Genomic DNA, 55,761 nt, shown 5'->3' with positions numbered 1-55,761 from the left:
ACTTCGCGATCTTCGCCAGACGCTCGAAGTCGATCTTCAGCGCGAATGCCGACGCGCCCGCGACGATCAGCTTCGGCTTGTGTTCGTTCGCCAGTTTCTCGGCGGCGTCGTAGTCGATGTCTTCGCTTTCGTTCAGGCCGTAGCTCACGACGTTGAACCACTTGCCCGACATATTCACCGGCGAGCCGTGCGTCAGGTGGCCGCCATGCGCGAGGCTCATGCCCATGATCGTGTCGCCCGGCTTGAGCATCGCGAAGAACACGCCCTGGTTCGCCTGCGAACCCGAGTTCGGCTGCACGTTCGCGGCTTCCGCGCCGAACAACTGCTTCACGCGGTCGATCGCCAGTTGCTCGACCACGTCGACGTATTCACAGCCGCCGTAGTAACGCTTGCCCGGATACCCTTCCGCGTACTTGTTCGTGAGCTGCGAGCCCTGTGCGGCCATCACGGCCGGGCTCGTGTAGTTTTCCGACGCGATCAGCTCGATGTGCTCTTCCTGGCGGCGGTTTTCCTGCTCGATCGCTGCAAAGATTTCGGGATCGACGTTCGCGATGGTGCTTTGGGCTCTGTCAAACATACGGTTTCCGTTAAGTGTGTACAGGTTGACCGGAGTGGCCGAGTACATTGCGCTGCTGGCGGAACCAGCCCGACGTGGCGGAAGAATCCGTATGACGCGAGGCAGGACAGCCACCGGCGATGCACGCGACGGCGCACAACGGCTGCCCAGGCGAACGGCAAAAACGGCGCCCCGCGCTTCACGGTGGGATGCTCCACCTTGAACCCGAAGGGTTCTATCGCCAGTCACGCAGGGGTGATGAGCGCGTTAGTGTATTGGATGCGTCATGAATAGGCAACCGCGCGGCAGTCGCCCGGAAATAATGGGGGCCAGACTTTACGCGCCCGTGCCGACGCGCTTTGGCGCCTTGCCGCGGTGCCGCAATCTCAGTAGGCTTGCGGGATACCATCCGCTACTTTGTTACCGACCAGGAGCAGCAATGATCGTGTTCGTCACAGGCGCGTCCGCCGGCTTCGGCGCCGCCATCGCCCGTGCCTTCGTCAAGGGCGGCCACCGTGTCGTCGCAACCGCGCGCCGCAAGGATCGTCTCGATGCGCTCGCGGCAGAACTCGGCGACGCACTGCTGCCGTTCGAGCTCGACGTGCGCGACCGCGCCGCCGTCGAAGCCGTGCCGGCCGCCCTTCCCGCCAAATTCGCGGCGCTCGACGTGCTCGTCAACAACGCCGGTCTCGCGCTCGGCGTCGAGCCTGCGCACAAAGCCAGCCTCGACGAGTGGCAAACCATGATCGACACGAATTGCTCGGGCCTCGTGACCGTCACCCATGCGTTGCTGCCCGGCATGATCGAGCGCGGGCGCGGTCACATCTTCAACCTGGGTTCGGTGGCCGGCACCTATCCGTATCCGGGCGGGAACGTATACGGTGCGACCAAGGCTTTCGTCCGACAATTCAGCCTGAACCTGCGCGCCGACCTGATCGGCACGCCGTTGCGCGTCACCGATATCGAGCCGGGCCTGTGCGGCGGCACGGAATTCTCGAACGTCCGCTTCCGCGGCGACGATGCGAAGGCGGCGAACGTCTACCAGAACGTCCAGCCGCTCACGGCCGAGGACATCGCCGACACGATCTACTGGATCGCGACGCGCCCCGCGCACGTCAACATCAACACGATCGAAATGATGCCGGTCGCCCAAGCCCCGGCCGGCCTCGCGATCCATCGCGGCTGACACGGCGAGCCCAGCCGCGGGCCCGGTTCCGGCCGGCCCGCGGCGTGCTACGACGTACTACATTCCGTTACGAATCGGTTACGAATCGGGCCTCGGCCTTCCGGTAAAATGCGCGCCATGACCCAGCCTACCCGCTCCCCGGACGCGCACTCCGACTTCACCTGGCCGGTACGCGTGTACTACGAGGACACCGACGCAGGCGGCATCGTCTTCTATGCCAACTACCTGAAATTCTTCGAGCGCGCCCGCACCGAATGGCTGCGCGCGTGCGGCATCGACCAGCGTCGGCTCGCCGACGACACGGGCGCGATCTTCATCGTCCGCAGTACCTCGCTCGACTACCGCGCACCGGCGCGACTCGACGACACGCTGACGGTCACGAGCCGGCCCGGACGCATCGGCCGCGCATCCGTGGAATTCACGCAGGAAGCCTGGCGTGGCGACACGCTGCTCGTCGCCGGACACATCCGCCTCGGCTGCGTCGACCGAACCGGCATCCGGCCCGCGGCAATCCCGCCGGTCGTGCTCGACGCGCTGCAACGCGGGCCCGTCATCGACGCCGGGCAGACTGTATTGTCAACGAAGCTCGGATGAGCACCGTTTAGACAAAACCCATGAACTTGCCTTCCTGAATCGATACTAAGCAAGGTTCGGCGCCAGGCCAGGCCGGCGCGCCGCGCCACACGCATACCGTGCCCCCTCGCCGGACATCCCCGAAGGGACATTACTCAAACCTCTATGAACACTTCTCAAGACCTGTCGATCATTTCCCTCGTCCTCAACGCGAGCGTGCTGGCCCAGGCCGTGATGGGGCTGCTGCTGCTTCTGTCGCTGATGTCGTGGACCTTCATCTTCCGCAAGTGGTTCGCGATCCGCCGCGCACGCGCGCAGACCGAACGCTTCGAAAGGGATTTCTGGTCGGGCGGTGACCTGCAGGCGCTGTATCAGAGCGCGGCCAACAATCGCCACACGATCGGCGCGCTCGAGCGGATTTTCGAATCGGGGATGCGTGAGTTTCTGAAGGCGAAGGAAAAGCGCATCAGCGACCCGGGCCTCGTGCTCGACGGCGCGCGCCGCGCGATGCGCGCGTCGTTCCAGCGCGAAATGGACGTGCTCGAAGCGAACCTCGCGTTCCTCGCGTCGGTCGGCTCGGTCAGTCCGTACATCGGTCTGTTCGGCACCGTCTGGGGGATCATGAACTCGTTCCGCGGCTTGGCGAACGTGCAGCAGGCGACGCTCGCGAACGTCGCACCGGGCATTGCCGAGGCGCTTGTCGCCACCGCGATCGGCCTGTTCGCCGCGATTCCGGCGGTGGTTGCGTACAACCGCTACGCGCACGACATCGACCGCCTCGCGATCCGCTTCGAGACCTTCATCGAAGAGTTCTCGAACATCCTGCAGCGTCAGGCCCAGTAAGGAGCGCGCCATGGCAGGAAGTCCCATTCGATCCAGCATGCGCGGCGGCCGCTCGCGCCGCGCGATGGCCGACATCAACGTCGTGCCGTACATCGACGTGATGCTGGTGCTGCTCGTGATCTTCATGGTCACGGCACCGCTCGTCGCCCCGTCGATCATCAATCTGCCGACCGTCGGCAATGCCGCACCCCAGGAACAGACGCCGCCGGTCGTCGTCAACATCAAGGCCGACCGCACGATGAGCGTCAAGTACAAGGGCGACTCCGGCGCGACGCAGGAAGACACGATGACCAAGGCCGAGCTCGACAGCTTCATCCTGGCCCGGCAGGCTGACCATCCCGACCAGCCCGTCGTGATCGCGGCCGACAAGACCGTGCAGTACGATGCCGTCATGACCGTGATGTCGGACCTGAAGGCGCGTGGCGTCAAGCGCGTCGGCCTCCTCGTCAAATCGCAATGAACCGGCAGCAATCCACGCGCGGCAACGCCTATCCGTCTCAGCCCCCTCGCGAACGCGGCACCTGGCGCGCGTTCGCGCTCGCTGCGCTGATGCACGTGCTGCTCGCGTTGTTCCTGTATCACGGCGTGCAGTGGCAGAACAGCACGCCGGCCGGCGCCGAAGCCGAACTGTGGACCGAGGTGCCCGACGTGCCCGCGCCGCGGCCCGTCGTCACGCCGACGCCGCCCGCAAAGCTCGCTCCTCCCCCTCCCCCGGTGCGGGACGAGCAGGCGGACATCGCGCTGCAGCAGAAGAAACGGCAACAGGAAGCGGCCGCGCGCGAAGCGCTGCTCGAGCAGCAGCGCCGCGCGCAGCAACTGAAGGCCCAGCAAGAAGAAACGCGGCGCGAGCAGTTGGCGGCCCAGCAGGCTGCTGCCCTCGCCGCGCAGAAGGCCGCCGAGCGCGAAAAACAGAAGCAGGCGGACAAGCTCAAGCAACAACAGCTCGTGGAGCAGCAGAAGCTCGAACAGCAGAAACTCCAGCAGCAGAAACTGCAGCAACAGAAGCAGGCGCAACTTGAAGCGCAGCAAGCGGCGAAGGCCAAGGCCGACGCGGCCGCGAAGGCGAAGGCGGAAGCCCAGGCCAAGGCGAAGGCCGAAGCGACGGCGCGCGCGAAGGCCGACGCGGCAGCGAAGGCGAAGCTCGACCGCGAGCGCAGCGCGCGTCTCGCACAGATGCAAGGCATGTCCGGGGCCGGCGAAGGCGGCGGTGAAGGCCTCGCGAAAAGCGGTACCGGGACGGGCTCCGGCGGCAATGCCGCGTCGCCCGGCTATCCCGACAAGGTGCGTCGCCGTGTGAAGCCGAACATCGTCTGGGGCGGCGAGCGCGCGGGCCTGACGACGGTCGTCGCGATCCGCTGCACGCCGTCGGGCGACGTGTTGAGCGTTTCGATCCGCCGTTCGAGCGGAAATTCGGGGTGGGATCAAGCCGTGGTCAATGCGATTCAGGCGTCGGTCCCATTGCCGCCCGATTCTAACGGTCGTACCCCGTCCGACATTACGATTACCTTCAAGGCGGCGGAGTGATCGCAAATGCGCTTACACTCCGTGCGTCGCTGCCGGACGGGAACGAATCGGGTATTTTTACTGTCTCTGCGGTTGCGCAGCGATCCAAGTCACATGGGAAGCAAGAAGCATGAGTTTGATGACGAAACTAGGTTTCAGGGCACTCGTGGCCTCGTGTCTGATTGCGGCCGGCGGCGCCGCTAACGCGCAGGTCAACGTGCTGATCACCGGCGTCGGTTCGACCCAGTTCCCCATCGCCACCGCGAACTTCGCGAACGAGGCGGGCCTGCCGCAGCAGGTCACGTCGATCGTCCGCGCCGACCTCGCCCGCAGCGGCAAATTCACCAATATCGACGCGGGCAGCACGCCCGTGCCCGAGACCGCATCGGTCGATCTCGGCGCATGGAAGGCCAAGGGCGCGAACGCGTTCGTCGCCGGCAGCGTGAACCGCGAAGCCAACGGTCAGTACAAGGTGAACTTCATCCTGTACGACACCGTGAAGCAGCAAAGCCTCGGCGGCCTGTCGCTGACGGCGACGGACACCTCCCTGCGCACGGCCGGCCACAAGATTGCCGACTACATCTACCAGAAGTTGCTCGGCGTGCGCGGCGTGTTCGCGACGCGTCTGTCGTACGTGATCAAGACGGGCAACCGGTATCAGTTGCAGATCTCGGACTCGGACGGCCAGAATGCACGCATCGCGCTGTCGAGCACCGAGCCGATCATCTCGCCGGCGTGGTCGCCGAGCGGGACGAAGGTCGCGTACGTATCGTTCGAGCGCAAGAAGCCGATCGTCTACATCCACGACCTGCCGACCGGCCGCCGCTACATGGTCTCCGACCAGAAGGGCAACAACAGTGCGCCGGCGTGGTCGCCGGACAGCAACACGCTGGCCGTTGCGCTGTCGCTGACGGGGAATACGCAAATCTATACGGTCAATGCGAACGGCGGCGGTCTGCGCCGGCTCACGCAGAGCAGCTCGATCGATACCGAGCCGTTCTACTCGCCGGACGGCCGCTGGATCTATTTCACGAGCGATCGCGGCGGCGCGCCGCAGATCTACCGGATGCCCGCGCAAGGCGAAAGCGCCGGCTCCGCGCAACGCGTGACCTTCACCGGCAGCTACAACACCAGCCCGCGCATCAGCCCGGACGGCAAGCTGCTCGCCTACATCTCCCGCACGGGTGGGGGGTTCAAGCTGTACGTTCAGGATCTGCAAACCGGCGCGGCGAACGCCATCACGAATACCAATCGCGACGAATCGCCGAGCTTCGCGGCAAACGGCCAGTACCTTCTTTACGCTACCCAGTCGGGTGGTCGCAACGTGCTGGCAGCAGTGCCCTCCGACGGCAGCGCGCCGCCGCAGATCCTGTCCGTCCAGGGCGGCTCCGTTCGTGAGCCGTCGTGGGGGCCCTTCATGCAATGACCACAAGGAGAGTAACCATGATGTCGAACAAAGCTCGTCTGGCCCTGGCCGTGATGATGATCAGCGCGCTCGCAGCGTGTAAGTCGGGCGTGAAGCTCGACGACAAGGCCAACGCGGGCGCGATGAGCACGCAACCGAGCGCCGACAACGTCGCACAAGTGAACGTCGATCCGCTGAACGACCCGAACAGCCCGCTCGCGAAGCGCAGCATCTACTTCGACTTCGACAGCTATTCGGTGAAGGACGAATACCAGCCGCTGCTGCAGCAACACACGCAGTACCTGAAGAGCCACCCGCAGCGCCACGTGCTGATTCAGGGCAACACCGACGAACGCGGCACGAGCGAGTACAACCTCGCGCTGGGCCAGAAGCGTGCGGAGGCTGTCCGCCGCGCGATGGCGCTGCTCGGCGTGAACGACTCGCAGATGGAAGCCGTGAGCCTCGGCAAGGAAAAGCCGCAAGCATCGGGTCACGACGAAGCATCGTGGGCGCAGAACCGTCGCGCCGACCTCGTCTACCAACAGTAAGTAACGGAAGAGTTGCCGTATGACGCACCGTGTATCCTGGCTGCGGATCACCGCAGCAATCTGCGTCGTCGGCGCGGCGTGGTCGGCCGCGCCGGCGCACGCCGGCATGTTCGACGACAACGAGGCGCGCCGCGCCGTGCTCGATCTGCGCAGCAAGAGCGACAACCTGTCCAGCCAGTTGTCGGCCGCCCAGCGTACGATCCTCGATCAATCCGGCCGTATCGACCAGCTGAACCAGCAGGTCGCGACGCTGCGCGGCGAGAACGAAGATCTGACGAACCGGCTGACGACGCTCGAGCGGCAACAGAAGGAGTACTACCAGGATCTCGACACGCGGCTCAAGAAGTTCGAGCCGCAACAGGCGACGATCGATGGTGTCGAAGGCACCGTGCAGCCGGGTGAAACGGATGCGCTCAGCGCGGCGCAGCAGCAATTCCGCAACGGCAACTTCAAGGCTGCCGCCGCGTCGTTTCGCAGTTTCATCGCGAAGTATCCGCAAAGCCCGTACCAGCCGACCGCGCAGTACTGGCTTGGCAACGCGCAATACGCGCTACGCGACTACCGCGGCTCGACCGCGACGTGGCAAGCGATCGTGAGCAAGTATCCGCAGCATCCGCGCGCGGCCGACGCGCTCGTCGCGATCGGTACGAACCAGCTCGAGCAAGGCCAGAAGGCGGCCGCGAAGAAGACGTTCGAGCAGGTCGTGTCGCAATACGCCGGATCGAACGCTGCGCAGACGGCACAGGGCAAGATCGAAAGCATCAAATAAATCATGGTGACGGGTTGTTGACAGACCAGCGATCCGCCGCTATAATTTTTCGCTCTTTGGGTCGTTAGCTCAGTTGGTAGAGCAGCGGACTTTTAATCCGTTGGTCGCGTGTTCGAGTCACGCACGGCCTACCAAGATGTCAAGAAGGGGCTTCCGGGAAACCGGAAGCCCCTTTTTCATTGTCGCTGCCTCGCGAGCAAGTGTGCGCCGCGGCAGGCAGACACTTCTCCCCTCCCCGATTTTCGCCAACGGTTCATCGTCGGGCACGACGATCCCGTGGGCAATCTCACGTGCCGCGCTGCGCGCGCCGCCAGCGCCCAGGCGTCGTGCCGAGCACCGCGCGAAACGCCTTGCCGAACGCCGCCTCCGACTGATAACCGACCGCCTGCCCGATTTCCGCCTGGCCGCGCTGCGTATCCTGAAGCAGCGCGCACGCATGCATCATCCGGATCCGCGCGACGAATGCGCCGACACTCATCCCCGCCTTCGCTCGGAAATGCCGCGCATAGGTCGCACGCGACATCGCGGATGCCGCGCCGAGCGACTCGACCGTCCACGATTGCGCCGGCGCCTGCAGCACGGCCTGGACCGACGGGCCGAGCCGCGCGTCAGCGGCCAGCGCGAGCCAGCCGGCCGGCACGCGCGCATCGCGGCCGTACGCGCGCAACGCGTAGGCGAGCAGCGCCTGTCCGAGCGCATTCACGATCGCACGCGCACCCGGCTGCGCGTTCGATGCCTCCGCCCGCAGCACGCTCGTCAGCAGTTGCAGCGACGCAGGCCCCGACGCCTCGCGCAACCCGACATGCAGCACGCGCGGCAGCGTGCGCATCAACAAATCACCGGCACCGCGCGCGTAGACGAAGCGGCCGCAGAGCAGGTCGACACTTGCATCGGCCGGGGCCGCGAGATCGCGATTCGACTTGACCGGCAGCACCGCACCGCCGGCCGCGCCTGGTTCGCGCAGCGACGCGACCGACCGCACACCGCCGCCCTCGACATCGGACAAGTCGTGCGCGTCCCCCGCCGGCAACAGCACGAAATCGCCGTCGGACAGCCGCAGCGTACGCCCGTCAGCCGTGCGCAGCTGGCACGTACCGGACAGCAGCAGGTGAAACGCCGCCTCGCCGGGCGGCAACGGATCGTGCGGCATCGCGAACGGGCCATCGAGCAGGCAGCGCACGTCGAGTTCGACATGACTGCGACCCAGCGACAACAGTTGACTCAACGCGTCCATGAGACGTTTGCGCTAAAAATTGACACTCTAACGTATCGAAACCCTCAGCATAGGCGATCAGAATAAGTGCTGCATCGCCCGAGATCGCGGCATCCGCCGCCCGATCCACTTCTTCTCGAAAGGACGCATCATGCTGAACTGGAACGAATACCGGAAGGAACTCACGACGCGCATCGGCGAAATCGCGAAGCTCTCGCCCGACACGCTGGCCGGCTACAAGGCGCTGTCCGGCGCCGGCGCCAAGACGGGCCACCTCGACGCGAAGACGCGCGAACTGATCGCGCTCGCGGTGGCCGTCACGACGCGCTGCGACGGCTGTATCGCCGTGCACACGGCGGAAGCCGCGAAGCATGGCGCGACCAAGGAGGAAGTGGCCGAAGCGCTCGGCGTCGCGATCGCACTGAATGCGGGCGCGGCGCTCGTCTACTCCGCCCGCGTGATGGACGCGCTCGGCGACTGACGCGTGCACGAAGGATGCGGCACCCGCCGCATCCTTCATCGACGATCGCCCGGTGCAGTCCACCAACCGGCGAGCGCGCGGCAGCCGCGTATAGCGGCGCCGCGAAGTCGGCTACCATGCGCGAGAGGATTCATCGCGAAGGAGCGCTCCATGTGCCGCTGGCTCGCCTATACGGGTAATCCGATCCATCTCGAGACCGTACTGTTTCGCGCGAAGCATTCGCTGATCGACCAGAGCCTGCATTCGGAACTGGGCGCCACGACCACCAACGGCGACGGGTTCGGCATCGGCTGGTACGGCCGCCCCGATGAACTGCCGTTCCGCTACCGCTCAGTGCATCCCGCATGGAACGACCGCAACCTGCGCGAAGCCGCGCGCGCGATCCGCTCGCGGATGTTCATCGCGCACATCCGTGCGGCAACCGATACGCCCGTCCAGGAAACCAACTGTCACCCGTTCCGCCATGGCCGCTGGCTGTTCGCGCACAACGGACTGATCCGCGATTTCCACAAGCTGCGCCGCGACCTGACGATGAAGGTCGACCCGGCGCTGTTCGCTACGCTCGAAGGATCGACCGACTCCGAGGTGATGTTCCGTCTCGCGTTGACCTACGGCCTCGAGCAGATGCCGCTGCCGGCGCTCGAACGCATGGTCGGCGTGATCGAGGACACCGCCGCGCGCTACCGCGTCGCCGAGCCGCTCAACATGACGATCTGCGCGACGGACGGCGACCGGATCATCGCGGTGCGCTACTCAAGCGAACGGCAATCGCGCTCGCTATTCCACAGCACGTCGTTCAAACATCTGCACGAACTTTACCCACACAATCCGCGCATAGTCGAAGCGGGCGACGACGCGTTCATGGTCGTGTCGGAACCGCTCGTCGACGTGCGCGGCGCATGGGAGGAAGTGCCCGAAAGCACGGCGATCGTCGCGCATGGGGCGGATGTGCAGCAGCGGCCGTTCAATCCGCGGCACAAGTAGGCCGCGAAGGCGTTCGCGCCGTCAGCCGCGACGCGTGAACCGCATGCGTACCGAATCGAGCTCGGCCGGCAACTTTCGCGAGCGCTGACGCGACCGCGTCAGCGCGACGAAGCCGAGCCGCTCGTACAGCGCGCGGGCACGCTCGTTGCGGGTCAGCACGTCGAGCACGATGTCACGGCTGTCGTCGTCCGGCAACGCACCGCTCTCGAACGCGTCGCGCAGCAGTGTGGTGAAAATGCCCGCACCGCGCCGCTGCTCGGCCGTCGCGCAATGCGCAATGAGGATCTGCGCGCGCTTGGGCGCCGGAATCTCCGTTTCGAGCACCAGCCCGCGCAGCAGCTGGCCGATCGTGCGGCGCACGCCGAAAAAACGCGCCAAGGCCCACACGACGTGAACGTCGTCGAACATCGTCCGGCGCCCGTCATGGATGGCCATCACGGCATGCACGGTGCCGTCGGAGTCGACGGCGACCCGATGCCTGCGCCACGAGAACCGGCCGTGACGCGACCGGAACGCCTGTTGCAGGAACGCAATGCAGCGCGCGTCGCTTTCACCGAGGAAGAAACCGAATTCGCCGACGCCGGATGCAAACACGAGCGGCGCACATGCCGCCGCATCGTCCTCGCATGCGGCGCGAAATGGCGTCGACGCACCGGCTTGCGGCACGTCGAAGGACGGCGCGAGCGCCGCGGCGGACATCATGCCGCCCGCCCCGCCAGGCGGGCCAGCACATCGACCGTCCGGCTGATCTGCCCGGGCTCGTGCGTCGAGCAGATGAAGAACCGCAGGCGCGCGGCCTTCTCCTCGACGGCCGGATAGAAGATCGGTTGCACGTTGATCCCTTCGTCGAACATCGCGTTGGCCCACTGCGCGGCTTTCAGCGAACTTCCGGTGATGACCGGCACGACCGCATACCCCGCGCTCGTGCCGGTGTTCAGCCCCGCCGCGCGTGCCTCGGTCAGAAACTGCCGCCCGCGCGCCTGCAGTTGCGCAACCCGCTCCGGTTCGGCCCGCAGGCGTTCGAGCGCGGCCAGCGACGCTTCGGCCAGCGTCGGCGCGAGTCCGACGCTATAGAGAAAGCCCGGAGCCAGATGGCGCAGCATGTCCACGAGCGGCTGACAGCCGGCGATGAAGCCGCCGCAACCGGCCAGCGTCTTGCTCATCGTGCCCATCCACATGTCGACCTGGTCGGGCGCGACCGCGCAATGCTCATGGATGCCCTTGCCCGTCGCGCCGAGCACGCCGAGCGAGTGCGCTTCGTCGACCAGCAGGAACGCGCCGTGGCGCGTCTTCACGTCGACGAAACGCTGGAGGTCCGGGAAATCGCCATCCATGCTGTACAGCCCCTCGATCGCGATCAGCACGTGCCGGTATTCGCGGCGCACGCGCGACAGCAGTTCGTCGAGCGCCTGCCAGTCGTTATGCGCGAAGCTCAGCCGTTTCGCGCCGCTCAGCTGCGCACCCTGCACGATGCTGTTGTGCGCGAGCGCGTCGTGGACGATCAGGTCACCGGGGCCGAACAGCGCGCCGATCACGGTCACGTTGGTCGCGTGGCCACTCACGAACGCGACGCAATCGTCGCTCTCGTAGAACGCGGCCAGCGCACGCTCAAGGTCGCGCTGCACCGGACGCTCACCCGCGACCATCCGGCTCGCGGACGCCGACGTACCGTAGCGGTCGATCGCGGCCTTCGCACGTTCGGATACGGTCGGATCGCCGGCGAGGCCGAGGTAGTTGTAGTTCGCGAAGTTCACGTATTCGCGACCGCCGATCTGCGTGGTCGCGCCGGCAACGCCATCGTGCACGCGGAAGAACGGCGAGTCGACGCGCAGCTTCTCGCCCATCTCGCGCATGATCCTGACCTGCTGATATTGCGGCATCGATTCGAAACGGCTGCGCGCCGACGCGGCCTGCGCCGCCGGCGTACCGGGCACGCCGGGCGCCGCGGCGGCTTCCGTCGCGCGCTCGAGTTGCCGTTTCAGGGCTTTCGCCGCCAGTTGCTGGCGAAGGTGTTCTCCGAGTGCCATGTCTTGGGTTCCGGGCAGTCCGTCCGTTACGTCATTGCGTCCGCGTTACGCGGATACGTCGATCCATTCGTACGCGTCGGGCGTACCGAGCAACGCACTGAGGAGTCGGTAATTCATTTCGTGAGTGGGGCGATGCGCGGTGACGCGCCCGAGCAGCGGCGAGCCCGAGAGCGCCAGATCGCCGACGAGATCGAGCACGCGGTGACGCACGAATTCGTCGGGCGCGCGCAGTCCGCCGATCACGTGATTGCCGATGATCGACGCCGTGCACGACGGCCTCGCGCCGCGCAGGATCGGCGTGCCCGTCAGGTAGCCGACGGCGATCGCCGGCACGGCCCACTTGATCCGCCCGTACGAACGCGACGACGAAATCTCGCTGGCGAACGTCCCCGGCGTGAGCTCGCCGTCCCACTGCATGTCGCCGAACCCCTTGAGATCGTCGCGCACGCTGAATTCGTATCGCTCGGCGGGCTCGACGCGCAATTCGCGCCGTGACGCGCCCTCGCCGTCGGCCACGCCCACCGGCTTCAGCACCCGGAGAAAGCGCTTCGAACGCCGCAATTCGGCACGGCCGCCGGCCGCGATCGCGTCGATCCACGGCCGCGCGCTGCCGTCGAGAATCGGCACTTCTTCCGCATCGAGTTCGACGATCGCGTGATCGATCTCGCAGGTCAGCAGCGATGCAAGCAGGTGCTCGACCGTACGCACGCCCATGCCGTCGTCGGCACGCAGCATCGTGCAGAGCGGCTGCGCGCGACGCACCGCCGGGCCGGCGGCAAGCATCCCCAGTTGATGATCGCCGCGCATGCGGCGAAACACGATCCCGTGCCGTTCGTCCGACGGCGTCGCGGGCAGGATCCGCACCTGGACCCGGCGGCCGGTGTGCAGACCATGTCCGGTCATCGTCACCGGCCGGGCGACCGTGCCTTCGCTCGCCTGCCACCCCTGCGGTGCTTTCACCCGGCATGCACCGGCGTCGACTTGCATGTTGCTGCCCCCTGGTTTTTTTCGTAATCCTGATGACGTGCGAGCGTCGCCCGCGCCTCATCGCCCAATGCATGCCGCGCGACCAGCGCTTGCGCCAGCTCGTCCGTTGCCGCGGCCTTTCCGTCGCCGTGCCGATCATCGAGCAATTCGACGATGCGCTCGGCCAGCGTATGCACCGTCGCGCCTTCCGCGATCGCCATGATCGACAGCTTGACGCCGAAGGTCTCCTCGACGGCCATGCCGAGCTCCATGCCCATCAGCGAGTCCATCCCGAGATCGAGGACCGACCGGCCGGCATCGACGCGCTCCGGCGACATGTGCAGAATCCGCGCGATCTGGCCGCGCAGCGCCGTCTCGACGAGGGCGACCGCCTCGGCAGGCGGCAGCGCACGCAACTGTTCCGGCAACACGCGATCCTCGCTCGACGTCTCGGCCGCCCCACCCGTCTGCAACGCCGTGTAACGGCGAGCGTGCGCGGCCGGCATGCCGCGCGAGATGGCGCCCCAATCGAGGCGCACGACTGCTTCGCCGGCGGTCCCTTGGGCAAGCGCGCGCTCGAGCGCGCCCATCGCTTCGTCCGACGTGATCGACGCACCGCCAATCCGCGACTGCAACGCCTCGCGCGTGCCGGCGTTGCGCGCGAGGAAGCCGACGTCCTCGATCGGCCCCCACGCCATGAACAGGCCCGGCTGGCCGGCCGCGCGACGATGCGCGACCAGCGCTTCGAGAAAGCCGTTGGCGGCGACGTACGCGCCCTGCCCCGGGTTGCCGAGACAGGTCGTCGCCGACGAATACACGACGAAGAAATCGAGCGTGCAACGCTGCGTCGCGCGATGCAGGTTCCATGCGCCCGCCACCTTCGGTTCGAGCACAGCCGCGAAGCGTGCGTCGTCGACGTTGCGCAGCAGCCCGTCGTCGATCTGCATCGCCGAATGCAGCACGCCCTTGAGCGGCGTTCCGCGACGCTCGATCTCGTCGACGAGGCTATCGAGCGCCGTGGCGTCGGTCACGTCGCATCGCGCGACCGACACGTCGGCGCCGAACGTGTCTCGCCAGCGGTCGGCTTCGGCCTGCATTGCCGCGCCCAGTGCGCCGCCGCGACTCGCGAGCGTCAGGTGCCGCGCGCCGCGCTCGATCATCCGGCGCGCGGTCGCGAAGCCCAGCCCGCCGGTGCCACCGACGATCAGGTATGCCGCCTGCGGGTCGAGCCGCAGCGTCGGCACCGCGACGCCACGCGTCGGCGCCGGCGTGCCCGACGGATAGGTGACCAGCACCTTGCCGATCTGGCGCGCCTGCTGCATGTAGCGGAACGCTTCCTCCGCACGTGCGGCCGGGAACGCGCGGTATGGCAACGGATGCAGCACGCCGGCGGAGAACAGGCGCATCACTTCCTCGAACAGTCGCGTCGTCAGCGACGGCAGCGCGCCCATCAACTGGTCCGCGTCGATGCCGAAATAGCTGATGTTGTTGCGGAACGGCCGCAGGCCGATCTGGCTGTTCTCGTAGAAGTCGCGCTTGCCGAGTTCGAGGAAGCGGCCGAACGGACGCAGCGTATCGATGCTTCGCACCATCGCTTCGCCCGCGAGCGAATTGAGCACGACGTCGACGCCTTCGCCGTGCGTGCGCGCACGAATCTCGTCGGCGAACGCGAGGCTGCGCGAATCGAACACGCGGTCGACGCCGAGCAGGCGAATGAACTCGCGCTTCTCGTCGCTGCCCGCAGTGGCGAAGACTTCCGCGCCGAGATGCCGCGCGATCTGGATCGCCGCGATGCCGACCCCGCCCGCGCCGCCGTGCACGAGCACGCGCTCTCCGCGTCGCAGTCGCGCCAGTTCGCACAACGCGTAGTACGCGGTGAAGAACGTCGTCGGAACCGTGGCGGCCTCCTCGAACGACATCGTGTCGGGCTTGCGTGCGATCGCGGTCGCGCGCGTGACCACGCGCGTCGCGAACGATGCCGGTGCGAAACCCAGCACCGCGTCACCCGGTGCAAACCCTTCGACGTCCGCGCCGACCCGCGCGACGCGTCCCGACATTTCCATGCCGATCGTCGCGCCCGCGAAGCCCGTCTCGACGGCTTCGTCGGACAACAGCCCCATCGCGTACATCACGTCGCGGAAATTGAGCCCCGTCGCCATCGGCTCGATCTCGACCTCGCCCGCGGCGAGATCGCGTGCCGGCATCGCGAACCATGCGAGGTTGCGCAACGAACCCGGCGTGTCGAATGCGAGCCGCGCCCCCGCCCGGTCCGATGCGCTCGACGACGCGTCGTCGCGCTCGGCCGCCTGCGCGGCCGGCAGCATGCGCGGCACGTAGCGGCCCTGCGGCGCAAGCAGCACTTCTTCCTCGCCATCGTCGCCGAGCAGCGCCATCGCAAGCTGCGACGCCGGTTGTTCGACGGCGCGATCGACGTCGATCAACCGGAGCGGCAGCGTCGGATACTCGTTCGCGATCACGCGGCCGAGACCCCACAACGTTCCATGCTCGGGGTGCGACGACGTGCCTGCGGCGAACGGCGCGCCGCCACGCGTCACGACGCACAGTCGCCCGCGCTCCGTCGCGCCGGCGGCATCGAGATCGCGCACGATCGATGTCAGCGCGAGCGCGCCACCGTGCTGCGCGCGCATCATGGCCGCACCGTCGGCGGTGTCGAGCGATGCAAGCGGCGCCACGAACACGACATGCGCCGGCTGCCCGGCCGGCCGACGCGCCGCCCATGCCGCGGCGTCACGCACCGCTGCCGACTCGACGCGGCAGCCCAGCCGCTCGAGTTCGCCCGCCAGGGCGATGCCGAACGCATCGTCATCGTCCTGCACGATCAGCCAGTGCGCGCCGTCACGCTGCACCATGCGCGCTCGATCCTCGTCCCGCGATGCGCCGGCCGCCTGCTCGCGGGCAGCCGGCTTGCGCGCGACGACGAACGTCGGCGTGCCCTCGAGATCGAGGCCTTGTTCGGTATCACGCACCACGTCGACCAGTCCGGCGCGTTCGCACATCGACTCGATCGCGCCAGGCGCCAGCGTGCCGTACGCGCCGGCAGCGCCCGCGCCACCGGCCGTGCCGAACACGATGTCGGAGAAGCGGCTGCGGCGCGCATCGGCGATGACGACGAGCCCGCCCGGCGCGAGCCGTTCGGCGATCGCCGTCAGCGCGGCGAGTGGATCCGGATGATCGCCCAGCATCCGGTTGACGATCACCACGTCGAACGGCGTCGTATCGCGGCATTGCGAGAACAGCGGCGCGTCGGTCGCGAACGCCAGCGTCCGTACGTGCGCATGCGCTTCCGCATCGAACCCGGCGAGCTGCTGCGCCGTACCCGCCAGCAGGTATTCGCAGCGACCGGCCGGCACGTCCACGTCGAGCGGCTGCAACACGTCGCCGCTCGCGGCACCGAACTCCAGGACACGCAAGCGGCGTGCGTCCGGCCACGCCGCGACGGCCTGCGTCACGCAGGCGGCGAGCAGTGCGCGCGCATGCGCCCAGGTCGGCGATGCATCGAAGAACTGCTCGACCAGACTGCGCCCGGTCGACGACAGCAGCGCGCCCTCGGGCGACGTGTCGCGCAGCATGCGCGGCAGCGCCGCGCCGACGTGCGCCAGCAGCGTCAGCTCGGCGACATGGGCCGGCGATGCGGCCAGCACGTCGCGCCACAGCGCGTCACGCGCGGGCATCGCCTCGCAGGCTTCGTCGTCGCGAACCAGGCGATCACCTTCGAAGCGCGCCAGCCCGTCCTCGACGACGATTTCCGCCAGTCGCGCGACCTGTTGCGGATGCGTGTTCGTCAGCAGCGCCGGCTGGGCGAACACGCCGAGCGCATCCAGCGCGTCGAGCGCATGCAGACCGGCAAGCACGTCGAGCAGCGGCAACGTTTCGGTCAGATGCTGCGTGCGGCGCGCGAGGTCCTCACGCGCCATGACATGCGCGTTCGCACGCTCGACGAGCACGCCCGGCGGCGGCAACGCGTCGGCCGTGTAACCGGCCGGCAGCGGCCTCGCTTCGAGCACGTAGGCAAAGCGCGCGGGCGCGCCTTGACGGCGCCCGGCGAGATCGACGCGACGGAAGCGGCACGCGGAAAGGCGCGCGACGATCTTGCCGTTTGCATCGATGAATTCGAACGACGCGACGATCGAATGTGGGCTGCGGCGATGAATGCGCGCCAGCACGCGACGAATCGCTTCGCCGCTCAGGAAATCGACACGACCGATCTGCACGGGGACAAACGCCGAATGCGCATCGTCCGGCGTGGCACCGGCCTGCGCCAGCACCGCGAACAGCGGATGGAAGCCGCTGTCCATCAGCGCGGGATGCAACAGATAGTCGGATCGCGCATGCTCATCGGCAAGAACCGACGGCACATCGAGCTCGGCAAGCGCGTCGTCGCCCGACACGCGCAGCGACCGCACCCAACGGAACGCGGGCCCGTAGCTGAGGCCGATCGCCGTCGTGCCCGCATACAGCGCGTCGCCGGAAAGCGCCGGACGCGACTGCAGACGGGTGACGACGGACGCATCCGGCATGCTGCACGCATCGAGCGTATTGCCGCTTTCGAGCAGGCGCCCCGTCACGTTCAGGTTCCACGGGCCGTCCGACATCCGGTCGCGTGTCTCGATCGTAAATGACGCGGTGCGCACGTCGATCGTGAACCGGAACAACTTCGCGTGCTGCGGCTGGAACACGACCGGCATGCGGATCTCGACGTTCTCGATGGCAACATCCGGTGTGCCGAAGAACCTGCGCGCCGCCGCGAGTGCCATTTCGACATAACCGGCGCCCGGGAACGCGACGCCGCCGTCGACCACGTGATCGGCGAGCATCGGCACGCGCTGCGGATCGAGCTGGCTCTCCCACGCGAACGCATGCTCGTGCAGGCGATAGCCGAGCAGCGGATGATCGACGCGACGATTCACGAGCCCGTAGCCCTCGACGCTCGGCACGAGCCAGTAACGCTCGCGCTGCCACGGATAAGTCGGCAGCGCGGCGTGCGGGACATCGGGAACGAGGCGGTCGAGATCGACGCGCGCCCCCTGCGCGACCGCCGACAGGATCGCATGAGCGAGCATGTCCGCGCTGTCGTGCTGACGCTTGAGCGTCGGCACGACGACGCCCGGCGCGACGCGGGCGGCAAGCGTCTGCTTCACGTAAGTGCGCAGGATCGAATGCGGGGCGATCTCGACGAACACGCGCACGCGATCGTCGGCCAGGCGCGCAATGGCATCGCCGAAACGAACCGGTTCGCGAATGTTGCGCCACCAGTAACCCGCGTCGAGCGCGGTCCCCGGCAACGTGTCGCCGGTCACCGTCGACACGAATCGCGTGTGCGTATCGCGCGGCGCGAGATCGGCCAGCCCGTCTCGTACGACCGGCTCGATCGCATCCATGCGACTGCTGTGGAACGCGTAATCGAGGCCGAGCATCTGATAGAAATGGCCGGCGTCCGCGAGCGCCGCGCCGATTGTTTCGAGCGCGGCTTGCGAACCTGCGAGCGTCACCGAGTCGGGGCTGTTGGTGCCCGCGATTTCAATGGCAGCGGCGAGATCGAGACGCGCGATCCAGTCGCGCGCCGCGGCTTCGCCGATGCCGGCCGCCGCCATCCTGCCCGCGCCGCGCGTCAGGCCCTGGGCACCGCTGCGAATCCGGATCACGCGCACGGCCTCGGCGAGCGTGAGCGCGCCCGACACCCAGGCCGCCGCGATCTCGCCGACACTGTGACCGACCGCCGCATCGAAGCGGATGCCGCGCGCGGTCAGCACACGCGTGATGCCGACCTGCATCGCGAACAGCAGCGGCTGCGCGTTCTCGGTCGCGGCGAGCCATTCGGCATCGACACCTTCGCACATGACTTCGACGAGCGATGCGTTGCCGTCCGCGCGCCACAGCGCATCGACTTCGTCGAGCGCCGCGCGAAACACCGCATCCTCGGCATAGAGCCGCTTGCCCATCCCGGCCCATTGACAGCCGTTGCCCGCGTAGACGAACGCGACGGGCGCGTCGCCTTCGATGGCCTGCCCCTGCACGGCGCATGCCGGCAGCCCATGCTCCGACGGCTCCACAAGTGCTGCGAGCGCCGCCAGGCCTTCAGCCTGATCCGCGGGCGCGACGACCGCGCGATACTCGAGCCACTGGCGACGCCGTGCGGCGGCGGCCGCGAGTGCGGCCCAGTCGGCCCCCGACTGCAGGCGCGCGAGATGGCGTGCGGCGACGGCTGCCAGCGCGGCCGGCGACCGCGCGGTGAGGACGAGCGGCGGCAACGGAGCATCGATCCTTGCCGCCGACTGCGCGACTGGCGCCGGCGCCGGCGCTTCGGTGACGACGACGTGCGCATTCGTGCCGCCAAAGCCGAACGAATTGATGCCGATGGTCAGCGGTGCATCGCCGCGCGCGAGCGGTGTGAACCGATCGACCACGCGCAAGCGGCCGCCTTCGAAATCGATGCCGGGGTTGGGCGTGTCGAAGTGCAGCGAACGCGGCACCGCGCGATGCTTCAGGCACAGCACGGCCTTCAGCAGACCGGCCATGCCCGATGCCGTTTCGAGGTGTCCGATATTGGTCTTGACCGAGCCGATCAGCAGCGGATCGGATTCCGGCCGGCCGCCCGACACCGCGTCGATCAACGCGCGCGCCTCGATCGGATCGCCGACCGCGGTGCCCGTGCCGTGCGCCTCGAGATACGCGAGCGTGCGCGGATCGATGCCCGCGCGCCGATACACGGTGCGCAGCAGGTCCGCCTGCGTCGCGGCTGCCGGCACGTTGATGCCGCCGTGCGAATGGCCATCCGAATTCACGCCCGATCCGGCGATCACCGCGTGGATCGTATCGCCGTCGGCCACCGCCTGGTCGAGCGGCTTGAGCAGCACGAACGCCCCGCCTTCGGCGCGCACGTAGCCGTCGCCGGTCGCGTCGAACGCGCGGCAACGACCGCGCGGCGACAGCATCGACGCCTTCGAAAAACTGACGAATCCGAACGGATGCAGCAGCAGGTTGACCCCGCCGGCAAGCGCCATCGCCGTCTCGCCGGACTGCAACGCGCGGACCGCCTGATGCAGCGCGACGAGCGAGGACGAGCAAGCGGTGTCGACCGACATGCTCGGGCCGCGCAGGTCGAACAGGTAAGACACGCGGTTCGACGCGATGCTGAGCGTGTTGCCGGTTGCCGAATACGGATCGATCGTGTTCATGTCGTCCATATTGCGGTTGCCGTAATCCATGCCCGCCACGCCGACGAACACGCCGCAGTCGCGTCCGCGCATCGCGGCCGGACGCACGCCGGCGTCTTCGAACGCCTCCCACGCGAGTTCGAGCAGCAGCCGCTGCTGCGGATCCATTTGCGCCGCCTCGCGCGGCGAGATGCCGAAGAATTCGGCGTCGAAGCCCGCGACGTCGTCGACGACGCCCGCCGCGAACGTGTAGCTCTTTCCCGGCTCCCGTTTCGATGGGTGCTGATAGAACGCCGTGCCGAATCGGTCCGGCGGAATGGCGGTCACGGCATCGCGCTCGTCACGCAGCAGTTGCCAGAAGTCGTCGGGTCCCTCAACCCCACCGGGAAAGCGGCACGCTATCCCAATAATCGCAATTTTTTTTTTCATCATCACGCCGGCGTCTGAAGCATCCCGGTCGGCGAAGCGGCGCGAGTGCAGTCGACGTGCACCATCGCGCGCTGTATCGCAGCACCGAGACTCTCGACGCGAAGGTTTCGGTGCTCGCCGAAATCGTTCGCGAAGTTGCGCCAAATAAAGTAATCGCTATTGGTCGGTTCGGTTTCGAGCGCGTCGAACACCGAAGTCAGAGCGGGAACGTGATCGCCGTAAAAGCACAGCACGGTCGGACGCTCCCGCTTGCGGAGATAATCAGTCAGCTTGCCGATCATGCCGTCGGCATTCTCGACGTGTCGAAGATAGGCGGTCAGATCGCGCCAGCGCGCGTCGTCGCCGAGCGTATGCCGCGATTCGGATTCGCCCGGCCCGACCGGTTCCAGATGCAGCGGGCCGTGGTTCTCCATCGTGATCGCAAACGCGAACACCGGCCCGTCGCCGTGCTCCTGGAGGGCCGCGATGATTGCATCGGCCACCGGGCCGTCTCCGATATAAGGCCCGACTCGCGCGGCACCGCCGAAATCCCGAATATCCAGAAAACGGTCGAAATGCATGAACCGGAATGCCCGGTTGCGCCCGAAGAAATCGGCGTGATACGGATGAATCGCGAGCGTGCGATATCCGCCTCGCTTGAACCAGCCCGCCAGCGACGCACATGCGCGGCGCACATACATGTACGGGTAAAAGCGCGAATAGCCGAGCGCCGCCGACGGCAATCCCGTCAGCATCGCGAATTCGCTGCGCATCGTATTGGCGCCCCAGGCGGGAACGTCCAGGCTGCCCTGCGTGAATGCCTCGCGGCGGGCGCGATCGAAATTCGCGTACGGCTCCGACGACACGCATGCGCCGAGGCGTCGCGCGTCGAAATAGGATTCGCTCTGGATGACGATCACGTCCGGCGTGCTGTGCGGACGGCCGCCGGCGAACGGCCCGGCGTCGACCGCGCGAAAGAACGCGTTACGCTCCGCACTCCGCAGCCCGTTGACGAGGTAAGCGACGAATGCCGCGAAGAAACCCGTCCGGCGCTGGTCCGCCATCGGGTCGAGCGTCAGCGGCACGCAACGCGACAGCGCGACACAGACCGGCGCGCAAGCGACCGCGATCAGTGCGGCGGCGCCACGCGCCAGCATGCCGGCCGGTTGTTCGAGCAGAAACCCGACCGTCGCGACCGCCACGGCGGCAACGATGCCGAACACCTTACCCGCACTCAGAAACGGCAGATAAAGACGCGGATGAGCGAAAACCTGGCTGAACAGGCTCAGGTCCGTAAAGACAAAGGGTTCGCGCAGGGATTCGTATTTTGCGTTGCTGATGACGGCCAGCAACGCGATCAGCACGAGGGCGACGGATGCCGAGACAAGCGGCCGTGCCGTCACGGCGAAAGTCGCGCCCGCCACGATCGCGAACGCGCAGACATGCAGAGCGATCGCCGCCGGCGAACGGACGAACGACGCGCGCGGATACGCGATGGCCTCTACGAGAAACGAGAGTGCGGCTGCCGCAGCCGCGAACGCGAATCCGGGCAGCACGTCACGCCTTCCCGCGCGGGAGATAGGACAGACGACCGAGAATGGCATCCGCCAGCGTGGCCGGCAGCAGGCGCAGCAACTTGATGCCGAAGGCAAGACTGAACGGAAAGGCAATTTCCACGCGGCGTCGCGCGAGGCGCTTCTTGATGTAACCGGCAGCCTTGTCCGCACTCCACATGAACGGCTTGCTGCCCGGGAAGACGTCGCTCATCGCTGTGCGGACAAAGCCCGGCATCACGACCGACAGGCCGATGCCCTCGCGTGCGAGGATCGGGCGCACGGAATCGCAGTAAGCGACCAGCGCCGCCTTGCTCGCGCAGTAGGCAGGCGAGATGGCCATACCCCGCAACGCGGCGAGCGAACTGACGACCGCGATCTGCCCACACCGGCGCATGCGCATCCGGTCGATGGCCGGCAGCACCGCATGCAACGCGCCGTACAGGTTGGTATCGACGACATCGGCGGTGCGCGCCATGTGCTCCCAGTCGTCCGCGGACTGCAGCGTGCTGGCCACGCCGGCATTCGCAATCATCAATTCGATTGGATACCGCGTATCGAAATCGACCATCCAGTCCTGGACGGTGGCCGAGTCGCGCACGTCCATGCAGCCGATCACGACGCGGGCGCCGCGCGCACGGCACTCCGCGGCGACGGATTCCAGCCGCGCCGAATTTCTGCCGATCAACCCCAGCGTGGTATCGGGCGCGGCATAACTCAATGCCAGCGCACGTCCAAGCCCGGCACTGCTGCCGGTTATCACGATTGCTCGTGGCCCGCTTGCGCTCACCTGCCCTCCCCGGTTGCGAATATTGCTGCTTTCCATCGTTTTAAACAGACATTATTTTTCAGCGGTGTCTGGTTATCGATCTTCAAGCGCGAAGCGCTGCCTGATATTTCGATCAAGCAGCAGACAACATTATCGATTTATTGCGTTCGATTATTTCGTATGATTTGACTACGTCCGCGACACATCACGCATTGGCACGGAACATCGATGTAACGATGTGCGACCGCCCGAATCAGGGTTGCGAAAAAATGTGCGGGCCATGCAGCGAAACGACACCGCATGGAAATTTGCGCGACGCGAAAGGTTGTTGGCCACAAGCTTACAACGCGCCGACGCGATCATACATCAATATTAATATTCGAGTAATACCTTGCATGTTACGACCGCTTACGCCGCACTTGCTCTCGTCGATCGGGACCATGCAAAACACGAAACTCGCATTGCTTGCAATCGTCAGGCACCGGTCGCACGCCGATCCGCGAAGTGCAAACATCGGAAAAAACTGCCGAATCATTTCACTTGACCGTCCGGTAGCGGTCCATTCGCACGACGTTTTAGTCGCGTCGAATGCCGATGATCGCGTCACCGTTCGGCCGGCTGCATACGGCAATCCTGCAAGCCGTTGTTAAAGTTGCCTGGCCATTCGTCAGACATGAATCTCCGACTTGGCGGGTTCGATGAGAGACTGTCTGGTGGCATTCTGCCCCGTCCAATTGGGACGGACAGAATTCCTCGAATCTTCTTTGCAAATCTTGATGATCCTTCGACTCGCTTGATTCGCCGAGCCGCGTATGCAAATCGTCAGGCGGCACCGCCAGATCGGCGCCGGACCGGAGACGGGAGCGAAGCCAGGCGGCCGCGCCATCGGTAAAAGTGAACGCACGCCCCGATTCGATCGGGCGAGCACCGCCGGTCAACGCATCGGCGGCCTGCGGCATTCGTCGTACAACATCGCTCGTGATCTTGCGCTCCCTCGTCGTGCAAACACCTGCGTTTCTTTCGATGCTGACAATCAGCTTTACGGACCATATGCGAGAAAGGAAGGCACCCTTAACAAATCGGCAATCCGTGCCCGCCATTCGGGTCGATTGGACTGCGCTCACGCGGAAATCACGATTGCACGCGGGCACGATGCTCTTGCCATGACCAAAAGAGAACCATACCGAAGCCGACGCAAACCGTTACGTTGAGCGGAATCAAAACATAGTTCTTCTTCTGAATCGCCAGCAAAACCGTCATGAGTGAATAGGCGAACGTGGCGATTTCGCCGGCCAGCAGAACTGCGTTGATGCGAGGCATCGTCGAGCGATAGGCTTCCTTGCCTTTTGGCGTGCGATGAAAGCCGCTATACACACCGAAAACCGCGCGCACGCCCCCCGCGAAGTAATACCAGGCCATCGGCAAAAACATCGCAATATAAAGGTAGGTATCCCATACCGTTTTCAGAACACTCGGCTTGTCGTCGAATCTCGCGCCCTTGCGCGAACCGAACGCATTCGCAAGCGCCCAGATTGCCACCAGAACGAAAAAGACGAATGCGCCGAGATGAATCCCCTCGCCGTCGAAATGCACCAGGCAAGTCAACGGCATGCTGAGCAGTATCAGCACATAGATCGAAGCCAGCAGCACGGACGAGAACATCACCGAGATCGCGTGCATCCGCTTCATCAGCGGCATGCTTTGCGACAGCATCTGTCCGACATGCTTGAACCCGCTGTGGATCAGGCCGCGCCCCCAGCGTTCGCGCTGAATGCGAAACGCGCTGATGGTCTCTGGCAGCACCGACATGGAAACGACTTCTCGCAGATACGCGTACTTCCATTCGCCGAACTGCGCGCGATAGCCCAGGTCCACGTCTTCGGTGACTGTCGACGCATTCCAGCCGCCCAGCGCATCGACGCACTCCTTGCGCCACACACACGAGCTGCCGCTCAGCGACGCCATGTCGCCGTCCTCGCTCAGCCCCACCGTCACGTATTGCTGGTGGCCCATTTCCATGGCCTGGAAGCGTGTCAGGAACGACGCGTCGCGATTCTCGTAGCCGATGCCGGTCTGAAGGAAGCCGAGCTTCGGATCGGTGAAACACGGAATGGTCTTCAGCAGGAAATCCGCAGGCGGCAAGAAGTCCGCATCGAAGATCGCAAAGAAGTCGCCGGACGACTGCTGGATGCCGTTGACCAGGTTGCCGGCCTTGTAGCCCGTTCGCGACTGACGCTTGATGAGCCGGATGTCGATTCCGTCGGCGGCGTAGCGATCGACCTTCGCCCGCGCGAGCTTCGTCGTCGCATCCGACGAGTCGTCGAGCACCAGGATCTCGATCTCGTTGGACGGATAGGTCAGGCGGCAGGCCGCATCGATCAGCCGCTCGACCATCTCGGACTCGTTGCAGATCGGCAGCAGCACGCTGACCCGAGGATGAAACCCGTCTTCGGAGATCCGGACGGGCTGCGCCAGGTCGGTCAGCTTGCGCCGTTCGACCTTGCGGGAAATCAGCAGCACGCGCAATTCGAGCAGCACGTACAGCGCAAAGTAGAGCACCACCAGCAGGAAAACCAACTGGGCAGCGTAGGAAAGCAGCGCGAGCATCGTGACCCCTTCCCCTCAGATCTTCACGACGGCGCAGATTTCTTCCAGCCGGTGCGCCCACGTATGGTTCTGCCGTACGTAGCGTGCGCCTGCCTCGGCCCGGTCCAGATCATCCTGCGACGGGCCGTGCCGAAGCCGCGAAAACAACTCCCGCGCATCGTCATGCGTATCGATCACGTGGCAGAACTCACGGAAATACCGGTCGACCGCGCAGCTCGCGTTGGTCACCGCGATGCCGCCGCACGCGAGAATCTCGAGCAGGCGTCGCGAGAACATCGTCTCGGAGCCCGTCACCGAATTCACGTTGATCGAGATCGCATGGGACTTGTACACCTGCGCGGTTTCCCGATGCGGCACCTTGCCGTGCACGCGCAGCCCGTTCCGCTTCGGATAGCGGAACTCGAAAAAGCGCGACAGGCGATCGTGATTGCGATCGAATACGTTGAGCTGCAGATTGCTCTGCTCGCAGGTGTCGAACACCATGTCGAGAAAACGGCGGCGCTCGTTCAGGATGCGCCGGTAGTAGCTGCCCGTGAAGCACGCTTCGTTGCGAACGAAATTGAAGCCCGAGAAATTATGCGACGCCGGCTGATACGGCATCACCAGCGTGTTGACCGGCACGTGCGCGGGCACCTGCTGCCGATATCGGTCGAGACATGCCTCGTCGGTCGTGAACACGTAGTCGAACACCTTCGCCACGTCGATGAACGTGTCGAAGAACGCGCCGTCGTCCTTGTTCCAGAATACGGTCGGAACGCCCGCGCGCCTGGCGAAGTCGACCAGGCGAAAGATCGCCGTCGGCTTGCTCAGCCGCATCGGCGGCGACTGTCGCGCCAGCTCGTAGCGCCAGCTCCCGTCCACGCCGTGAAACGCCGATTCCACGAGCACGAGATCCGGTTTCCAGTTGCCGATCACGTCCGCGTAGTTGGCAGGCGTCATGGTGCGCACGCGACATTCCGCCGACAAGCAGTCCGCCGTGAAGTAATCGGTGACGAGCGCAATCTTCAGGCACCCGAAGCGTCCGACTTGCTCCACATCCTCCGCAACCGTCGGATAGTCGTAGACCAACGAACCCAGTTTTCTAATGACCCTGCCGACCATTTAACCCCTCACCCTGCGACATTGGCAGTGCGTTCATGACAAATTCGCGCCAGCGGCGCTGTGTGGCCGCGTATTCTCTCGCCTGGCCACGGAGCGCCGCGAGCGTACCGCGATCGGACAGCGCCGCATCGATCACCCGTGCCAGGTCGAACGCATCGCCGGCCTTGAAAAACCAGCCAGCCGGACTCGGACCCATTTCGTCGCGAAACACCGGCAGATCCGGCACGATCACCGGCTTGCCCATCGCGAGCGCTTCCACGAGCTTGATCGGCGGCACGATCTCGCAAACCTTGAACGGCTTGCGCGGGATGCACACCAGTGCACAACGACCGAGCGTCCTGCGCGCCTGCTCGGGCGAGGTCCGGCCCAGAAAGCGAATCTGCTCCGACAATCCGAGGCGCCGCACCTGCGCCTCAAGCGCCGGCCGTGCCTCGCCTTCTCCGACGATCTCGACCCGCACCGCGCGCCCTTGCCCGCTCAACCGGCCGACCGCATCGATCAACGTGTCGAGTCCTTCATAGCCGATCAGCGAGCCTGCATATCCAATCGTGTCGGCGTCGATCTCCTCGGGCGCCGAAGGTGTAAACCGTTCGGGATCCACACAATTCGGCAGCAAATACATCCGCTCGCCGGCAATCCCCCAGCGATCGCGCGCGAACCGGCCCAGTTGCGCCGAGATCACGAACAGCTTGTCCGCGTGCCGGGCCACCAGACCCTCCAGCTGCAGCCCCTGCGCGAACCCCTGCCGCCTTTCGTATTCCGGCATGCGCGAGATGCGCGTCAACTCCCACAACCCGCGCATCTCGTACTGGAACGGAATGCCCAGTTGCCGCGCCGCCAGCAGCGCCGGCAGCGCGTTCACGTGATTCGACGCCGCGTGGATCACCGACGCGCGATGCTGCATGGCCACGCGCGCGATGACGGGCGCCGCCTGCAACGCATACATCAGCACCGGCCGGTTGTTGAACGGCGCGCTCGCATGCAGATACCGGACCTCGCTCACCTGCGTCTCGCTTTCGGCGGCGTCGGTCAGGCGATCCGCGCGATCGCCGGGATAGCCGGGCCGCGTCAGCGGATGCACGCGACCGCCCGCAGCCGCCAATGCGCGCACGACTTCGTGCGTGCGCGTCGTATAGCCGCTCGTGTGATATGGCAATGCGCTCGCCGCCACGTACAGCATGCTGTCCGGATCGCCGACGAACGGCACGCCGTGCGAACGCTGCTTCAACTTGCGCTCGAGCACATGCGCGGTCAGTCGACGGCTCATCGCGAGCAGCGGCTCGGTCAACGCCGTCTGCAACGAATCGAGCATCGTGCTCATGCTTTCGCCGCCCCGGCCGTCTTCAGTTCGGCACAGGCGAGATCGGTCGTATGCGTGGTCCGGATCCTGCCGCGGGCCTGCAAGTCGAGGAATTCCGACGTCGTGATCACGTCGTAGTCCTTCGTCAGGCGCGACAGGAGTTTCCGGTAGCCTTCGACACGCTGGTCGTCCCGATAGGTCGCATGCCCGTTCTCGTCCCAATACAGCAGCGACCACGAATGAAGCAGGAAAATCGAGAACGTCGGACTGCCGCTGAACGCGTCGAGCAGCAGCTTGCCCCACCACGGACGAAACCGGAAATACGGCGATTCAGGATAAGTCAGGCGTGCCCACCATTCTTCCTTGCCGACCTTCGGCAGGATCTTCTTTTCCGTCATCGGCACTTCGATCACGCCGTTCGACCACTGGAACGGCAGATTCGTGGGCTCGCTGTAGTTGCACTGCCCGGCATGGACCGCGCACAGGGAATTGTTGAACGACAGTTGTACGCCGGTGGACTTCAGCGCCCGGATCGTCGACGCGTTCCAGCGAAACGAACCGGCACGGTGCGCCAGCACCGGCTTGCCCGTTTCCGCCGAAATCAGCCCGCCGAAGTGGCGAATCACGAACTCCGCGCGCGCATCGTCCGTGTATTGATTCATGTATTGCGGCCGTCGCGCAAGGCCGTGCTCGGCCCAGAACGAGTCCGGCAGGTATTCCGGATGCGTATGCAGTTGAACGTCCTGCCCCGCGGCATCCAGCCGGCGCACGACCTCCTTCGTTTCGTCGAGGTATGCATACGCGCCGCACTGATCCACGAAGAACACGTGCTTGACGCCGAACTCGTCGCCGATGGAAGCCATTTCGGCAACCCCTGCCCGCCCCTTCTCGTGCACACCCCACATCAACCGTTTGACGTGATCCTCCGTGGCGCGCTTGGGCAGCGCCTCGGTATCCACCGTCAACATGGCATAGCGATTTCTATCCATCATGTTCAGTTCACTTCCACCAATGCCCTCCAGTCGGCGTCGCTGGCCTGCGCCGCGGCCGGCGGCACGATCCGCGCATCGCGATAGCGCCACGCGAGATACGCGCGCTTTCTTTCGCGATACGAACGATCGTCGCCGCTCAATTCCGGCAGGTATTCCACCAGCCAGCCCAGCCGCGAATAGAAGGCGAAATCGGCCACGTCGGTCACCAGTACCGGCGCCAGCGCATCGTTGCCTTTCAGTCGCGCGGAAAAGCCTTCGCACGCACGGCGCAGTGCATCGCGCTCCGTACCCGGCGCCCAGATCAACAGCGTGTTCGCTTCGGCCGAAACCGGCGCGTGCTTCAGGGTCGGCAGCCACGGATAGTTCGTCACGTGAGGCGTAACCACATCTAACGTGGCCAGCACGCGCCTGATGCCGCGCCACGCGCGCTCCTTCAGCGTGGCAGGCGGCTTCCCGGCGAGCAGGTCATGGCGCGTCAGCAACGTCCAGTCGGGCTTCGCCGCCAGCGTGCGCAATTCGTGCCTCAAGGCCCGGGTTTGGTCGATGATGCTCAATGCGTTCGCCTCTTGTCAGCAATCCTGGCGATGATCTCGTCCGCCGCGAGCGACGCGCCATTCATCGGCACCGCGCACCGCGCTGGCGCCGCCTCGGGCAACACGCCCAGCAGCGCGTCGACGGCCGCCTTGCGTTCCTGCTCGGTCTCACAAGCCGACACGACGGCCGGCATCGCGTCGGCGACCATCCGCGCGCGGCGAACCTGATCGTCCACCAGTTGCGCGTTGGGCACCAGCAGCGCGGGAATGCCCGACTGCACGAGTTCGCAGCAGGTGTTGTAGCCCGCGGCGCCGACAAAGGCATCGAACGCACGCAGATAGCGCGCCAACGGGTAGACCGAGATCGGCAGCACACCGGCCGGCAATTCGACGTCGCGCACCGAAATGGGCGCCCGCGCCCAGACCACCTGGAACCCGGCCGCCTCGAACGCGGCGATCAGTCCGTGCCCGATGCCGGCAACATCCTTCAGGTTGCCCGGGCCAAGAGAAAAGAGGACGAAGCGACCGGCCTGCGGCAGGCCCAGCGCGTTTCTCGCCGCTGCGCGGTCGAGCAACTCGTCGTCCTCCAGCAGGCAGACCGGTGGCACCGACAGCCGCGTGCCGCCGTTCGTCAGCGACGCGCGTGCTTCGGTCGCACCCAGTTCACCCGGCTGGATCACGAGATCGAACAGCGCTTCGTCCACCGGCACCGTCTTGGTATCGGCCTTGAGCAGCCCGCGATTGGACCACACGAGGACGGGCGATCCATACGTTTCGCATGCCGTCAGCAAACCCTTGAAGGGCCACGTTCCGTCGAATACGACCGCATCCGGGCGAACCCGCTCCAGCATCAGGCCCAGCCGCACGGCCAGTTCGCTGTTCCAGCCGAACGTCGAGCTGGACGACCAGTAATGGGAAACGAAATAGTCCGCCTCGAATCCCATCTCCTCGATGATCTCGATCGCCGACGCCAGCGAAAAGAAGAACGGACGCGCGCGGCCCCGCAGGCGACGCGCGTACGCGAGGCAACGGTTCAGATGGCCCATGCCCGAGCCGTTCACGTTGAAGAACAGGATGCGCGGCAACGCGCTCGCCGCGCGCGCCGGGTGACCAGGCTTCTGGCCGATCATGCGTCCCCGCCGAACAGGTCGCGCGTGTAGACCTTGCCTGCGACGTCGGTCAGGTCGTCGGTCAGGCGGTTGGCAACGATTACGTCGGCGGAGCGCTTGAATTCAGCCAGGTCGTGGACGACCGACGAGTTGAAGAACGTCGATTCGTGCAATGCCGGCTCGTAGACGATGACCTCGACGCCCTTGGCCTTGATGCGCTTCATGACGCCCTGGATGCTGGACGCGCGGAAATTGTCGGACCCGGCCTTCATCACGAGGCGATAAATGCCGACAACCTTCGGCTTGCGCTTGAGAATGCTCTCGGCAATGAAGTCCTTGCGCGTGCCGTTCGACTCGACGATCGCACGAATCAGGTTCTGCGGGACGTCGCGATAGTTGGCCAGCAACTGCTTCGTATCCTTGGGCAGACAGTAGCCGCCGTAGCCGAAGCTCGGGTTGTTGTAGTGCGCACCAATGCGTGGATCGAGACATACGCCGTCGACGATCTGGTGCGTGTCGAGACCGTGCTGCGCGGCGTAGGTGTCCAGTTCGTTGAAATAGGCCACGCGCATCGCCAGGTACGTATTCGCGAAGAGCTTGATCGCCTCGGCTTCCGTGCTGCCCGTGAACAGCGTCGGAATATCCTGCTTGATCGCCCCCTGCTTCAGCAGACCGGCAAACGCTTCGGCTCGCTCGGAACGTTCGCCGATCACGATCCGCGAAGGGTGCAGGTTGTCGTACAGCGCCCGGCCTTCGCGAAGGAATTCGGGAGAGAAGATCAGGTTGTCGGTGCCGAGTGCCGCGCGCGTACGCTCGGTGTAGCCGACCGGAATGGTCGACTTGATCACCATCACCGCGCGCGGGTTGATCGCCATCACGTCGCGGATGACGACCTCGATCGAGCGGGTGTTGAAGTAGTTCGTGTCCGGATCGTAGTCGGTCGGCGTGGCGATCACCACGTAGTCGGCGCCGGCGTACGCGTCTTCCTTGTCCAGCGTCGCGCGGAAGTTCAGGCTCTTGTGGCGCAGGTAGTCCTCGATCTCGGCATCCTCGATCGGCGACTCCTTGCGGTTGAGCATCGCCACCTTCTCGGGGACGATGTCGAGAGCCACGACTTCATTGTGCTGCGACAGCAGGACGGCGTTGGACAGGCCGACGTAGCCTGTGCCGGCGATAGCGATTTTCATGCAGTTCCCTTTAAAACATGTCAAAACCGGTCAGGCTGCGGACGACGGCATCTGGCTTGCACCAAAGGCGACGCGGGACGACGGCGGCCGGCGCTACACCCCGCCCTTGCGTGCGCGGTCGCACAAGCATCAACACGATCGGCTTTACTCGACTGTTGACCTGCCTTCGGTATACAGCAAGCGTCGAACGTCGAAGTGCATCATGACCACGGCAGCAACAGCAACGATCTCGCACGGGGCGGCCAAGCCTCTCTTGCGGTGATATCTCCCGCGCTTGATCATTTACTTGCCGATCCTTATCGAATTCAGCACGCTCTGCCAATCGACAAATCTCTTGTGCGGCTCGCCGCACCATACTTTGACCGCGAGCGCCTCAGCATCGGGATCCATACAGCCGGCCTGCGAAAATACCGGACCCGCGTCGCAAGTCCTCCACATATGCGGTGCATATTCACTTTGCCCCGCCTGGGCCCGAGCTTTGTCGAAAGCAACCGACGAGTCTGCAAATTCCAAGTGCTTTTCCTGTCCGAAGGCAAACGGCTTGATGAAATCCACTGACTGCTTGAGAGATGCTCCGGATGAAGCCCGGTAGTCATACCAGTCGTGCTTGCGTTGATGCGCAACGCATGCCAACGTCAGCAAAGGAGCAACGCTGTACAAGTGATAATGCAACGCGTCCCGTTGAACGAAGTCGATGCTTTCTCCGTTGGCCCTGAAGCTTTGGTCCATCTGTCTTTCGAACCCTTTTTCCACAGTTTTCCAAAGGGCGTCATCTTTCAGCACGGTCGCAATAAGACCAACAATTTTCAGGCGATGACTTTGCCAGTTTCCGGTTCGGTGCCTCGAGTCATTCCAAACGGTAACGGCCCGCCCCCTCAACCAATCGTCGACAAGCCCGGCATTATCAGGAGAAAACCGAGGTCGCAGAATATCATATGCGACGATCAACGGCTCCAGCTTCGTTTCATTAATAGGATCGCCGTCAGTGCGATTCACCTTGGCCCATGCCAAAATATAATCAACACCTTTTTCAGCATATTTTTCGTCCTCGGAAACCAGCCACACCCACGCCAGCGCGGATATTTTCTGCATATCGCGAAGCGAGTCGTCTGATTTTATTTTCCCGGAATTCGAATTCAGCTTACCCTCGCCAACGAGAATCGGAGCGGCTTGCGGCGTGTCGTCCAGCGCAGTATTTGCGTTTTTGTACAAGGAATTGTACAGCGACCTCGCTTCACCGTCGTTTTTCAGCAATTGGCGCAAACTCGCCACCTGTCCGGCATCCAGACTCACCGGCCCAGCCCAAGCCGAACTCAGCAACAGCGAGCAAAGGCACGACAAAAATCCAATATACCGCCCGGCCATATTGCCTCCTTGACTGCGTGATTTGTACAATCTCGCCAATTACGAATAAAGAGAACCGCGCGAGAAACGATGCTTCGACACACAGTTACCGTGACACTCCACTTAATCCGCACTCGATTCGTTGACGTATGCGTCGACGTAACTTCTGCTCCAGCCGCAATTTCTCCTGATAATCTTTGCGGGCACACCCGCAAGCACGACATTTTCCTCGTGGAAAACTTTTGCCACCAGAGAGCGCGACCCAACAATAACATTATTTGGAATAACTGAACCCTTCATAATGACCGCCTCCGAGCCGATCCAGCAGTTGTCGCCAATGAAAATCGGTTTTGATTTATTCAGCAACTCTCCGGTGGAAACATCAAAAATGGCGTGCCCGTCGGTTGCACGGAAAGTAATTCCCGAGCTGAGCATGCAACCCTTTCCGATTTCGACGATCAAGTTACTTTCGTTAGCCATGGCAAATCGAGCACTCTCAATAGACGTACCGGATTTGATGATCAATCTTTTCTTCACGCCGATTCCTGACATGTCAACGACTGTATTTATCAACCCACGCTTGTGAGTTGACTGAATCTCCACCTTGCAATCGCGGCCAAGTGTAAACCTGCAATTTCTGAACAAGGCCCCCTCATGCACGATAACTTCGGAACCGTCGGAACGGAAGTCAACTGTCAGACCATCGATCGATGGATTCTCAACGATCGATCCATCCAGCAATTTCAATCCATATAAATTCATCGAATTACCGTCCATTACTCGCGGGATTCACCTGCCACAACAGCACTTCCGCCATGACAAGCGAATCATCTCGCACGGGTGAGCGTCAAGAAAGTGCCCTGTATTTTGCAAATGCCGAGCCGATCACCTGATGCATGTCGTAGTATTTGTACTCGGAAAGCCGTCCGCCAAAAATGACATTAACTTCCTGCTCTGCGAGATCCCGATACTTCGAATACCTCGATGAATTTTCCTCATCCCCGACCGGATAGTACGGAATTTTCGTACTGGACCAAGCAGACGGAATTTCCTTGGTAACCACGGTTTTTGGGCTTCGATTACCTGGAGTAAAGTGTTTGTGTTCGATGATGCGCGTCCATGGCACGTCCTGATCACCATAATTGATGACAGCATTGCCTTGGTAATTTTCCGTATCCTCGACCCAGGTATCAAATTCCAGCGTCCTATATTCGAGCTCGCCGTATATACCGCCAAAATAATCGTCAATCTTTCCGGTAAAAACAACCATTTTAGCTTTGCCATTCCAGGCGTCCTTGTTCGCCAGATAGTCGATGCCAAGTTGCACATCGATTCCCTCGAGCATATTTTCGAACAGGGCGGTATAGCCGTCTTGCGGAACCCCCTGGTATTTATCGTTAAAGTAGTTATTATCCCAAGTCAACCGCACCGGCAACCGCTTGATGATGGAGGCAGGCAAATCTTTTGGATCGCGCTGCCACTGCTTCGCGGTATAACCGCGAATCAGCTTCTCGTATATGTCAGTTCCGACCTGGGAAAGAGCTTGCTCCTCCAGATTTTCCGGCTCACGGTCATTCAGTCGCAATTTCTGCGATTCAATAACCTGCATTGCCTCTTGAGGAGTCGTCACTCCCCACATATGGTTGAACGTATACATATTGAACGGGAGAGAATACACCTTTCCGCCCGAAATCGAAATCGGCTGATTTCTGAAATTATTAAAATCAGCAAATCGATTTACAAATTCCCATATCTTTTCATCGTTACAATGGAAAATATGAGGGCCATATTTATGCACATCGATGCCCTCTTGTTTTTCCGTATAACAATTTCCCGCAATGTGGTCTCGCTTGTCGATAACAAGACACTTCTTTCCATCGTCCGTCGCCAGGCGTGCAAAGGTGGCGCCGAACATACCGGCTCCGACGATCAAGTAATCATACATTGTGAGCTTTCTCCTCTCGCTGACTTGCCAACAGATCCATCAATTTAGTTTTTCTCGCCTCATAAACAGGCAAAAGACTCTCGGGAACCCGATCCTTGACCCACCTTACGAGGGCGCTCGCAAACTCAACCCAGATATCAACCAGACATTCTCCGTTGGGGTGTTTTGAAATTCGATGATGCGTAAACTCCAATGCATCAAATGCAGTCAAACGCCGGTGATCAGAGATATTGGTGACTTGAAAACGCGATTCGAATTTCCGGTGAGTGCAAACAACATCATCGCCATACCCAATACTATTAGACGCCAATAGACTATCCCAATGAAATGCAATGTCGTTATGCACCATAGTTGGCCCAAAGAAAATATTGGCGTCGTGCAACAGATCTGTTTTGATAATCCTATTCCACGGATAATTAATCAAAGCCGCCGCAATACGCCGCCGCTGATTATTATCAGCCGCCTCGGAAAACTTTTTCCACAGCGCATTGTCGGCATTAAACATATCCCGAACTTGAGATTTTTCGTGGAATTCAATCCTGTATTTCACAAAGTACAGATCGTTATCTTGCTTCTTCGCATGCATCACGGCCGCGGCAAGTGCCTCACCGTCGATGACATCATCGGAATCAAGAAAAAATGTGTAACGACCAGTGCAGAGCGGAATAATCGCATTGCGCGCACGACCAGCACCCCGATTCTTCTGCTGAAAAAAATGAAGATTCTCGTGCTGCTGCTCCAGGGCGCGACAGATATCGGCGGTTCGGTCCTCGGAACCGTCGTCAATAACCAACACATTTGCCTTGATGCCCGGAACGTTCAACGCGTATCCCAACGTTTCCGCGATGAAATTTTCACAGTTGTAGGTCGGAATAACGATCGTCAGATCGTAGTCTGGATATCCGTTGAAAAAATCCTTTATGCGATTATTGAAATTTCCTCGCACACGCTTGGGAGGAATTGTTTTTTGATTACGATTTACAACGGCCGCGATTCGCTTGCCTATGAGCGCCTTGACCTCTTCCCGCTCCTGACGTTGCGAAACCCAACTGCTTCGATAGCAATAATCGTAGAACTCGTCGACAACGATCTGATCTTTCGACAAATCCACGTGTTTCCGTAGAAAGCAGCCGATCGTATTGATGTGATTGCACATGGCAGCGAGCTTGTAGTCGGCCGCGCCCATCGTCTGCCCTTCACGAGCCATACGGTGATAGCTGATTATTTCATCGATCTTGACCAGCTTACTGTGGGACGCAAGCACGAACCAGTGCAATGGATTATCCTCATAGAAATAATCCCCTTCTGGATATCTAATTTGATTCTCTTCGAGGAAGCTTCGCCGATAAAGTTTTCGCCACGGAACGGGCGACGTGCGAAATACCTCTGGATATTCTTTTGCAGTGAACGCCTCGTCCGTAGGAATTTTTTCAAATGCCTGCAAATCATAGGCTTCCGCGTAGGAGCGACTTTGCTCCACGAACGTTCTGAATCCGCCAATGACGACGTCCGCCTGGTGACGCTCGGCTGCCGCCACCATTCTCTCGAAGGCTGTTTCAGTGATCCAATCGTCGCTATCGACAAAACCGACATACACCCCTGTCGCGGCATCTATTCCGATATTACTGGGAATACCGGCGCCACCGAGAGTATTATGATCCAGGTCAATTACGCGAATTCGGCTATCCAGTTCGGCGTGCATTCGGATAATTTCTTTTCCATTATCGGTCGACGAATCGTCGACGATAATAAGTTCGAAATTCTTGTAGGTTTGATACCGAACGGAAAGGATACAGGCGTCCAGATATGGACCGACGTTAAACACCGGCATCACGATCGAAATCTTCGGACCATGTCCCGCGACGGCACCCGTAAACCCGTGATGCTCCGCTTTACCCTGTTCGCTGCGCTTCAGTTTTCTTTCGGCCCACTCGATATTGAACCGAGCAAACCGATACAGTGGGTCATCACTGGATATCTTATTGTATTCGGCGATTGCACCAACGAAATCGCCACGCTTGATCAAGTCATTCCCCCGTTTGATACTCATCAATCGCCTCTCTGAATAGATATCTTGTTGAATTTTGATTAACAGGCGCTGCGGCAGCCGCAAGCATTTGAGCTCATTTCACTGCTGCAACGTTCTTTGCACCACCGCCATCCGCCTGGAATTCATTGAGTTTATTCTTCAACACCCGCAACTCCCGCATCAAGGTGACCGGATGCGCCGTTGCAAATCTCTCGCTCATATACGCAACATTAGCCCGCCGCAGCAGAGGCGAGTCGCTCATCCATTCTTCCTTTTGCTCATAGATGCGCATCACGCGGTAGCCGAGCGGCTGAAGGAATTGATCTATTTCCGGGAAATACGTTTGCTGAGTGCCAGATTGATTGAATCCGACTTCGATATACAGAATATCTACGGCCTGCGTAGAGAGCAGTTGCTTCGCGCTGTTCAAAACTGCAAGCTCCCGTCCCTCTACATCGATCTTCAGCAGATTTATCCTGCCGTCGGTGAAGATGGGGCGATGACTATCCAGGCTTACTTGGTTGACTGTGAAAACGTCACCCGGAGCATCGACGGTCCGCAGGTTTCCAGGCAGAGCCTTTGTCATACTCCGGGCGTGGATGAATTGACTGGTCCCGTCTGCGTCACCGACCGCTACGTTATACGCATGCACGATCGGACCACCCTTTCCGGATGTCCTGTCAAGCAACTGTGCATAGCTGGTCGGGTTCGGCTCAAACAGGTGTGCTTCATGGACACGGAACTTCTTTGCCGTCTGCTTGATTTTTAGAAAAACATCCCCGACATACGCGCCGACGTCGACATAAACGATTGCCTTCCCGTTGAAAAACAGCTCAAGGTCGCCGATGAGGTCGTCGATATCGGCATCGCCTCTATTGCCTGCATTTTTCGAGACTTGACTCTTCAGTGCGGCAAGCTCCTGTTCCAGGCGCGTCTTCGCACGCGTCAGCGTTTCGACTTCCCGCCCGCGCTCGTCAGCCGCCGCAGACCGGGCTTCGTGCGCAAGCATCAGTTCGCGCTTCTCATTCTCCAGCTGACCTCGTGCCAGCTTCAAAGATTCGATCTTCTGTCCACGATCTTCGGCGACGCGGAGTTGCGTTTCCAGTTCGACTTCAAGCTTGCGCCTGCCGTGTTCCAATTCTGCTTTCGCTCCCCGCAGCACCTTCATTTCACGATCACGCTCGTCCACCACTTTCGCCTGAAACCGGCATTCGACTACCAGGCTCTGCTTTTCCTGTTCGAGTTCGGCTTTGCCCTGTTTCAATATGTCGACTTCCCGTGCGCGCTCTTCGGTCACCCGCGACAGCATTTCACGCTCGGCAACCAACACCGCTCGCTCCTGCTCCAGTTGCGTTTTTGCCTGCGTCAATGCATCAACCGCGCGTATGTGCTCCCCGATGGCACGTGACTGCACCTCACGCTCGATCGCCAGAGCCTGCTGTTTCCGCTCGAGCTGTGCGTTTGCCTCTTTCAACGCAGCAACTTCGCGTGCGCGCTCCTCCGCAAGCATCGACTTGGCTTCGCTGGCGACCAATGACTGCTGGTGCAATTGCCCCAGTCGCGCGCTCTCCTCCTTTGCCGCAGCCAGTTCGCGCGCGCGCTCCTCCCCGATTCGCAACTGCACTTCCTGCTCGACTGCAAGAATCTGCCGTTCGTATTCAGCTTGCGCCTTCATCTGCTTCAGCGCATCGATCTCCCGCTCGCGATCTTCTGCCACTTTCCGATGCGACTCGCATTCGTTTGCCAACGCCTGAATCTCAACCTCAAGGCCCGCTCGGATTTCCCTCAACGTAGCCAATGCGACACCAAGCTCGTTTGCCGACGTGGATCGGGATTCGAGTTCAACCGCAAGATGCTGTACGTCAAGGCGCAATTGCTCATTGGATTGCTCGAGCTCTCGTCTCCTGTCGAACGCGTCCTCCAACTCATCCTGAAGCTGATACACGTTATCCAGCAACAACCGGATTTCCTCGTCCTTTCGGAAGCATGCGTCCATGCCGTCCTTCACCTGACGCTCAAGTTGTTCCCGCGACGTCACCCACGTCGCTTGCCCCGCCTCAAATCGATCATTGAGCAGTTTCAGCGCGTCGATCTTCCGGTCACCTTCAACCAACAGCGCCGATTGCGTCTCGTACCGAGCTGTCAGCGCCCGTTGCTCGCGCTCCAGTCGCGCGTTCGCTTTCAATAGCTCCGCGAGCTCCTGACTACGCTCGATCAACAGCTTCGACTGCTGATCCCTGTCCTGAACGACGCCGTTCAATTGCTGCTCAAATGCGGCACGTCGCTCAGCAAAGGCTGTTCGCTGTTTCGCGTCACGCTGACGCGCAACCTTCGCCGCGGTTCGCAGTTGCAGAGCCTGACGGCTTTCCGAATCGCTGAAGCTCGTTTCGGGCGGCACGATGCCCAGCATTGCCTCTGCTTCGATCAGACTGCCGGCCTCGTGAAGTCGGAAGGCCAGCCATTTCAAACGGAAAGGTTTAGGATCCGCATCGTAAGCATGCCGCGCGGCTTCCGCCGCGGCGGTGCGATCCTGCTTCATCAAGTGCCGGGCCAAAGCCGTATACGCGTTAGCCAGCATGGCTGGCGAAAGCGATACCTTGGCAACGAGTTGTTCGACTGCAACAAAACCACCGGAGCCGTACGCCGCAATGATTTTTTCGAAATTCTTTCCGCCCAATGCTTCGGGTGGATTCCGACGGCCGGACTGACGCCAGATTTTCACGAGTTTGCCCGGCACCGACAGTAACGACGCCGGCGCATCTGCTCCCTGGATCAGAATGTCGCCCAGCTTCGCGTTAAGCGCGTTCCGCGATTCCACTTGATGAATGCTTCGTTGTGACTCGACGAGAGCCTGCAGCCGCAAATTTTCGGCCAAAATCTCGGGCAGCTCGTCATCGAGCCAACTATTGGCACCTACAGCGCCGCTTCGTGCGACGATGCCCAACCTGGTTTCCTGTCCGAGATTCTTGAGACGCAGCTCAAGCTCCTCCTGAGTCTGCAAGAGCTGATGAAGCAACGTGACGTTTTCCTCCTCTGCCCTGGTGAGACGGAATTCAGTCGAATCGTGATCGTTTGCCTTATTTGCCATTACTCTTCTCCCAGATTCCGCGGGCATCGATAAGCGCTCTTTTTCCGGTGATATTTGGGGAAACGTCTTTGAACTGGGAGTGGTCAACCAGCACGACAAGGATATTTGCCCACTCCATCGCCGTATTCAAATCCATTTTTAATACGTGACGACCTGCCAGACTTTCGGGCATCGCCTCAAGATTCGGCTCAACTACGCCAATCTTCCCGGAATAGCGATTGATTAGTTCCGTTACGATCTGCAACGCGGGGCTTTCACGCAGATCATCAATATCGGGCTTGAAGGTAAGACCGAAGCACGCGATACGGACATCGGTTGCGGCTATGCCTCTCGTGCCTAGCTCTTCGATGGCCCGTTCGATTTTTCGAAGAATCCACTCCGGCTTTGCATCATTGACTTGCCGCGCGGTCGTGATCAAACGCGCGCTCTTCGGCGCACTGTTTACGATGAACCACGGATCAACGGCGATGCAATGCCCACCGACGCCACATCCAGGTTGCAGGATGTCGACGCGCGGATGCCGATTCGCCAGTCGAATCAATTCCCAAACATTGACACCCTGCTCCTCGCAAATCATCGACAGCTCGTTTGCGAATGCAATATTGACGTCCCGAAAACTGTTCTCGGTCAATTTGCACATTTCGGCCGTGCGAACGTCCGTGATGATGCAATCCCCCTGAACAAACAGTTTATAGAGTGCTGCCGAACGTTCCGAACATCTGGATGTCATGCCGCCAATCACGCGATCGTTGACCACCAGTTCATGAACGATGCGACCGGGCAAAACCCGTTCGGGACAATGTGCGATACGGATATCAGATGCATCGCCAGCTTGCTGTGGAAAGCTCAGATCCGGACGCATTTCGGCGAGCCAGTCGGCCAGCAGCTCGGTCGTACCGACGGGAGACGTAGATTCGAGAATGACCAAATTGCCGCGTGCAAGGACAGGGGCGATCGACTTGGCCGCGGACTCGATGCAACTCAAATCCGGCTTGTAATCGCCGGTCAATGGCGTCGGCACCGCAATGACGAACGCATCAGCCGGCTCGACACATGTCGTTGCCCGCAGATAGCCAGCTCCGACCGCGGCACGAACCAGAATATCGAGCTCCGGTTCGACGATATGAATATCACCACGGTTGATTGTATCGACGACATACGGCGATACATCGACGCCAATTACCCGTCGCTTGCGTGACGCAAACAGCGTGGCGGTAGGCAAACCGATGTAACCAAGGCCAATTATCGAGATCGTGTTCAACATTCACCCACTAAGATGTCGCGGATACGCTGTGCCGCTTTGCCGTCACCGTACGGATTGGTCGCGCAAGCCATGACGGCATACCCCTCTGGATCATCGAGCAGCCGGTTCGTTTCTGCGACGATGGCTGCTTCATCAGTACCGACAATCCTGACCGTTCCGGCGGCCACCGCTTCAGGCCGCTCGGTTGTATCGCGTGTCACCAGCACAGGCTTGCCCAGCGCCGGAGCCTCCTCCTGAATTCCGCCGGAATCGCTGATTAACAAGGCGGCTCGATCCATCAGGTAAACGAAAGGCAAGTAGTCCTGTGGTTCGATCAGGAATATTCCGGGAACACTTCCGAGAAGACGATGAACCGGTTGCTTTACTTTCGGATTGAGATGTACCGGGAAAACGATCTCGACATCGCTTCGTCGTGCAATTTTCAGCAAGGCGCGACAAACAGCCTCGTGACCACTGCCAAGATTCTCCCGGCGATGTCCGGTGACGAGGATCAGTCGCTTCCCTGAATTCAGGAATGCGAATCGCTCTTCCATCTGCTTGCGTTGTACCGGGTCCTCACGCACGCGGGCAATCGTATCCAATAACGCGTCGACAACCGTATTGCCTGTCACATGGATATCAATTCCCGATACGCCCTCCCGCAGCAAATTGTCGCGGGCAAGACTCGTCGGGGCAAAGTGATATTTGGCCAGCACGCTCGTCAGCCGTCGGTTCGCTTCCTCTGGCCAAGGAGCGGACAAATCCCCGGTACGAAGGCCCGCCTCCACATGACCAACGCCAATCTGTCGATAGTGCGCGGACAATGCAGCTGCGAGCGTCGTCGACGTATCGCCCTGCACCAGCACGAGGTCCGGACGTGCATCGCTCAATACGGAGTCGAGACCGGCCAGTGCTCGGCTTGTCATGCCCAGCAACGACTGATCGGGCGCCATGACGTCGAGATCGTAGTCCGGTCGAATACCAAAAAAACCGAGCATCGAATCAAGCATCTGTCGATGCTGCGCGGTCACACAGACCCTCGTCTCGATTCCAGGCTCACCAGCCAGCACATTGACTAGGGGCGCCATCTTGATGGCTTCTGGTCGGGTTCCAAGGACAATCAGGGCTCTCATTGCTTTCCCCAATTCAATCCACGTGATCCAGAATGATGCTTTCCAGCAGCTTTATGACACCGATCATCGCGGCGGCAATCAAAAGCGTCACGAGCGTGTTGTAAATTCTCCCCGGCTCCAGTGGATAGCTCGGCTTGGTCGGCGCCTGCAATGTCGAGACCATCTTGAGCGTGCGCGCGGCGTCCATCCGTCCTGCCTCGAGCGCAGAAAGAGCCGTCTTGTAAAGATCCTGTGCGAATCCCGTTTGCATTTGCAGACGCTGAAATTCCTCGACCGTGTAGTTGAGGGTTTTTCGGGACGGTGATGCCAGGTCAGCCCGCTTCTGGGCAATCTGCCGCTCAAGCGCGTTCAGATTGTTTCTGAGCATCACGACGGTCGGCTGGTCCGGGCTCAGCGTCGACGGCAAGGATGCCAGTTGCGTCTGGACATCGGTCTTTTGCGCCTCGAGCTTGTCGATAATGGCGTTGAGGCTGTCTACGGTCACTTGCGGAGCGGTCAGACCTTTCTGATTCTGAAAATCAATCAGCGCTTGCGTCGCATCCAGCAGCCGGTCGTGTGCAAACGTCACCTGCTTGGACAGAAAGTCGACTTGCGATTGTGCGAGCGCGTGACCGATCTGGTTCATATGCGCTTCGCCTTCCTTGACCATCATGCTCACGATAGCTTGTGCCGTCTCCGGGTCGTATGCCTGGGCGCTGATTCGCAGTACACCGCTGTAGGTGTCGTATTGAACGTCGATACGAGACAGCCAATACCGATAGAACCATTCGGTAGGCGCGCTCTTAAACCACATGCGTGAAATGATGTCTCGATGCCAATTGCTGTAATGCGAACGCAGATCAAGAGAAGCATCGAGTTTCTTCAGCATATCGACGGACAACAGGTATTCGCGAAGTAACAGCTGATCGCTACTGTTGGGGCCGGCTACGGCCCCCATGATCGCGGGAATGGCCGGCGTCGAGCCATTGATTTGATCGGTACGCTGAATGACCACCGTGGCGTCGGAAACGTAACGATCGGATGCCAGAAGCAACCAATATGGGATCGAGAGAATTGCATACGCAATGATCACCCATATGATCAACTTGAACACCTTGACGGAAGACAGTTTTCCCCTTCCGCTCTCGTAGATCGCAGACAGTCGTGTAACCACGCCCCAGTTTTTGGTGACCGATGATTCGTTCATAGGAATAGTTTGTTCTTGTATGCCTTCAACGCCTCATCGAGGTCGTCAAACCAATATGCCTGACCTTCATTGATCCAGATGCCAGACTGACAAAATTGCTTTAAAGTGCTTTCGTCATGCGAAACCATGATTACACTCGCCCTGCTCGTCATTCCTTTAAAAGCATCGGCAGCTTTTTTTCTAAATTTTGCATCACCTGCAGCAGTAACTTCGTCCGAAATGTATACGTCGAAATCAAAGGCCAATGACAAAGCAAACTGCAGACGAGATCTCATCCCTGATGAATAGGTTCGCACCGGTTCATCAAAAGCATCACCTAGTTCGGCAAAACCCTGGATAAATTCCAAACGGTCTCTCAACTCGTCCTGATGGCCATGCACTCGGCAAACGAACTTTGCGTTCTGACGCCCGGTCAGGGTTCCTTCAAGTCCTCCCCCACCCATGGGCCAGGAGACCCGGCATCGCCGATCCACTTTCCCCTTGGTCGGGAAATCGATTCCACCGATGATCCGCAATAACGTCGATTTCCCTGCTCCGTTATGTCCGATCAGGGCAACGCTCTGCTTCGGAGGGATAACCATGTTGATGCCGCACAGCACCCATCTCCCGACACCATGATCGGTCATGTAGCGCTTATGAACGTCTTCGATCACTATCACCGCATCACCAGTTTTCTGGAAAAACGTTTGTACAATGCCAGTCCGACAAGCATGAATCCCAGCGCCCATGCATATAAATAGGCAAGGCTTACGCCGGCAAGCGGGTAGTACGATGGCAGGAATCCTTGCCGCACCAACTCAATTCCATTGACAACCGGGTTGAGCACGAACAGATACTGATACGGAAGCGGAACGTACAATGAAAGCGGAAGCAATGCACCCGATATGTAATAGAGCGGCAAATACAATATCTTGAATATGTGATCGAGCTCCGGCACAAAATTCATCGCCACCGACGTTATCAGACCGAAACCCATTCCGAATAACCACAACCCGACGACGCTTAATATCACAAGCAATGGATCGGCCGGAAGCCACACCGGATTGAGCAAATCGACCGTCATCGCGTGGCCAGCGAAAGCGGCAAGCAGGAGAATGATGATTGAAATCGGGATCATCAAAAACAGCTCCAGTACTGCCCGCACCAGAGCAACGTCGAACGGCTTGACCTGTCGATACGCAAAAAACGCCCGATTGCAATCGATCCCATGCAGCACTTGAGTCCAGGTGCGGCGCCAGAGAAGAAATCCGATAAACCCCGCGATAATCCACATGTTTATCGCCATTCCGCCCACTTCGTGAACGTGGAACGTCTCCAATCCGAAGGCGTGCAGGGAAATATAAATAATCGGCTCGACCAACAGCCACAACCAGGCAGCCCGCGCCTCGAACAGACGATCGAGCGCCTCGCGCAGGAACATCGCGCGCCAGACGGAATATGTCACCTCGAACGGGGTACGTATTTTCTCTGCCATGATTCGTTACTGCAGCTCTCGATTCAGTGTGGCCGTGGGATCCGCCACCATCACGATGAACGACAGGAATTTCTTGAACTCCGCCCCCGGCGAGTTCGAGACATAAATCACGTCGCGATTCTGAATCGGGAAGTTTTGCGTCACGAAAAATGCGGCCGGGTCACGCAGGTCGATTTCGTACACGACGGGCACCGTCCCGTTGACAGACTTCGCGGCCGGCTCCTTCAGATCGACCAGCTTCGGATCCTCGAAGCGGAACACGAAGACGCCGCGCGCATCCGCGCGTGCGTCATTAAGGCCGCCGGATCGGGCCAACGCCTGTGCGAGGGAAATACCTTGGGCCTCGAACGGAATTTCGTCGTTCTTGCCCGTCGCCCCCAGCACCGAAAACGTCTGCGGCTGATAAAGCGCCGTCACGACATCGGCAGGTCTGAGCACAATGTTCTGCCGGGGATCTCGAATAATCGCGTCGAGCGGCATGGTGGCAGTGACGTCGCCTCGCGAAAGCTGCACCGCCATGCGGCTGACCGACTGCTTCACCCCCCCGGCAAATGCCAGCGCGTCCAGCAACCGCTCGCCCTTGGGCGTCAGCGGCATCATTGCGCTGGTATTGACCTCGCCGACGACGGTCACATTCGACGCATTGTTCTTGGTCACGTTGACCAGCACCTGAGGAAGATTCGCCTTCCCCTTGAGGTGGCCGACGATGTTCGTCTCGATCTGCTCCGTAGTACGCCCCTTGACGCGCACCCGCCCTGCGAAGGGAATGGTGATCGTGCCGTCCGAGGCCACCATCTGCGCCGGCAAGGTAACGCCATTCGCCGTATTGGCATTGGCCGTCATCGGCGTTGCTGGTGTCAGGGTGCTGAACAGCATCGCAGGGGGCGCCTCCCAGATCGTCACTTCGATGACGTCCCCCGGACCAATCTGATAGGTATTGCCAGCCCCATTCGGGAACAAGCTCGAGAACTGCCCCAGCTTCTTGCTCTCGGCCAGCTTTCTCGCCAGCGCATCGTTGACATCAACCAGTTGGATGCCTTCGATCCGGCCACTGGTTTCGCGCTCTTCCTGAACCTGCTGACGAGAAACGCCCGAACCCGGCAGCCAGCCCGGAAATGTCCCACACCCCGAAAGCGCCAAAGCGGCAAGCACGGAAATTGCCAATAAACTCTTTTTCATGGATCTTGAGGTCAAGACTTTTTACTATTGATTTGCCAGCGTCATTTCCCGGGCGTTCAATCAACGCATCCCCCGAACACCCGGCCGCTTTTTCATCAGTCGATTGGCTCGATCAGGCCATCGACCTCTCAAAAATTCTTCACTTAAATTTGCATTCTTTCGGCCATTGGCGACCGAAAAAGCAACAAACCCACCCTCTGTGACAGCAGAAGAAATGGTTACTGCATGTCAATTTCCGCCACGGATTCAGGCTTGATGGCGAACGAACTTCAGAAATTCATGGGAAATAACCGAAACGACGGCACGTCTTAAAACCGCGCCCGGCCTTGCCAGCCGGCCGTCTGCGCCTGTTATCGGGGTGGTCGATCCCTCTCCGGCAATCGCACTGTCCGCTCAGGTTCTCGCAACTTACAGCGCAGGTCTCCCAAACGCCGGCATTATCGCATGGAAGTAGGACATGTCCGAATTCAGTCCGAAAACCATAGGATCAGTCCGCACCCGCGATCTCACGGTAATAAGTGGTAATTAACTCGGATTGCACTCCGGAATTAACAATGTCCGTGTCTCGGCAAACGGCGTACGTCGCGCTGATTGAAACGTTTTCGATACCGGCGCCCAAGCAGGCGCGGCGGTTGTCTCGGTCTCACAGGTCGGTTATAACCGTGCGACGAATATCGGCCGCAGGCCGTTTTTTAAACCCGTCTTGGAGCCCTCATGCCGAACCTGGAATCCGCCCAGCAATTCCTGATGACCCGCGGCCTCGACTTTGGCCTCAATCTCCTCGCCGCGATCGTGTTGTGGTTCGTCGGCCGCTGGGCGATCCGCATCGCCACGCGCCTGCTCGGCAAGGTCGTGCGCCGTAGCGGCAAGGTCGACCCGACGCTCACCGACTATCTGACCTCCGTCGTCAGCGTGCTGCTGACGATCCTGCTGATCCTCGCGATCCTGCAGATCTTCGGCGTGCAGACCACGTCGTTCGCCGCGCTGCTCGCCGGCCTCGGCCTCGCGATCGGCACCGCCTGGGGCGGCCTGCTCGCCCACTTCGCCGCCGGCGTGTTCATGCAGGTGCTGCGGCCGTTCAAGATCGGCGACGTGGTCAGCGCGGGCGGCGTCACCGGCACGGTGAAGGAGCTCGGTCTGTTCGGCACGACGATCATCACCGCCGACAACATCGTGACGATCGTCGGCAACAACAAGATCTTCTCGGACAACATCTCGAACTACAGCGCGACGCCGCATCGCCGCGTCGACCTGACCGCCAAGATCGCGAACGGCGTGGACGCGGTCGATGCGATCAACCGCCTGAAGTCGCAGATCCAGCAGATCCCGAACGTGCTGCCTCAGCCGGCACCGGACGTCGGCGTGCTGCAGTTCACGCCGGAAGGCCCGCTGCTGTTCGTGCGTCCGTCGACGCAGCCGGAGAACTACTGGCAGGTGTACTGCGATACCAATCGCGTGATTCTCGAGACGTTCCGCGACGCGCAATACCCGACGCCCGAAACGCCGATCTTTCATCGCACGACCTGACGGAACGATGGCGCCCGACGGCCCGCCGGATTCTGGCTGAAGCAGCCTGCGTCGAGCAGCCGGAACGGCCGACACCGCCACTCGGTAATCGGCCGGACCGCACGGACGAAAAAAAAGCGTGGCAGCCGCCACGCTTTTTTATTGCGCCGAAGCGAAAACGTTCGGCTTAGTGGCCGCCCGTATTCGGCGTACCGCCCGATCGCCGCCCGCGCACCAGCTTCCACAGCGCGCCCAGCGCAACCGGCACGATCGCCGCGCCGATCCCGGCCAGCACGATCACGTTCAGATACTGGCGGATGAACGGAATATTGCCGAAGAAGTAGCCGAGCAGCACCAGCAGCAACACCCAGACCAGCGCGCCGATCACGTTGAACAGCTGGAAGCGCGCGACGCTCATCGACGACGCGCCGGCGACGAACGGCGCGAACGTGCGCACGACCGGGATGAAGCGCGCGAGCACGATCGTCTTGCCGCCGTGCTTGTCGTAGAACGTGTGGGTCTTCTGCAGCGCCGCGCGATCGAGGAAGCGCTCGAGCACCGGGATATGCGTATTGAACACCTTCGGCCCGATCCAGCGGCCGATCAGGTAGTTCACGGTATTGCCGGCAATTGCCGCGACCAGCAGCAGCACGATCAGCCCGCCGACGTTCATGTCGCCCGTCGCCGCGAACGCGCCGCCGATGAACAGCAGCGAATCGCCCGGCAGGAACGGCAGCACGACGAGCCCCGTCTCGCAGAACACGATCAGGAACAGCACCAGATACACCCACGCACCGTACTGCCGGATGAAGTCGCCGAGGAACGCATCGATATGCAGGACCAGGTTGACGAAATGAAGCAGCGTATCCAAATGCGATTCCTCGAAGGCGAAAGGGCCGGAACGGCCGAAAAAGCGGAAGTGCCCGCCGGACAAGGCGGCGCGCGGAACGGAGCCATCATACCGAAACTACCTTAAGGCTCCGTGAAAAAACGTAACCGGCCGCGGCCCGGCACGCCCCCGCCGCCTCGCTATAATTCGGCCATGTCCGAAATCACCGAAACGGCCGCGGGCGCCGCGCCCGCCCCTGCTCCGCGCCCGCTGCGCGCGATCCAGCCCCTACCCGACCAGCTGATCAGCCAGATCGCGGCCGGCGAGGTCGTCGAACGCCCGGCGTCGGTCGTCAAGGAGCTGCTCGAAAACGCGATGGACGCCGGCGCGACGACGCTGCGCATTGTGCTCGAGGAAGGCGGCGTCAAGCGCATCTCGATCACCGACGACGGCTGCGGAATCCCGCCTGCCGAACTGCCGCTCGCGCTGATGCGTCACGCGACGAGCAAGATTCGCTCGCTCGAGGAGCTCGAGGCGGTCGCGACGCTGGGTTTTCGCGGCGAAGCCCTCGCGTCGATCGCGTCGGTCGCCGAAATGTCGATCACGAGCCGCACGGCCGACGTCGCGCACGCGACGAAGATCGACGCGACCACGGGCGCGCTGTCGCCGGCCGCCGGCGCGGTCGGCACGACGATCGAGGTGCGCGAGCTGTACTTCAACACACCCGCGCGCCGCAAGTTCCTGAAAAGCGAGCAGACCGAGTTCGGCCACTGCCTCGAAATGATCCGCCGCGCGGCGCTCGCGCGGCCGGACGTCGCGATCTCGGTGCTGCACAACGGCAAGGCCGTCGAGCACTGGAACGCGACCGAGCCCGCACTGCGGGTCGCGAAGATTCTCGGCGACGGCTTCGCGACCGCGCACCTGCCGCTCGACGAGCAGGCCGGGCCGCTTGCCGTCTACGGCTGCGCGGGCCTGCCGACCGCGAGCCGCGGCCGCGCCGACCAGCAATACTTCTTCGTCAACGGCCGCTTCGTGCGCGACAAGCTGCTCACGCACGCGGTGCGCGCGGCGTACGAGGACGTCCTCCACGGCGATCGCTACCCGTCGTACGTGCTGTTCCTCGACCTGCCGCCGGAAGCCGTCGACGTGAACGTGCATCCGTCGAAGATCGAGGTGCGGTTCCGCGATTCGCGCTCGATCCACCAGTACGTGTTCCATGCGGTGCAACGCGCACTCGCGCGCCACGCGGGCGCGTCGCCGGAAACCACCGCGGGCGGCCATGCCGCGCAACTCTCGCCGGCGCCGAGCGGCCCCGCGTCGTTCCTGAATACACCGCTCGGCCAGGGTGCGGCCACCGGCACGGGCGGTAGCGGCTTCTCGTCGCCGCCGTCGTCGTCGGGCAACACGTGGATGCGTCAGGCACGCATGACGCAGGGCACGCTGCCGGTCGCGCAACCGCTCGCGCTCTACGATGCGCTGTTCGGCCGCAAGGACACGGGTGCGGGCACACCGGACGGCACGACGATCGTCGCGCGCGATTCGGCGGATGCGGCCAATGCGCCAGTCGCGCCGCTGCCGGGCTTCGCCGCGTCGCCGCTTGCCGCCACCGCACACGACGAGCAGCCGCTCGGCTTCGCGCTCGGTCAGATCCACGGAATTTACGTGCTCGCGCAGAACGCGCACGGCCTCGTGATCGTCGACATGCACGCCGCGCACGAACGGATCCTCTACGAACAGTTCAAGAACGCGCTCGCCGACCGCACGGTCGCGGTGCAATCGCTGCTGCTGCCGATATCGATGACGGCGACGCCGGTCGAGATCGGCACGGTCGAGGAAGAACGCGACACGCTCGAATCGCTCGGCTTCGACCTCGCGGTGCTGTCGCCGACGACGCTCGCGATCCGCGCGGTGCCCGCGCTGCTGAAGGACGCCGACCTGCAGTCGCTCGCGCGCGCGGTGCTCGCCGACCTGCACGCATTCGGCGGCTCGCGCGTGCTCACCGAGCGCCAGCACGAGCTGCTCGGCACGCTCGCGTGTCACCACGCGGTGCGCGCGAACCGGCGCCTGACGCTCGACGAGATGAACGCGCTGCTGCGCCAGATGGAAGCGACCGAACGCGCGGACCAGTGCAATCACGGCCGGCCGACGTGGTATCAGCTCACGCTGAACGATCTCGACCGTCTCTTCATGCGCGGCCAATGAACGCTTCACCGCAGTCCCGCCCAACGACGATCGCCTGCCTGCTCGGCCCCACCGCATCGGGCAAGACGGCCGCGGCGCTGGCGCTTGCCGCGCGCCGTCCGATCGAGATCGTCAGCGTCGATTCGGCGCTCGTCTACCGCGACATGGATATCGGCACCGCGAAACCGACGCGCGACGAGCGCGCGAGCGTGCCGCACCACCTGATCGACATCATCGACCCGGCCGACGCCTATTCGGCGGCCGAATTCCGCGCGGACGCGCTGCGCGTGATCGGCGAGATCGCCGCGCGCGGCCGCACGCCGCTGCTCGCGGGCGGCACGATGCTGTACTACAAGGCGCTGACGCAGGGCCTCAACGATCTGCCGACCGCCGATCCGGCCGTGCGCGCCGAGCTCGATGCCGACGCCGCGCGCGACGGCTGGCCGGCACTCCATGCGCGGCTCGCGCAAGTCGACCCGGCGACGGCTGCACGGCTCGCGCCGAACGATTCGCAGCGGATCCAGCGCGCGCTCGAAGTGTTCCTGCTGAGCGGGCAGCCGATGTCGGCGCTGCTCGCCGCGCCGCGTCGCGCGGACGATGCAGCCGCCGCGTACCGCTTCGTCCCGGTGGCGCTCGAGCCGTCGGACCGCGCGGTGCTGCACGCGCGCATCGCGCAACGTTTCGACGCGATGCTCGACGCCGGCTTCATCGATGAAGTCGAACGGCTGCGCCGCCGCGAGGATCTGCATCTCGGCTTGCCGTCGATGCGCTGCGTCGGCTACCGGCAGGCATGGGAATTCCTCGACGGCGACACCGATTACCGGACCATGCGCGACAAAGGCATCTTCGCAACGCGCCAGCTGTGCAAACGGCAGATCACGTGGCTGCGCGCGATGCCGGAGCGGATTGTCGTCGACTGCGTCGCGCCGGATTCGACCGACCGCGCGGTTGACGCGCTCGAGCGCGTGCTGGACGGCCGTATCGAGGATCGCTAACGGGGCCCCATCGGCTCGCATCGGCCCTGCCCCAGAAAGAAGTTCTTCGTGGAATTTCGTGAACCGATGACGATGCGTGTGCCTCTGGCCGCGAAGATCCCGACTCTGTCGCCGCGATGACTGCGGTCATCCGTTGTGCGCGAATGCCAACGCGATCGCGTTGCCCAGTTCATCAACAACCCTGTCCGACGCACCCGGGGCCGCGAACATCGTGAACTCGACATCGGGTAGCGCCGGCAGGCCGGCATCCGGGGGGACCGCACGCAAGCCGTGCGCCAGTTGTGTGTGCACGATTGGCGTCACCGCAAAGCCCGCGTGCGCGGCAGCGCACAGGCCGGCGCCGCTCGGGCACACGAGCACGATCCGGTAATCCACGCCCGCGCGGGCCAGTGCTGCCAGCGAGGCCTCGCGATACGGGCACGGTTCCGGCAGCAGCGCAATCGGCACCGGTACGCCAGGCGTGAGCGGCGCCCAATCCGCACCGGCCCACACAAGCGGCTCGCGCCACAGCACGCGTCCGGTGGGCCCGCCGTGACAGCGTCCACCCATCACCACATCCAGCTCACCGTGATCCAGCGCCTGGAGCAGTTCGCCCGGAATACCGACCCGGATGCTGAATGCGATGCGCGGGTACCGCGCGGCAAACGCCTGCATCACATGCATCAGCCTGACATTGGCGAGGTCTTCCGACAGACCCACACGGATCGTACCCGCACTCGGTTCGCGCAGCAGTTGCGCCCGCGCGTCCTGATTGAGCGCGAGGATGGCGCGCGCGTAACCCAGCAGCAGTTCGCCGTCCACCGTGAGCGTGACCGAGCGCGTGGTGCGCACGAGCAGGTCACGGCCGATCTGTTTTTCCAGGCGCCGAAGATGCGCGCTGACGGCGGACTGCGTCAGATTCAGACGGGCCGCGGCATGCGTGAATCCGCCTTCCTGGACGACGGCCACGAAAGAGCGCAACAAAACGGTATCGAACATGAGATGTCCCGCAATACAGTGCGAATGCTACTGAATATCGCGATGATACTTCGTTTATATTTCGAATCGAACTATGTTCTGATGAGGGCCGTCAACCCGTCAGGAGCCGTTCCATGTCGACCTTGCTGCATATCGAATCTTCCCCGCGCAAGTCGCGGTCCGCATCACGCGACGTTGCGCACGCGTATCTGGAAGCCTGGCGCGACGCGCATCCGGAGCATCGGGTCGACGTGCTCGACCTCTGGGCGACGCCATTGCCGGAACTCGACGGCGATGCGCTCGATGCCAAATACGCGGACTTGAGCGGCACGCCGCTCAGTGAAGGCCAGCAACAAGCGTGGGCAGGTTTCCGGCAGCTCGCGCAGCGGATGCACGACGCGGATACGCTGCTGTTCTCCGTGCCGCTGTGGAATTTCTCCATCCCATACAAGCTCAAGCATTTCATCGACGCCGTGTCCCACCGCGGCCTCCTCTTCTCATTCGACGAGCGTGGGTTAGCGGGATTGCTGAACGGCAAGAAAGCAGTCGTGATCTATGCGAGAGGCCTCGACTATTCGAGGCAATCGACCACGCCCGCCGAGTCGTTCGACTTTCAGCGGCCGTTTCTTGAAGCGTGGCTGCGCTTCATCGGTATCACCGACATCGAATCGATCATCGTCGAGAAAACACTGTTTGGACCTGAAGTCGATCACGTGGGCCGAGAGGCTGCGCGCGAACAGGCAGTGACGTTGGCACACGCAGCTTCATCATCCGCTTCGGCTTCGGTTGATGGCTGAACTCGCCCATGGCTGGAAGCATCAACAACGCCATCAAGGTCATCGAGCGTCGGGCTTAAGGGTATCCGGACGGGGAGTCCTTCTCCCCGGAGATTCGCGTCGCGTCCTCCGGTAATCCTCGAAGAACCGAAAAAAAAGCCGCCCGGATCGACTCCGGGCGGCTTTCCTTGCTGCATCTTGCGTGCGGCGCGTCAGACCACGACCGTCTGCGCCTCGCCTTCACGGCTTGCACGCACGGTGCCGATCTTCCACACCTGCTCGCCGGCGGCCGTCAGGTCGGCGATCGCTGCGTCGGCATCGGCCGCCGCGACGATCACGGCCATCCCGATCCCGCAGTTGAACACGCGGTGCATTTCGGCGTCGGCGACACCGCCGTGCTCCTGCAGCCACTTGAACAGCGGCGGCAGCGGCCACGCGTTCTGGTCGAGCTCGGCCGTGAGGCCTTCGCGCAGCACGCGCGGAATGTTCTCGACGAGGCCGCCACCGGTGATATGGGCCATGCCCTTCACCGACAGCTTCTGCATCAGCGCGAGCAGCGGCTTCACGTAGATGCGCGTGGGCGCCATCAGCGTGTCGGCCAGCGAACGGCCGTGGAAATCGGCGGACAGGTCGGGGTTCGCGCGCTCGATGATCTTGCGCACAAGCGAGAAGCCGTTCGAGTGGATGCCGCTCGAGGCAAGGCCGAGCACCACGTCGCCTTCGGCGATCGTGCTGCCGTCGATGATCTTGCTCTTCTCGACCGCGCCGACCGCGAAACCGGCCAGATCGTATTCGCCGTCCGGGTACATGCCCGGCATTTCGGCCGTCTCGCCGCCGATCAGCGCACAGCCCGACAGTTCGCAGCCGTGCGCGATGCCCTTGACGACCGTTGCGGCCGTGTCGACATCGAGCTTGCCGCACGCGAAGTAGTCGAGGAAGAACAGCGGCTCGGCACCCTGCACGAGGATGTCGTTCACGCTCATCGCCACCAGATCCTGGCCGACGGTGTCGTGTTTGTTCAGATGAAAGGCCAGCTTGAGCTTGGTGCCCACGCCGTCGGTGCCCGACACGAGCACGGGCTCCTTGTACTTCTTCGGCACTTCGAACAGCGCGCCGAACCCGCCGATGCCGCCGAGCACGCCGTCGCGCAGGGTTTTCTTCGCAAAAGGCTTGATCTTGTCGATGAGCGCGTCGCCTGCGTCGATGTCGACGCCTGCGTCACGGTAGGACAGACCCTGAGCGTCGGGAGCGGATTTCGGAGGATTCATGGGGGAATGCGAGAAGGTCGGTAAAATGCGATTTTACCCGAAGCCGGCCCGTTGGCCGGAATTCCCAGCACCGAATCGTCAGGGATTGCATCTTGGTCGACACGTCCCCGTTTTCATCGCCACGCGAGCCGCGCCGAAACCCGCGCGCCGCCGTGCGTGCGGCCGCGTGTGCAGGCACCGGAGCAGCCCCCCGCGCGTGCCCGGCGTACGGCGCGCGTTTCATCAACCGACCCGCATTGTGACTGTTGTGTCCCGTCAACTGACGCTCGATCTCGGCACGCCGCCGCCCGCCACGTTCGACAACTTCATCATGAATGAGGAGAACGACGAGCTCATCTCGCGGCTCCAAAAGCTCGACCTCGCGCTCGCGGCGGGGCCCGTGCCGGACCGGTCGTTCTATATCTGGGGCGAGCCCGGCAGCGGCCGCACCCACCTGCTGCAGGCGCTCGTGAGCGACGCGTCGTACGGCTACGCGCGCTACCTGACGCCGCAAAGCCCGCTCGGCGCATTCACGTTCGACCCGCGCATCGGCATCTACGCGATCGACGACTGCGACCGGATGAGCGACACGCAGCAGGTCGCGCTGTTCAACCTGTTCAACGAGGTCCGCGCGCACCCGTCGAGCGCGTTCGTCGCAGCGGGCCCCGCGGCGCCGCTCGCGCTCGACGTGCGCGAGGATCTGCGCACGCGCCTCGGCTGGGGGCTCGTGTTTCACCTGTCGCCGCCGTCCGATGCCGGCAAGATCGCCGTGCTGAAGCTCGCGGCGAAGGAGCGCGGGATCGCGCTCACCGACGACATCGCCGCCTACCTGCTGACCCATTTCCGCCGCGACATGCCGAG

Annotated in this window: 43 protein-coding genes, 1 tRNA gene, 1 pseudogene and 1 riboswitch (1 of these 46 running past the window's edge); of the genes and pseudogenes, 16 read left to right on the top strand and 29 right to left on the bottom strand. The window is 62.5% G+C overall.

The genetic code is table 11. The features are described from left to right. Nucleotides 1-577, bottom strand: a pseudogene (gene glyA / locus HWX22_RS12865) (serine hydroxymethyltransferase); the annotation flags it as partial. Between the two features lie 137 nt (nt 578-714). Then, a riboswitch (ZMP/ZTP riboswitch) is annotated at nt 715-815 on the bottom strand. A 180-nt stretch (nt 816-995) separates the two neighbouring features. Here glyA and HWX22_RS12860 point away from each other — a divergent pair. The 9 genes from HWX22_RS12860 to HWX22_RS12820 all read left to right on the top strand — a co-directional run bounded on the left by HWX22_RS12860 (nt 996) and on the right by HWX22_RS12820 (nt 7,517). Then, entirely contained in the window at nt 996-1,742 is a 747-nt protein-coding gene (locus HWX22_RS12860) for an SDR family NAD(P)-dependent oxidoreductase (protein ID WP_175915759.1), read from the top strand. A 108-nt stretch (nt 1,743-1,850) separates the two neighbouring features. Beyond that, nucleotides 1,851-2,336, top strand: a complete 486-nt coding sequence (ybgC, locus tag HWX22_RS12855) for a tol-pal system-associated acyl-CoA thioesterase (protein ID WP_175915758.1) — start codon at nt 1,851-1,853, stop codon at nt 2,334-2,336. A 144-nt stretch (nt 2,337-2,480) separates the two neighbouring features. Next, nucleotides 2,481-3,158: a protein TolQ gene (gene tolQ, locus HWX22_RS12850; protein WP_010091489.1), complete on the top strand. Its 678-nt coding sequence runs from the start codon at nt 2,481-2,483 to the stop codon at nt 3,156-3,158. Nucleotides 3,159-3,168: 10 nt separating this feature from the next. Continuing rightward, nucleotides 3,169-3,618 carry a protein TolR gene (gene tolR / locus HWX22_RS12845; RefSeq protein WP_059535490.1) on the top strand — a complete coding sequence of 150 codons (450 nt, stop codon included), beginning with the start codon at nt 3,169-3,171 and terminating at the stop codon, nt 3,616-3,618. Next, nucleotides 3,615-4,682 (top strand): cell envelope integrity protein TolA, encoded by a 1,068-nt coding sequence (gene tolA / locus HWX22_RS12840; RefSeq protein ID WP_059820509.1) that lies wholly within the window; start codon nt 3,615-3,617, stop codon nt 4,680-4,682. Before tolR ends, tolA begins: the two co-directional genes overlap by 4 nt. Before the next feature lie 109 nt (nt 4,683-4,791). Further along, a complete protein-coding gene (gene tolB / locus HWX22_RS12835; RefSeq protein WP_059690845.1) occupies nt 4,792-6,087 on the top strand; it encodes a Tol-Pal system beta propeller repeat protein TolB in 1,296 nt (431 codons plus the stop codon). Between the two features lie 17 nt (nt 6,088-6,104). Then, nucleotides 6,105-6,614: a peptidoglycan-associated lipoprotein Pal gene (gene pal / locus HWX22_RS12830; protein WP_059535484.1), complete on the top strand. Its 510-nt coding sequence runs from the start codon at nt 6,105-6,107 to the stop codon at nt 6,612-6,614. Between the two features lie 19 nt (nt 6,615-6,633). After that, nucleotides 6,634-7,383, top strand: coding sequence for a tol-pal system protein YbgF (gene ybgF / locus HWX22_RS12825; RefSeq protein ID WP_059535482.1), 750 nt, complete (start codon nt 6,634-6,636; stop codon nt 7,381-7,383). Nucleotides 7,384-7,441: 58 nt separating this feature from the next. After that, nucleotides 7,442-7,517: transfer RNA gene (locus HWX22_RS12820), tRNA-Lys, on the top strand. A 152-nt stretch (nt 7,518-7,669) separates the two neighbouring features. On the opposite strand, the gene HWX22_RS12815 is transcribed toward HWX22_RS12820, so the two are convergent. Next, entirely contained in the window at nt 7,670-8,617 is a 948-nt protein-coding gene (locus HWX22_RS12815; protein ID WP_059820508.1) for an AraC family transcriptional regulator, read from the bottom strand. A gap of 130 nt (nt 8,618-8,747) precedes the next feature. Here HWX22_RS12815 and HWX22_RS12810 point away from each other — a divergent pair, with 130 nt between their 5' ends. Together HWX22_RS12810 and HWX22_RS12805 are read left to right on the top strand one after the other, a co-directional pair. Beyond that, nucleotides 8,748-9,077: a carboxymuconolactone decarboxylase family protein gene (locus HWX22_RS12810; protein WP_059474721.1), complete on the top strand. Its 330-nt coding sequence runs from the start codon at nt 8,748-8,750 to the stop codon at nt 9,075-9,077. 150 nt (nt 9,078-9,227) lie between these two features. Beyond that, nucleotides 9,228-10,061: a class II glutamine amidotransferase gene (locus HWX22_RS12805; protein WP_175915757.1), complete on the top strand. Its 834-nt coding sequence runs from the start codon at nt 9,228-9,230 to the stop codon at nt 10,059-10,061. 21 nt (nt 10,062-10,082) lie between these two features. Here the strand turns inward: HWX22_RS12805 and HWX22_RS12800 are convergent, their stop codons facing one another. The 24 genes from HWX22_RS12800 to HWX22_RS12685 form a co-directional block, all read right to left on the bottom strand. Then, on the bottom strand, nt 10,083-10,763 hold the full coding sequence (locus HWX22_RS12800; protein ID WP_175915756.1) for a GNAT family protein: 681 nt from the start codon (nt 10,761-10,763) through the stop codon (nt 10,083-10,085). Next, entirely contained in the window at nt 10,760-12,088 is a 1,329-nt protein-coding gene (locus HWX22_RS12795; protein WP_175915755.1) for an aminotransferase class I/II-fold pyridoxal phosphate-dependent enzyme, read from the bottom strand. Before HWX22_RS12795 ends, HWX22_RS12800 begins: the two co-directional genes overlap by 4 nt. Nucleotides 12,089-12,133: 45 nt before the next feature. After that, nucleotides 12,134-13,048, bottom strand: coding sequence for a UDP-3-O-acyl N-acetylglycosamine deacetylase (locus HWX22_RS12790; protein ID WP_175915763.1), 915 nt, complete (start codon nt 13,046-13,048; stop codon nt 12,134-12,136). Beyond that, entirely contained in the window at nt 13,045-20,658 is a 7,614-nt protein-coding gene (locus HWX22_RS12785) for a type I polyketide synthase (RefSeq protein ID WP_175915754.1), read from the bottom strand. The genes HWX22_RS12790 and HWX22_RS12785 overlap by 4 nt, the downstream gene beginning before the upstream one ends. A 2-nt stretch (nt 20,659-20,660) precedes the next feature. Further along, nucleotides 20,661-22,193 carry an LTA synthase family protein gene (locus tag HWX22_RS12780; RefSeq protein ID WP_244135220.1) on the bottom strand — a complete coding sequence of 511 codons (1,533 nt, stop codon included), beginning with the start codon at nt 22,191-22,193 and terminating at the stop codon, nt 20,661-20,663. Between the two features lies 1 nt (nt 22,194). Further along, nucleotides 22,195-22,980, bottom strand: a complete 786-nt coding sequence (locus HWX22_RS12775) for an SDR family NAD(P)-dependent oxidoreductase (RefSeq protein ID WP_175909201.1) — start codon at nt 22,978-22,980, stop codon at nt 22,195-22,197. Between the two features lie 1,110 nt (nt 22,981-24,090). Then, complete coding sequence (locus HWX22_RS12770; RefSeq protein ID WP_175909175.1) at nt 24,091-25,566, bottom strand: glycosyltransferase; 1,476 nt, start codon at nt 25,564-25,566, stop codon at nt 24,091-24,093. A 15-nt stretch (nt 25,567-25,581) separates the two neighbouring features. Continuing rightward, nucleotides 25,582-26,505 carry a glycosyltransferase gene (locus HWX22_RS12765; protein ID WP_244135219.1) on the bottom strand — a complete coding sequence of 308 codons (924 nt, stop codon included), beginning with the start codon at nt 26,503-26,505 and terminating at the stop codon, nt 25,582-25,584. Nucleotides 26,506-26,647: 142 nt separating this feature from the next. Then, complete coding sequence (locus HWX22_RS12760) at nt 26,648-27,988, bottom strand: glycosyltransferase (RefSeq protein ID WP_244135218.1); 1,341 nt, start codon at nt 27,986-27,988, stop codon at nt 26,648-26,650. Then, a complete protein-coding gene (locus HWX22_RS12755; RefSeq protein WP_244135217.1) occupies nt 27,985-28,830 on the bottom strand; it encodes a polysaccharide deacetylase in 846 nt (281 codons plus the stop codon). The genes HWX22_RS12760 and HWX22_RS12755 overlap by 4 nt, the downstream gene beginning before the upstream one ends. 131 nt (nt 28,831-28,961) lie before the next feature. Further along, the gene (locus HWX22_RS12750) at nt 28,962-29,513 is read right to left on the bottom strand and encodes a hypothetical protein (protein ID WP_175915752.1); all 552 of its coding nucleotides are present in this window, start codon (nt 29,511-29,513) and stop codon (nt 28,962-28,964) included. After that, entirely contained in the window at nt 29,510-30,577 is a 1,068-nt protein-coding gene (locus HWX22_RS12745; protein WP_208456623.1) for a glycosyltransferase, read from the bottom strand. Before HWX22_RS12745 ends, HWX22_RS12750 begins: the two co-directional genes overlap by 4 nt. Nucleotides 30,578-30,618: 41 nt before the next feature. Beyond that, nucleotides 30,619-31,788: a nucleotide sugar dehydrogenase gene (locus HWX22_RS12740; protein ID WP_175915750.1), complete on the bottom strand. Its 1,170-nt coding sequence runs from the start codon at nt 31,786-31,788 to the stop codon at nt 30,619-30,621. A gap of 282 nt (nt 31,789-32,070) precedes the next feature. Next, nucleotides 32,071-33,081: an alginate lyase family protein gene (locus tag HWX22_RS12735; protein ID WP_175915749.1), complete on the bottom strand. Its 1,011-nt coding sequence runs from the start codon at nt 33,079-33,081 to the stop codon at nt 32,071-32,073. Nucleotides 33,082-33,255: 174 nt separating this feature from the next. Then, on the bottom strand, nt 33,256-33,909 hold the full coding sequence (locus HWX22_RS12730; protein ID WP_175915748.1) for an acyltransferase: 654 nt from the start codon (nt 33,907-33,909) through the stop codon (nt 33,256-33,258). Nucleotides 33,910-33,979: 70 nt separating this feature from the next. Then, the gene (glf, locus tag HWX22_RS12725) at nt 33,980-35,077 is read right to left on the bottom strand and encodes a UDP-galactopyranose mutase (RefSeq protein WP_175915747.1); all 1,098 of its coding nucleotides are present in this window, start codon (nt 35,075-35,077) and stop codon (nt 33,980-33,982) included. After that, nucleotides 35,070-37,190 carry a glycosyltransferase family 2 protein gene (locus HWX22_RS12720; RefSeq protein ID WP_175915746.1) on the bottom strand — a complete coding sequence of 707 codons (2,121 nt, stop codon included), beginning with the start codon at nt 37,188-37,190 and terminating at the stop codon, nt 35,070-35,072. Before HWX22_RS12720 ends, glf begins: the two co-directional genes overlap by 8 nt. A gap of 10 nt (nt 37,191-37,200) precedes the next feature. Next, a complete protein-coding gene (locus HWX22_RS12715) occupies nt 37,201-40,194 on the bottom strand; it encodes an FkbM family methyltransferase (RefSeq protein WP_175915745.1) in 2,994 nt (997 codons plus the stop codon). After that, nucleotides 40,184-41,458, bottom strand: coding sequence for a UDP-N-acetyl-D-mannosamine dehydrogenase (wecC, locus tag HWX22_RS12710; RefSeq protein WP_175915744.1), 1,275 nt, complete (start codon nt 41,456-41,458; stop codon nt 40,184-40,186). The genes HWX22_RS12715 and wecC overlap by 11 nt, the downstream gene beginning before the upstream one ends. Next, nucleotides 41,452-42,570: a UDP-N-acetylglucosamine 2-epimerase (non-hydrolyzing) gene (gene wecB / locus HWX22_RS12705; protein WP_175915743.1), complete on the bottom strand. Its 1,119-nt coding sequence runs from the start codon at nt 42,568-42,570 to the stop codon at nt 41,452-41,454. Before wecB ends, wecC begins: the two co-directional genes overlap by 7 nt. 13 nt (nt 42,571-42,583) lie before the next feature. After that, nucleotides 42,584-43,756 (bottom strand): chain-length determining protein, encoded by a 1,173-nt coding sequence (locus HWX22_RS12700; RefSeq protein ID WP_244135216.1) that lies wholly within the window; start codon nt 43,754-43,756, stop codon nt 42,584-42,586. Continuing rightward, a complete protein-coding gene (locus HWX22_RS12695) occupies nt 43,753-44,415 on the bottom strand; it encodes an ABC transporter ATP-binding protein (protein ID WP_175915742.1) in 663 nt (220 codons plus the stop codon). The genes HWX22_RS12700 and HWX22_RS12695 overlap by 4 nt, the downstream gene beginning before the upstream one ends. Further along, the gene (locus HWX22_RS12690) at nt 44,412-45,230 is read right to left on the bottom strand and encodes an ABC transporter permease (RefSeq protein WP_175915741.1); all 819 of its coding nucleotides are present in this window, start codon (nt 45,228-45,230) and stop codon (nt 44,412-44,414) included. The genes HWX22_RS12695 and HWX22_RS12690 overlap by 4 nt, the downstream gene beginning before the upstream one ends. A gap of 6 nt (nt 45,231-45,236) precedes the next feature. After that, nucleotides 45,237-46,409: a polysaccharide biosynthesis/export family protein gene (locus HWX22_RS12685; protein WP_175915740.1), complete on the bottom strand. Its 1,173-nt coding sequence runs from the start codon at nt 46,407-46,409 to the stop codon at nt 45,237-45,239. A gap of 714 nt (nt 46,410-47,123) precedes the next feature. Between HWX22_RS12685 and HWX22_RS12680 the strand changes: the two genes are divergently transcribed. Then, nucleotides 47,124-47,936 carry a mechanosensitive ion channel family protein gene (locus tag HWX22_RS12680; RefSeq protein WP_059535436.1) on the top strand — a complete coding sequence of 271 codons (813 nt, stop codon included), beginning with the start codon at nt 47,124-47,126 and terminating at the stop codon, nt 47,934-47,936. 166 nt (nt 47,937-48,102) lie between these two features. Here the strand turns inward: HWX22_RS12680 and HWX22_RS12675 are convergent, their stop codons facing one another. After that, nucleotides 48,103-48,786 carry a DedA family protein gene (locus HWX22_RS12675; RefSeq protein ID WP_059535524.1) on the bottom strand — a complete coding sequence of 228 codons (684 nt, stop codon included), beginning with the start codon at nt 48,784-48,786 and terminating at the stop codon, nt 48,103-48,105. Nucleotides 48,787-48,957: 171 nt separating this feature from the next. On the opposite strand from HWX22_RS12675, the gene mutL reads away from it, so the two are divergent. Together mutL and miaA are read left to right on the top strand one after the other, a co-directional pair. Further along, nucleotides 48,958-50,946, top strand: a complete 1,989-nt coding sequence (gene mutL, locus HWX22_RS12670) for a DNA mismatch repair endonuclease MutL (RefSeq protein ID WP_175915739.1) — start codon at nt 48,958-48,960, stop codon at nt 50,944-50,946. Continuing rightward, nucleotides 50,943-51,920 (top strand): tRNA (adenosine(37)-N6)-dimethylallyltransferase MiaA, encoded by a 978-nt coding sequence (gene miaA, locus HWX22_RS12665; protein ID WP_175915738.1) that lies wholly within the window; start codon nt 50,943-50,945, stop codon nt 51,918-51,920. The genes mutL and miaA overlap by 4 nt, the downstream gene beginning before the upstream one ends. A 126-nt stretch (nt 51,921-52,046) precedes the next feature. Here miaA and HWX22_RS12660 read toward each other — a convergent pair whose 3' ends face one another. Next, the gene (locus HWX22_RS12660; protein WP_175915737.1) at nt 52,047-52,898 is read right to left on the bottom strand and encodes a LysR substrate-binding domain-containing protein; all 852 of its coding nucleotides are present in this window, start codon (nt 52,896-52,898) and stop codon (nt 52,047-52,049) included. 113 nt (nt 52,899-53,011) lie between these two features. Between HWX22_RS12660 and HWX22_RS12655 the strand changes: the two genes are divergently transcribed. Further along, a complete protein-coding gene (locus HWX22_RS12655; RefSeq protein WP_175909143.1) occupies nt 53,012-53,674 on the top strand; it encodes an NAD(P)H-dependent oxidoreductase in 663 nt (220 codons plus the stop codon). Between the two features lie 191 nt (nt 53,675-53,865). Here HWX22_RS12655 and purM read toward each other — a convergent pair whose 3' ends face one another. Beyond that, the gene (purM, locus tag HWX22_RS12650) at nt 53,866-54,921 is read right to left on the bottom strand and encodes a phosphoribosylformylglycinamidine cyclo-ligase (protein ID WP_059451336.1); all 1,056 of its coding nucleotides are present in this window, start codon (nt 54,919-54,921) and stop codon (nt 53,866-53,868) included. Between the two features lie 247 nt (nt 54,922-55,168). Between purM and hda the strand changes: the two genes are divergently transcribed. Further along, a protein-coding gene (hda, locus tag HWX22_RS12645) for a DnaA regulatory inactivator Hda (protein WP_006760485.1) crosses the window boundary here: on the top strand, nt 55,169-55,761 show its 5' portion. Its footprint extends 142 nt past the window's final position; the window shows 593 of its 735 coding nt (coding positions 1-593); it begins with the start codon at nt 55,169-55,171; its stop codon lies beyond the right edge, outside the window.

Source organism: Burkholderia sp. BCC1638, from assembly GCF_902833195.1.
GTDB lineage: Bacteria > Pseudomonadota > Gammaproteobacteria > Burkholderiales > Burkholderiaceae > Burkholderia > Burkholderia diffusa.
The sequence above is the reverse complement of the archived record's forward strand: the minus strand, read 5'-3'. Positions and strand labels throughout refer to the sequence as shown.

What these genes read in the sequence shown, in the direction of transcription:
- HWX22_RS12860 (WP_175915759.1), top strand. Translation starts at nt 996, where the DNA reads ATGATCGTGTTCGTCACAGGCGCGTCCGCCGGCTTCGGCGCCGCCATC.
- ybgC (WP_175915758.1), top strand. Translation starts at nt 1,851, where the DNA reads ATGCGCGCCATGACCCAGCCTACCCGCTCCCCGGACGCGCACTCCGAC.
- tolQ (WP_010091489.1), top strand. Translation starts at nt 2,481, where the DNA reads ATGAACACTTCTCAAGACCTGTCGATCATTTCCCTCGTCCTCAACGCG.
- tolR (WP_059535490.1), top strand. Translation starts at nt 3,169, where the DNA reads ATGGCAGGAAGTCCCATTCGATCCAGCATGCGCGGCGGCCGCTCGCGC.
- tolA (WP_059820509.1), top strand. Translation starts at nt 3,615, where the DNA reads ATGAACCGGCAGCAATCCACGCGCGGCAACGCCTATCCGTCTCAGCCC.
- tolB (WP_059690845.1), top strand. Translation starts at nt 4,792, where the DNA reads ATGAGTTTGATGACGAAACTAGGTTTCAGGGCACTCGTGGCCTCGTGT.
- pal (WP_059535484.1), top strand. Translation starts at nt 6,105, where the DNA reads ATGATGTCGAACAAAGCTCGTCTGGCCCTGGCCGTGATGATGATCAGC.
- ybgF (WP_059535482.1), top strand. Translation starts at nt 6,634, where the DNA reads ATGACGCACCGTGTATCCTGGCTGCGGATCACCGCAGCAATCTGCGTC.
- HWX22_RS12815 (WP_059820508.1), bottom strand. Translation starts at nt 8,617, where the DNA reads ATGGACGCGTTGAGTCAACTGTTGTCGCTGGGTCGCAGTCATGTCGAA.
- HWX22_RS12810 (WP_059474721.1), top strand. Translation starts at nt 8,748, where the DNA reads ATGCTGAACTGGAACGAATACCGGAAGGAACTCACGACGCGCATCGGC.
- HWX22_RS12805 (WP_175915757.1), top strand. Translation starts at nt 9,228, where the DNA reads ATGTGCCGCTGGCTCGCCTATACGGGTAATCCGATCCATCTCGAGACC.
- HWX22_RS12800 (WP_175915756.1), bottom strand. Translation starts at nt 10,763, where the DNA reads ATGATGTCCGCCGCGGCGCTCGCGCCGTCCTTCGACGTGCCGCAAGCC.
- HWX22_RS12795 (WP_175915755.1), bottom strand. Translation starts at nt 12,088, where the DNA reads ATGGCACTCGGAGAACACCTTCGCCAGCAACTGGCGGCGAAAGCCCTG.
- HWX22_RS12785 (WP_175915754.1), bottom strand. Translation starts at nt 20,658, where the DNA reads ATGAAAAAAAAAATTGCGATTATTGGGATAGCGTGCCGCTTTCCCGGT.
- HWX22_RS12770 (WP_175909175.1), bottom strand. Translation starts at nt 25,566, where the DNA reads ATGCTCGCGCTGCTTTCCTACGCTGCCCAGTTGGTTTTCCTGCTGGTG.
- HWX22_RS12765 (WP_244135219.1), bottom strand. Translation starts at nt 26,505, where the DNA reads ATGACGCCTGCCAACTACGCGGACGTGATCGGCAACTGGAAACCGGAT.
- HWX22_RS12760 (WP_244135218.1), bottom strand. Translation starts at nt 27,988, where the DNA reads ATGAGCACGATGCTCGATTCGTTGCAGACGGCGTTGACCGAGCCGCTG.
- HWX22_RS12755 (WP_244135217.1), bottom strand. Translation starts at nt 28,830, where the DNA reads ATGGCTTCCATCGGCGACGAGTTCGGCGTCAAGCACGTGTTCTTCGTG.
- HWX22_RS12740 (WP_175915750.1), bottom strand. Translation starts at nt 31,788, where the DNA reads ATGAAAATCGCTATCGCCGGCACAGGCTACGTCGGCCTGTCCAACGCC.
- HWX22_RS12730 (WP_175915748.1), bottom strand. Translation starts at nt 33,909, where the DNA reads ATGGACGGTAATTCGATGAATTTATATGGATTGAAATTGCTGGATGGA.
- glf (WP_175915747.1), bottom strand. Translation starts at nt 35,077, where the DNA reads ATGTATGATTACTTGATCGTCGGAGCCGGTATGTTCGGCGCCACCTTT.
- HWX22_RS12715 (WP_175915745.1), bottom strand. Translation starts at nt 40,194, where the DNA reads ATGGCAAATAAGGCAAACGATCACGATTCGACTGAATTCCGTCTCACC.
- wecC (WP_175915744.1), bottom strand. Translation starts at nt 41,458, where the DNA reads ATGTTGAACACGATCTCGATAATTGGCCTTGGTTACATCGGTTTGCCT.
- wecB (WP_175915743.1), bottom strand. Translation starts at nt 42,570, where the DNA reads ATGAGAGCCCTGATTGTCCTTGGAACCCGACCAGAAGCCATCAAGATG.
- HWX22_RS12700 (WP_244135216.1), bottom strand. Translation starts at nt 43,756, where the DNA reads ATGAACGAATCATCGGTCACCAAAAACTGGGGCGTGGTTACACGACTG.
- HWX22_RS12690 (WP_175915741.1), bottom strand. Translation starts at nt 45,230, where the DNA reads ATGGCAGAGAAAATACGTACCCCGTTCGAGGTGACATATTCCGTCTGG.
- HWX22_RS12685 (WP_175915740.1), bottom strand. Translation starts at nt 46,409, where the DNA reads ATGAAAAAGAGTTTATTGGCAATTTCCGTGCTTGCCGCTTTGGCGCTT.
- HWX22_RS12680 (WP_059535436.1), top strand. Translation starts at nt 47,124, where the DNA reads ATGCCGAACCTGGAATCCGCCCAGCAATTCCTGATGACCCGCGGCCTC.
- mutL (WP_175915739.1), top strand. Translation starts at nt 48,958, where the DNA reads ATGTCCGAAATCACCGAAACGGCCGCGGGCGCCGCGCCCGCCCCTGCT.
- miaA (WP_175915738.1), top strand. Translation starts at nt 50,943, where the DNA reads ATGAACGCTTCACCGCAGTCCCGCCCAACGACGATCGCCTGCCTGCTC.
- HWX22_RS12660 (WP_175915737.1), bottom strand. Translation starts at nt 52,898, where the DNA reads ATGTTCGATACCGTTTTGTTGCGCTCTTTCGTGGCCGTCGTCCAGGAA.
- HWX22_RS12655 (WP_175909143.1), top strand. Translation starts at nt 53,012, where the DNA reads ATGTCGACCTTGCTGCATATCGAATCTTCCCCGCGCAAGTCGCGGTCC.
- purM (WP_059451336.1), bottom strand. Translation starts at nt 54,921, where the DNA reads ATGAATCCTCCGAAATCCGCTCCCGACGCTCAGGGTCTGTCCTACCGT.